The 57,671-nt window shown below is 46.8% G+C and carries 46 protein-coding genes (1 of these 46 running past the window's edge); 15 read left to right on the top strand and 31 right to left on the bottom strand.

Annotation, left to right across the window (positions count from 1 at the left end; genetic code table 11):
• The 6 genes from ACWQXP_RS20775 to ACWQXP_RS20750 form a co-directional block, all read left to right on the top strand.
• A protein-coding gene (locus tag ACWQXP_RS20775) for a hypothetical protein (RefSeq protein WP_454064797.1) crosses the window boundary here: on the top strand, positions 1-71 show its end. It extends 496 nt beyond the left edge of the window; the window shows 71 of its 567 coding nt (coding positions 497-567); its start codon lies beyond the left edge, outside the window; the stop codon is at positions 69-71.
• Positions 72-345: 274 nt separating this feature from the next.
• On the top strand, positions 346-1,005 hold the full coding sequence (locus tag ACWQXP_RS20770) for a MarC family protein (protein ID WP_454064796.1): 660 nt from the start codon (positions 346-348) through the stop codon (positions 1,003-1,005).
• Between the two features lie 90 nt (positions 1,006-1,095).
• The gene (locus ACWQXP_RS20765; RefSeq protein ID WP_454064795.1) at positions 1,096-2,769 is read left to right on the top strand and encodes a hypothetical protein; all 1,674 of its coding nucleotides are present in this window, start codon (positions 1,096-1,098) and stop codon (positions 2,767-2,769) included.
• 731 nt (positions 2,770-3,500) lie between these two features.
• Complete coding sequence (locus tag ACWQXP_RS20760) at positions 3,501-5,042, top strand: DegQ family serine endoprotease (protein WP_454064794.1); 1,542 nt, start codon at positions 3,501-3,503, stop codon at positions 5,040-5,042.
• Positions 5,043-6,266: 1,224 nt separating this feature from the next.
• Positions 6,267-7,703, top strand: a complete 1,437-nt coding sequence (gene pyk / locus ACWQXP_RS20755; protein ID WP_454064793.1) for a pyruvate kinase — start codon at positions 6,267-6,269, stop codon at positions 7,701-7,703.
• A gap of 390 nt (positions 7,704-8,093) precedes the next feature.
• Positions 8,094-8,687, top strand: coding sequence for a DUF2934 domain-containing protein (locus ACWQXP_RS20750; RefSeq protein ID WP_454064792.1), 594 nt, complete (start codon positions 8,094-8,096; stop codon positions 8,685-8,687).
• Positions 8,688-8,751: 64 nt separating this feature from the next.
• Here the strand turns inward: ACWQXP_RS20750 and corA are convergent, their stop codons facing one another.
• From corA to ACWQXP_RS20650, 20 genes are all read right to left on the bottom strand, one after another.
• Entirely contained in the window at positions 8,752-9,819 is a 1,068-nt protein-coding gene (corA, locus tag ACWQXP_RS20745; RefSeq protein WP_454064791.1) for a magnesium/cobalt transporter CorA, read from the bottom strand.
• Between the two features lie 57 nt (positions 9,820-9,876).
• Entirely contained in the window at positions 9,877-10,068 is a 192-nt protein-coding gene (locus ACWQXP_RS20740) for a hypothetical protein (RefSeq protein ID WP_454064790.1), read from the bottom strand.
• Between the two features lie 19 nt (positions 10,069-10,087).
• Complete coding sequence (locus ACWQXP_RS20735) at positions 10,088-10,279, bottom strand: lipopolysaccharide assembly protein LapA domain-containing protein (protein ID WP_454064789.1); 192 nt, start codon at positions 10,277-10,279, stop codon at positions 10,088-10,090.
• A 104-nt stretch (positions 10,280-10,383) separates the two neighbouring features.
• Positions 10,384-11,334: a hypothetical protein gene (locus ACWQXP_RS20730; protein ID WP_454064788.1), complete on the bottom strand. Its 951-nt coding sequence runs from the start codon at positions 11,332-11,334 to the stop codon at positions 10,384-10,386.
• Positions 11,335-11,569: 235 nt separating this feature from the next.
• Positions 11,570-12,646 (bottom strand): succinylglutamate desuccinylase/aspartoacylase family protein, encoded by a 1,077-nt coding sequence (locus tag ACWQXP_RS20725; protein WP_454064787.1) that lies wholly within the window; start codon positions 12,644-12,646, stop codon positions 11,570-11,572.
• The gene (rimK, locus tag ACWQXP_RS20720; protein WP_454064786.1) at positions 12,606-13,511 is read right to left on the bottom strand and encodes a 30S ribosomal protein S6--L-glutamate ligase; all 906 of its coding nucleotides are present in this window, start codon (positions 13,509-13,511) and stop codon (positions 12,606-12,608) included. Before rimK ends, ACWQXP_RS20725 begins: the two co-directional genes overlap by 41 nt.
• 48 nt (positions 13,512-13,559) lie before the next feature.
• Positions 13,560-14,000 carry an ATP-dependent zinc protease family protein gene (locus ACWQXP_RS20715; RefSeq protein WP_454064785.1) on the bottom strand — a complete coding sequence of 147 codons (441 nt, stop codon included), beginning with the start codon at positions 13,998-14,000 and terminating at the stop codon, positions 13,560-13,562.
• 79 nt (positions 14,001-14,079) lie between these two features.
• Complete coding sequence (locus tag ACWQXP_RS20710; RefSeq protein WP_454064784.1) at positions 14,080-15,114, bottom strand: DUF21 domain-containing protein; 1,035 nt, start codon at positions 15,112-15,114, stop codon at positions 14,080-14,082.
• A 65-nt stretch (positions 15,115-15,179) separates the two neighbouring features.
• On the bottom strand, positions 15,180-16,484 hold the full coding sequence (mgtE, locus tag ACWQXP_RS20705) for a magnesium transporter (protein ID WP_454064783.1): 1,305 nt from the start codon (positions 16,482-16,484) through the stop codon (positions 15,180-15,182).
• Positions 16,481-17,344 (bottom strand): magnesium transporter MgtE N-terminal domain-containing protein, encoded by an 864-nt coding sequence (locus ACWQXP_RS20700; protein WP_454064782.1) that lies wholly within the window; start codon positions 17,342-17,344, stop codon positions 16,481-16,483. Before ACWQXP_RS20700 ends, mgtE begins: the two co-directional genes overlap by 4 nt.
• Position 17,345: 1 nt before the next feature.
• Positions 17,346-18,215 carry a mechanosensitive ion channel family protein gene (locus ACWQXP_RS20695; RefSeq protein ID WP_454064781.1) on the bottom strand — a complete coding sequence of 290 codons (870 nt, stop codon included), beginning with the start codon at positions 18,213-18,215 and terminating at the stop codon, positions 17,346-17,348.
• 82 nt (positions 18,216-18,297) lie between these two features.
• Positions 18,298-19,182, bottom strand: a complete 885-nt coding sequence (locus ACWQXP_RS20690; protein WP_454064780.1) for a mechanosensitive ion channel family protein — start codon at positions 19,180-19,182, stop codon at positions 18,298-18,300.
• A gap of 72 nt (positions 19,183-19,254) precedes the next feature.
• Entirely contained in the window at positions 19,255-22,560 is a 3,306-nt protein-coding gene (locus ACWQXP_RS20685) for a YhdP family protein (RefSeq protein ID WP_454064779.1), read from the bottom strand.
• Positions 22,561-22,640: 80 nt separating this feature from the next.
• Positions 22,641-23,345: a hypothetical protein gene (locus ACWQXP_RS20680; RefSeq protein ID WP_454064778.1), complete on the bottom strand. Its 705-nt coding sequence runs from the start codon at positions 23,343-23,345 to the stop codon at positions 22,641-22,643.
• 611 nt (positions 23,346-23,956) lie between these two features.
• A complete protein-coding gene (locus ACWQXP_RS20675; protein ID WP_454064777.1) occupies positions 23,957-24,163 on the bottom strand; it encodes a hypothetical protein in 207 nt (68 codons plus the stop codon).
• Positions 24,164-24,187: 24 nt separating this feature from the next.
• Complete coding sequence (amaP, locus tag ACWQXP_RS20670) at positions 24,188-24,772, bottom strand: alkaline shock response membrane anchor protein AmaP (protein ID WP_454064776.1); 585 nt, start codon at positions 24,770-24,772, stop codon at positions 24,188-24,190.
• 3 nt (positions 24,773-24,775) lie between these two features.
• Positions 24,776-25,108 (bottom strand): hypothetical protein, encoded by a 333-nt coding sequence (locus ACWQXP_RS20665; RefSeq protein ID WP_454064775.1) that lies wholly within the window; start codon positions 25,106-25,108, stop codon positions 24,776-24,778.
• 18 nt (positions 25,109-25,126) lie between these two features.
• Positions 25,127-25,561 carry an Asp23/Gls24 family envelope stress response protein gene (locus ACWQXP_RS20660; RefSeq protein WP_454064774.1) on the bottom strand — a complete coding sequence of 145 codons (435 nt, stop codon included), beginning with the start codon at positions 25,559-25,561 and terminating at the stop codon, positions 25,127-25,129.
• Positions 25,562-25,666: 105 nt separating this feature from the next.
• Positions 25,667-26,107, bottom strand: a complete 441-nt coding sequence (locus tag ACWQXP_RS20655) for an Asp23/Gls24 family envelope stress response protein (protein WP_454064773.1) — start codon at positions 26,105-26,107, stop codon at positions 25,667-25,669.
• 708 nt (positions 26,108-26,815) lie between these two features.
• Positions 26,816-27,424: a class I SAM-dependent methyltransferase gene (locus ACWQXP_RS20650; protein ID WP_454064772.1), complete on the bottom strand. Its 609-nt coding sequence runs from the start codon at positions 27,422-27,424 to the stop codon at positions 26,816-26,818.
• A gap of 530 nt (positions 27,425-27,954) precedes the next feature.
• On the opposite strand from ACWQXP_RS20650, the gene ACWQXP_RS20645 reads away from it, so the two are divergent.
• From ACWQXP_RS20645 to ACWQXP_RS20635, 3 genes are all read left to right on the top strand, one after another.
• On the top strand, positions 27,955-29,157 hold the full coding sequence (locus ACWQXP_RS20645; protein WP_454064771.1) for a glycosyltransferase family 4 protein: 1,203 nt from the start codon (positions 27,955-27,957) through the stop codon (positions 29,155-29,157).
• A gap of 120 nt (positions 29,158-29,277) precedes the next feature.
• Positions 29,278-29,994, top strand: a complete 717-nt coding sequence (locus tag ACWQXP_RS20640) for a class I SAM-dependent methyltransferase (RefSeq protein WP_454064770.1) — start codon at positions 29,278-29,280, stop codon at positions 29,992-29,994.
• 94 nt (positions 29,995-30,088) lie between these two features.
• Complete coding sequence (locus tag ACWQXP_RS20635; RefSeq protein WP_454064769.1) at positions 30,089-31,066, top strand: lysylphosphatidylglycerol synthase transmembrane domain-containing protein; 978 nt, start codon at positions 30,089-30,091, stop codon at positions 31,064-31,066.
• A 121-nt stretch (positions 31,067-31,187) separates the two neighbouring features.
• Here ACWQXP_RS20635 and ACWQXP_RS20630 read toward each other — a convergent pair whose 3' ends face one another.
• From ACWQXP_RS20630 to ACWQXP_RS20605, 6 genes are all read right to left on the bottom strand, one after another.
• Positions 31,188-32,261: an NAD-dependent epimerase/dehydratase family protein gene (locus tag ACWQXP_RS20630; protein ID WP_454064768.1), complete on the bottom strand. Its 1,074-nt coding sequence runs from the start codon at positions 32,259-32,261 to the stop codon at positions 31,188-31,190.
• 809 nt (positions 32,262-33,070) lie between these two features.
• Positions 33,071-33,925 carry a mechanosensitive ion channel family protein gene (locus tag ACWQXP_RS20625; protein ID WP_454064767.1) on the bottom strand — a complete coding sequence of 285 codons (855 nt, stop codon included), beginning with the start codon at positions 33,923-33,925 and terminating at the stop codon, positions 33,071-33,073.
• A gap of 12 nt (positions 33,926-33,937) precedes the next feature.
• On the bottom strand, positions 33,938-34,120 hold the full coding sequence (locus ACWQXP_RS20620) for a hypothetical protein (protein WP_454064766.1): 183 nt from the start codon (positions 34,118-34,120) through the stop codon (positions 33,938-33,940).
• Entirely contained in the window at positions 34,117-34,641 is a 525-nt protein-coding gene (locus tag ACWQXP_RS20615; RefSeq protein ID WP_454064765.1) for an RNA polymerase sigma factor, read from the bottom strand. The genes ACWQXP_RS20620 and ACWQXP_RS20615 overlap by 4 nt, the downstream gene beginning before the upstream one ends.
• A 516-nt stretch (positions 34,642-35,157) precedes the next feature.
• The gene (locus tag ACWQXP_RS20610) at positions 35,158-36,186 is read right to left on the bottom strand and encodes an alpha-E domain-containing protein (RefSeq protein ID WP_454064764.1); all 1,029 of its coding nucleotides are present in this window, start codon (positions 36,184-36,186) and stop codon (positions 35,158-35,160) included.
• The gene (locus tag ACWQXP_RS20605) at positions 36,186-37,643 is read right to left on the bottom strand and encodes a circularly permuted type 2 ATP-grasp protein (protein WP_454064763.1); all 1,458 of its coding nucleotides are present in this window, start codon (positions 37,641-37,643) and stop codon (positions 36,186-36,188) included. Before ACWQXP_RS20605 ends, ACWQXP_RS20610 begins: the two co-directional genes overlap by 1 nt.
• Positions 37,644-37,998: 355 nt before the next feature.
• On the opposite strand from ACWQXP_RS20605, the gene ACWQXP_RS20600 reads away from it, so the two are divergent.
• The 3 genes from ACWQXP_RS20600 (at position 37,999) to ACWQXP_RS20590 (ending at position 44,861) form a co-directional block, all read left to right on the top strand.
• Complete coding sequence (locus tag ACWQXP_RS20600) at positions 37,999-41,322, top strand: transglutaminase family protein (protein WP_454064762.1); 3,324 nt, start codon at positions 37,999-38,001, stop codon at positions 41,320-41,322.
• A 78-nt stretch (positions 41,323-41,400) separates the two neighbouring features.
• Complete coding sequence (locus ACWQXP_RS20595; protein ID WP_454064761.1) at positions 41,401-43,956, top strand: circularly permuted type 2 ATP-grasp protein; 2,556 nt, start codon at positions 41,401-41,403, stop codon at positions 43,954-43,956.
• A gap of 32 nt (positions 43,957-43,988) precedes the next feature.
• A complete protein-coding gene (locus tag ACWQXP_RS20590) occupies positions 43,989-44,861 on the top strand; it encodes a transglutaminase family protein (protein ID WP_454064760.1) in 873 nt (290 codons plus the stop codon).
• A 46-nt stretch (positions 44,862-44,907) separates the two neighbouring features.
• Here ACWQXP_RS20590 and ACWQXP_RS20585 read toward each other — a convergent pair whose 3' ends face one another.
• From ACWQXP_RS20585 to ACWQXP_RS20575, 3 genes are all read right to left on the bottom strand, one after another.
• Positions 44,908-46,860 carry an alpha-1,4-glucan--maltose-1-phosphate maltosyltransferase gene (locus tag ACWQXP_RS20585; RefSeq protein ID WP_454064759.1) on the bottom strand — a complete coding sequence of 651 codons (1,953 nt, stop codon included), beginning with the start codon at positions 46,858-46,860 and terminating at the stop codon, positions 44,908-44,910.
• A gap of 110 nt (positions 46,861-46,970) precedes the next feature.
• Positions 46,971-50,321, bottom strand: a complete 3,351-nt coding sequence (gene treS / locus ACWQXP_RS20580) for a maltose alpha-D-glucosyltransferase (protein ID WP_454064758.1) — start codon at positions 50,319-50,321, stop codon at positions 46,971-46,973.
• 165 nt (positions 50,322-50,486) lie between these two features.
• The gene (locus ACWQXP_RS20575; RefSeq protein WP_454064757.1) at positions 50,487-51,365 is read right to left on the bottom strand and encodes a mechanosensitive ion channel family protein; all 879 of its coding nucleotides are present in this window, start codon (positions 51,363-51,365) and stop codon (positions 50,487-50,489) included.
• Positions 51,366-51,543: 178 nt separating this feature from the next.
• On the opposite strand from ACWQXP_RS20575, the gene ACWQXP_RS20570 reads away from it, so the two are divergent.
• Positions 51,544-52,518, top strand: coding sequence for a zinc transporter ZntB (locus tag ACWQXP_RS20570; RefSeq protein ID WP_454064756.1), 975 nt, complete (start codon positions 51,544-51,546; stop codon positions 52,516-52,518).
• A 307-nt stretch (positions 52,519-52,825) separates the two neighbouring features.
• Here the strand turns inward: ACWQXP_RS20570 and ACWQXP_RS20565 are convergent, their stop codons facing one another.
• Together ACWQXP_RS20565 and ACWQXP_RS20560 are read right to left on the bottom strand one after the other, a co-directional pair.
• On the bottom strand, positions 52,826-53,530 hold the full coding sequence (locus ACWQXP_RS20565) for a hypothetical protein (protein WP_454064755.1): 705 nt from the start codon (positions 53,528-53,530) through the stop codon (positions 52,826-52,828).
• A 388-nt stretch (positions 53,531-53,918) separates the two neighbouring features.
• Positions 53,919-54,356, bottom strand: coding sequence for a response regulator (locus tag ACWQXP_RS20560; protein ID WP_454064754.1), 438 nt, complete (start codon positions 54,354-54,356; stop codon positions 53,919-53,921).
• A 985-nt stretch (positions 54,357-55,341) separates the two neighbouring features.
• Here ACWQXP_RS20560 and ACWQXP_RS20555 point away from each other — a divergent pair.
• Together ACWQXP_RS20555 and ACWQXP_RS20550 are read left to right on the top strand one after the other, a co-directional pair.
• Positions 55,342-56,904 carry a sigma 54-interacting transcriptional regulator gene (locus ACWQXP_RS20555; protein ID WP_454064753.1) on the top strand — a complete coding sequence of 521 codons (1,563 nt, stop codon included), beginning with the start codon at positions 55,342-55,344 and terminating at the stop codon, positions 56,902-56,904.
• Positions 56,905-57,569: 665 nt separating this feature from the next.
• A partial coding sequence (locus ACWQXP_RS20550) for a twin-arginine translocation signal domain-containing protein (protein WP_454065160.1) occupies positions 57,570-57,671 on the top strand: 102 nt, incomplete at its 3' end.

Raw genomic sequence — 57,671 nt, 5'->3', positions numbered from 1 at the left:
TCGAAGCCCTGGATGCTCTTGTTAAGATGTTCGTTCGTGATTTTCAAGTTGCCCCCTCAAATCCTCAATAAAAGATGCACTCTAGTCTCGACCCCAAGCTTTTGAGAAGCCATGTTTCATGAAGGTGTTTGAAGCAGGCTGCAAGCTAAAAGTCATTTCTTCTCTCTCACGCATGCACATTGACAATTAACAACTCTCAGACATTTAAGATGGCCTTCAAGTTCTATCTCATCCAACAGAAGTGGATCATCGCTCTACCTTTCTTCATGAGTGTGTGTCGAATGACCGCTTTGTTCCAACTCCCCCTTTCACTGTTTACGAGACTATTCAGGGAAGAACGTAGATGTGGGATTCTCTCGCTTCAGCGTATTTAAATTTATGGATATTTTTATCAAGACGTTTCTCTTATTTTTTGTGTTACTCAATCCGTTCACGCTAAGCATTTACTTGCTTGAGGTGATTAAGGCATTCGATCTTCGTCGATTCTCACGCTTGCTCACCTGGGCCTCATTCCTCAGTCTTGCCGCCTTCGTCTTCTTTGCTCTTGCTGGTGATGCCTTGTTTGCGCAAGTTCTGCAAGTTCAATTTTCCTCATTTCAAATCTTTGGTGGAATAACCTTTTTAATTATAGGTATTCGCCTGATCCTAGGAATGGGGCCACCAATGGAAGCCCTTCGTCCGGAATCTTCGCAATTATCGGGTGCGATTGCCATGCCGCTGATTGTTGGACCTGGTACAATCAGCGCGAGCGTGTTTGCCGGTAGCCGTCTGGACCCAGCCTTGGCTTGCCTGTGTATTGTGCTGGCACTGTTTGTGGCTATTTTGTCGATTATTCTTTTTAAAGTCATTCATGATCATGTTTTGAGACGCAACGAAATCTATCTGCAACGGTATACGGATATCGCCGGACGCGTGACGGCTCTGTTTACGGGATCGTACGCCGTTGAAATGATTTTTAAAGGCATTGGAGGCTGGTTACCAGTTCTGACGTCCACGTCCCTATAATGTTTTCGAGTGTAAAAGGTATGTTGATATGGTTACTGATGAAGTCTATTTTTAGTTTCTTTAATGGTTCTTTCAATCATCAGGGTGTGAATGGAACACGATTCAGATAAGGATTCGTCGGTTGTTCGACGTGCTTCGTTTGGCTCTTGGTTGCTCAGTTGGCTCGATGCCAATATTTTTGAGTTAGGGCGGGAGATCCGTCTTTCGTATCTTCCACCTTTGATGATCTATCTTGCTGCAGGAATTTCTGGTCTGACGGGAATTGTCAGTACGTTTTTCGTGAAAGACTATTTAGGGCTTTCAGCTGAGTTTCTGGCCATGTTGGGGTTCTGGGCCGGGCTGGTCTGGGCGGTGAAGATGCCGCTTGGTCATTTGGTTGACTTATTGTGGCGCTGGAAAACGGCATTTGTTTTTTTGGGGGCCGGATTGATCAGCGTGAGTCTCGGAATCATGTTAGGGCTTTTGGGGTCACCGGAAGCCATGCAACAGGTGATGCCTCTTGAAAGCTGGTATGTGATCAGTGTGCTGCTGACCCCAGTCGGATATGTGCTGCAGGATGTAGTGGCCGATGCGATGACTGTCGAGGCTGTTCCTCTGTTAGACGATGATGGGCAGGCGTTTGACGGTCAGCATATCCGCTTAATGCACACGACGATGCAGACTCTTGGACGTGTGGCAATTATCGGAGGTCTGATCGCCGTCTCTTTAGTGAATCTGATTCAATTTGCAGATATTCGTAATATGGGAGAAGCCGAAAAGGTAGCAGCCTATCTGAATATTTACCAAATGGCACTTTCAATTCCTGTGGTATCTGTACTAGGTGTGGTGCTTGCCGGCGTTCTCAGGCGACGTCAAGTGAAGCAATGGTTGAGCAAAGGTGTCGAATCGCATCACATTGAGCGGATACTGTCTTCTCAGGAACCCCCTCCTGAACCCAACTGGTGGATCCTTGGCGGAAGTGCAGTGTATGTCCTGTTCACCATGGTGATGGGAATTGGAGACATTCCTTATGGCCAGGAATTGGTGCTCATCGGATCGTTGTCGATTATTGGGTTTATGATTTCCCGTCTTGTTGCGGTGTTGACACCCCATGCTCGTCAGACGTTGGTCGGGACGGCAGTGATCATTTTTATCTATAGAGCCATACCGGGACCAGGCGAAGGCGCGGCTTGGTTTCAAATTGACGAGCTGGGCTTTGACCAGCGATTTCTTTCGCTGCTGGCGTTGATTGCGAACTGTTTAACCTTGTTTGGTATGTTTATCTTTCGCCGATTTATGGCTGAGCGTTCGATCGCCTATGTCATTGTGTTCCTGACCATTGCTGGTACCGTTCTCAGCCTGCCGATGGTTGGTCTCTATTACGGAATCCAGGATTGGACTGCGCCACTTACAAATGGCATCGTTGACGCCCGCTTTATTGCGATTATCAATACCGCGTTGGAATCGCCACTTGGTCAAATTGCCATGATTCCGATGCTGGTCTGGATTGCGCAGTCCGCGCCTGAACAATTGAAGGCCACGTTTTTTGCTGTGATGGCCTCGTTTACCAATCTTGCCTTGTCGGTGAGCCAGTTAGGCACTCAATACCTCAATCAGATTTTTACGATTACTCGCGAAGTGCAAGGTGATGCAGCCGGAACCGTTGCTGTTCCTGCGGACTACAGCGAACTAGGCGTTCTGCTCATTATTGTGGTTGGGATTGGTTTGGTCATGCCACTACTTGCTGTCAGCGTGGTTCGCCTTTGGCGTATGCCGAGTTCCTAGGGATCCCGCCCTGTGCCCATTTTCCCCGCTTATCATTGCCCGTATTGAATGACAGTATGAGTTTCCATACCCAATGTCAGTGTTTCAATCTGCCCGGTCGAGGTATGCTGAAAAGTTCTGGAATTTTAGCGAATCCATGTAATTTCCAGTGGTGCCTAGGCCACGAACGTTCAACGCACCACTGGCCTTGTCGTTTCAATCTTCACTGAGAATCGCTAGGGTCACTCAATATTGTGATCCTAGATGGCCTAGGTGACGACGATTGTTGTGTGATCTTGCGAAACCTCAATAACTAACTGACGTTCAACGCGGTCCTGCTCCTGAGGTGTCGACTTGAGGTCGCCAAGCCAGCGTCATTACCCACATTAAACATTGAAAGTTAATTGAATCGGCTATAGGCCCCAAGCATTGGAAGGTTATACCCTCTTGGATTTACTGACAATGATTGACGTTTTCTCTCGCGTATTGGATATCAACATTGTGCAAGCTAGCGCTTTATCATTTCGGTATAACTGAAACAGCTATAAGTTGCTGACGATCACCGTCAAGAATATGGACTCATGTCGTTCTTGATTCTCCTCCCAGTACCGTTCTGAGCCCCCTCTCATCTACCATCTCATTTTGAGAATGAGAAAAATTTAATCGTTCATTAATGTCGCCTTAAGATTGAGGGCTTATCATGACCTTCAAGATTTGGAAATAGTTTTTTCAATTACTCAAGGAGGACAGAAATGAATAGTCGGCGTGAGTCTTACAATCATCAGCAAGTTCCAATATCGTCGCGTGTTACACGAAGGTGGAGAAATATAAGTTCAGGCGTCGTTGGTGCGGCCCTTATCTTGGGTTTAGTGACGCTTGGGCCATGGGATGCTCCTCGCCACTCTCAAGCATCTGAGACGCATGTTTCGGAGGGCGCGGCATCAAACACGCTATCTTTTAATGAGAAGGCGGGGTTTGCGGATATTGTTCAGATGGTGACACCCGCCGTCGTCAACATCACCGTGAGCAAAGAGATGCAGCCTCAAATGTCCGGGAATCCGTTTGAGCAACTTCCCGAGTTTTTTGATATGCCTGGTCTGCCAGAGAGGCCGCAAATGCCGGGGAGGCATGGAAGTCCACCTATGCCTGAGAGGCAAGGCGCGGGTTCCGGCGTGATCGTTTCGTCAGACGGATATGTGATGACCAACAATCATGTTGTGGATCATGCCTCCGAAATCACTGTGACCCTTCCAGATAAGCGGGAGTTCTCAGGCAAAGTCATAGGGCTCGATCCTCAGACTGATTTAGCGGTCGTGAAAATTGATGGGGAAAATCTTCCTTATGTGCGATGGGGTGATTCCTCGAAACTTCGTGTGGGTGAATATGTTTTGGCAGTGGGGAATCCCTTTGGTCTCAACTCGACCGTGACCTCAGGTATTGTCAGTGCTTTGGGCCGTGGAGGCATGGGTATTACGCAGTATGAAGATTTTATTCAAACAGATGCTGCCATCAATCCCGGAAATTCAGGAGGTGCGTTGATCAACACGAAGGGGGAATTGATTGGAATTAATACAGCCATTTTCTCTCAATCTGGTGGGTACCAGGGTGTTGGATTTGCGGTGCCGACGAATCTTGCAAAACCGGTCTATGCCGGCTTAGTCAGCACCGGAAAAGTTGTCCGAGGGTTTTTAGGAGTAGGGATTCAGGAAGTCACCTCGAATTTAGCGGAATCCTTTGATTTGGACCAAGCTTCCGGCGCACTGGTTACCAATGTCGCAGCGGGCAGCCCGGCAGATCAAGCCGGTCTTCAACGGGGAGATGTGATCGTGGGCTATCAAGGGAAAGCGGTAGCCGATCCCCGCAATCTTCAACAATATGTGATTGGTACGAAAGTCGGTAGCGAAGTGAAGATGTCGCTTATTCGAGATGGTCAGAAAAAAGTGGTGAAAGCCGTCATTCGTGAGAATCAAAAGCCCATACAAATGGCCAGAAACGACGAAGATGTCTCAGGGGGTGCCCTAGCTGGAGTCGCTGTTCAAAATTTGGATGAAAGGCTTGTCGCTCAGTTAGGCGTGAGTCATGAAGTGAATGGAGTGGTGGTCATGGATGTGGATCCTCGTAGTCAAGCGGCAAAGGCAGGGTTAGTCCGAGGAGATATTATCAGTGAAATTAACCGAAAGCCGGTTCAGTCTGAGGAGGACTATGCCAAAATTGCCACACACTTGAATGGTGACCAAACGCTGGTTTTCATTCATCGCGGAAAAGGGTCGTTGTACTTGAACATTAAAGTGTAAGGTCACGGATCGACAAAGAGCGGGTTCTATAGGGGGGCTTCTTCTCGAAGAGGCCCCCTATTTGTTTGTCTTGCCATGGGTCAGATCAACACCGCTGTCCCCTTGGGGTTTATTCATGGCAATTTTTTTGTCGTATTTAAACTGTGACATCAATAATTGAATGGGAGGCATCAAGAAGAAGCGTCACGCTTTTGCCTTTAGCTAGTGCTGTAACTTTCGTCCTGGCATCTGCATCAATGGACGTGACTCTGATCATTCCATTTTGATATTGTATGAGCGCCCAGCCCTGTTCAGCGTGGACGGATTGGAGTAATTATTCCGTTAATCGCCACATCCAACGTTCTTCACCAAATACACTATATTCTATGACATTGTTTTGATCATTAACGACCAGAAGTACGATGTCATCATTACGTAGGACAATATGATCTTTGTCAGGAGTTTGGTTTAAGGAAAGATACCAGGTCATCCGCTAGTTCATTAGTTACGCTCAAGAAGAAAAAAGGCAGAAGATGAAATTTTTTCTCTGCCGTTTTCTGCGACCGTATGACGCAGCTTCTTCTCTTCCCATTGGCACCCATCACTACTTCGTTTTTTCCTGCTTAGGTTCTAAGTCCAAGTGCAACACTTCCAGCCGGAATCGGCTAAGGTGTTGCTATGCACAAAAAGTCGTATACCCACGTTCTTCAGCATAGCTACTGAGGTTAAAAGATAAACGAGGTCTGATCCCTATGGCGAAACAAAATATATTCGAGCTCGACATTGTCCTCATAGTAGATTTGATATGTTTCCGAGAGCTTACAAAAAGACGTTTATAAGTTTGGGTAATTTGGGCGAAACGTAACTAAAATAGATCTGCAAGAATCGTTTAAACAAATTCTCGTGTCGGTGATTAAAGCGAGATTCGACTTCCTTTAAATACATCGGGAAATGGTTTTAGGAAACGCCTCGATACTGATAGAGAATATGATTGGCATAGATCCCAAACCCTTCGATGGTGTTCTGTGTGGGAGATTCGCCCCTGCTGTTCTGAATATTTTCTTTTATTGTATTCTGAATAATTCGCCGTAAAAATTTTCCTTGATAGTACGATGTCGGTCGTGTTGTCTTACTGTAATATCGTACCAGGCAATTAGTTTTGACGCTGGCGATAGAAACCCTCTAATGTAAAGAGCCGCAAAATTGAGACTCCACGCGGTTCATGGTTAAGGAGATTGTTCTATTATGAGACGAGCGAAAATCCTCTGTACTATCGGTCCGAAAACTGCAACGTCTGAAATTCTTGAAGGGTTAGTTAACGGCGGAATGAATATGGTTCGGCTCAACATGTCCCATGGAACGCATCAGTGGCATGCCAAAACGATTAACACGATAAGGGCTGTCGAGAAAAGACTAGAGATGTCGATTCCCATTATGGTGGACTTGCAAGGTCCCAGAATCCGTATTGGCACCCTTTCCAAGAGAGGTATGGACCTCAAATCTGGGCAATCAATTGCATTACTTCCAGTTGATTCGGAACAATCAAAGAAGAGAGGTTTGGCCAATCTGAAATCAACAAGTCTGCCAATTGGCTATCCTGCACTTGCTCAAGATGTCAAACCTGGCCAGAGAGTTCTCATTAATGATGGACTGATTGAATTGCGTATTGAAAAAGTTAGAAAGAAAAGTGTCACGTGTATGGTGATGGTCGGTGGGCGAGTGACATCCAACAAAGGCGTCAATTTTCCAGATACACCCCTGAGTACTCCTTCTTTAACAGACAAAGATCATGACGACATTCGTTTCGCTGTCGAAAACAATGTGGATTACGTGGCGCTTTCTTTTGTTCGCTCAGAAAAAGACATTCAGATGACAAAGGCGTTTCTTAAGCGAAGTGGCCTCTCCATTCCTGTGATTGCCAAAATTGAACGACCTGAAGCCGTTCAGCATCTAACGAAAATATTAGATCGAGCTGATGGGGTGATGGTGGCTCGGGGGGATCTTGCGATTGAAATGACCATTGAGGCTGTGCCTGTCCTGCAAAAACAGATCATTGCGGAAGCCAACCGATGCGATCGGTTGGTGATCACTGCGACTCAAATGCTGGAGTCGATGACGCAGCATTCAATGCCAACACGTGCAGAGGCCTCAGATGTTGCGAATGCGGTGCTTGATGGATCTGACATGCTCATGTTATCCGCAGAAACCTCAACTGGGGAGTATCCTCTTCAAGCTGTTCAGGTCATGGATCGAGTTATCCGTACTGCCGAAGCCAGCGATGTTCTTCGTTGGGAGCCAGCGAAAACTCATCAAGGCAACGATGTGTCTGCTTCGGCATGTGTCGCCACAGCTTCAGCGGCCAGACTGACGCAAGCCAAATTGATTCTGGTGTTGACTAACTCGGGAACAACAGCCTTCTTGATGTCCAAACAGCGACCCGACGCTCCGATAATTGGGATGACGCCGTACTCTGACAGTTTACGGCGTATGAAAATATTTTGGGGTGTTGACCCGTATCTCATGCCGAATATTTCGAATACGGATGAACGTATTCAGGTAGCTGAAACGATATTGAAACGTCAGCAATTAGCCAAACGAGGAGACCGTATTGTTATTCTCTCCGGAGAACATGGTCAGAAGCTGACAGGTGCAAATATCATGAAAATCCACAAAATACGATAGGGGCTTGGCGTACTGTCTTTGTCATGTCCGCGCTTCGTGTCGACAGAAATGCAGAGGTTCCTTTTTCCCATGATGGAGGATTTTTTGTCGAAGGTAAAATGGTTGCCCTCATGAGATTCTTCTTCAATCTTCATGAAAATTATTGTTGTAGCATAGTTGGACTAACGGAACCATTTTACTTGGCGAATTCTGCTACATTCTTCTCTCCATGCCGATTCATTCCATTTCTCTCGATGACTAAATTCTGCGTTTACTATCTAAGTATGTTGAAAAGTTTATGGTTTTATCTATATCTGTAAACTGGTGAGCGAATTGCATTGAATTAGATAGGTTGAAAGCACCAGCAGAAAAGTTTTGACAGTAGTGGGGCGAGTGTGGAGAATAGTATTTATGATTATGGTTTGTACCTTCAGAGATGACTTTCGTCAGCAAATCGTTCCTTACCTGAGCGAGCGAGGCTATGAAGTCTGTGTTCCATCCCATCGGCAAGACGTCCTAACAATGACCACTCAACAGCAGCCTTTGGTTATATTGTTGGATATGTATGTGAGTCATCCAAGTGGCTTAGAAGTATTACGTGAATTACGGGCACATGGTTTTAGGGGAAAAGTTATTTTACTGGCTGGAAGTTCGATGAGTTCAGTAATTTCCCAGGCCTACCACTTTGGGATTGATCAGGTAGTGGGAGGACCTCAGTGGGTGGGTGGTCCGACGAATATTCTTTGCGGTCAAATAGAGGCTGCTATTCATGCCGCATTGCATGATTTGATTGCACGCCGGGCCTATGACCTGTATGAGTCTCGAGGCCGAAAGCATGGTCAGGACGTGGACAATTGGCTTGAGGCAGAACGACTCGTTTTCAAGCGTGGACGTTCCCAAAAGTGGGTCAGTCAACCACCAGGAATTTCCCCGAAAGAAAAAAACCCTCAAAAGAGCCAGCTTCATATTTCCATCCTACGTGATGAGCAAGAAGCGAAAAAGTGATGTGGGCTATCAATAGTGTGATGTTTACAGATGTTGGGTCTTGTGCCAAAATTTCTTCTTGAGATTAAATCCACTTTTTCTTACGAAAATACATCATTAAGCCCCCTGCACAAAGTCCCATAAATAGCAGGACCATAGGGTAGCCCCACTCCCACTCTAATTCCGGCATGTGTTTAAAGTTCATGCCATAAATACCTGCAATCAAGGTGAGGGGAATAAAGAGCGTCGCAATCATCGCCATCACTTTCATGGTTTCGTTCAGTTTGAGACTCAGGTTTGTCAGGTAAATGTCCAGCATGTTGGACAGCATATCACGATACGTTTCGAGCGTTTCAATGATCTGTACGGTATGATCATGCACATCACGAAAGTACACCCTGGTCTTGTCTTGAATGAGACTGGATTCCCCACGCTCCAAATGACTGATGACTTCTCGAAGTGGCCATATCGATTTTCGTAAGACAATCATGTCTTGCTTCGATCGATGAAGTCTGTGCAAGCAATTCTGATCAGGTATACTGATTAATGCCTCTTCAAGTTCTTCAATCTCATCTCCTACCGCTTCTAAGACTGCGAAATAGTGATCCACGACCGCATCAACGAATGCATAGATCAGGTAATCGACACCTCGCATGCGTAACGGTCCTTTATTATTTTGCAAACGTTTTTGCACTGCCTGAAAGATAGGGTCAGAATGTTCCTGAAAAGACAAGACGAAATGAGACCCGAGTATGAGACTGATTTGCTCAATCCGAAGTTGAGGTGGCGTGCCTTGCCACCCGATTTGCTTGAGTACCACAAAGATGTAGTCAGAATAGTCTTCAAATTTCGGTCGCTGTTCCGTGTTCACGATATCTTCGAGAACAAGTGGGTGGATTTTATAAAAAGCGGCCAATTGTTCAAGCGGTTTGACATCGTGAATCCCCTGGACCCGTATCCAGTGGGTTCCCGCGAGACCATTCAATACAGCTTGGCAATCTGTCGACTGCGATAGCTCTGTTTCTTTTAAGGTCGAGGCAGTGTAGGAAAACGCGGTCATCGTGACCGCGTTTTCTCGTGGTTCACCAATATGCATCGGCGTACCTGGCGGCAGTCCGGCTTTTCTGGAACGTTTCCGAGAAACATGCGCCATATCTTTCTCCTTATGCTATGACGAGATCTCGGGCCATATAGAGATTTCTCACATATGTCATTTAGCAATTGTGATGCTCGGAGTTTTAGTAAAGTGGACGGGGTGATGTTCATGAGCACGGGCAATGTTCAGAAGCAGTTGTTCTGTCAATGCATTGGTCACCGCCTGCTCAAGAAGGAAGGGTGCTAAACAGCCAGTCAGGGTTGTGAGCACGGAACAAGCCATGACGACGAGTCGGTATCTCTTCATTTCAATTGTTCCTTTTTCTTTATTTTTTACCGCCCCTGAGCAGCCATCCCGTCATCACCCCACCGCCAAACACGAAGAACAGAAGCAAAGCGCGTGACATATCGAGTTGCCAGAAGAGAAATCGGAGTTCAACCACTTCGTAATTCTGAACCGCGAAAATAATCACGCAGCCTAACAGTGTCAAAATTGCGATGAGTTTCGACTGCGTCATATCTCTCTTTTGAATAATATGTCTTTAATTTGAACAATCCCACATTCTGCTCAAGTTCTTCGTGCGGCTGATGCCTACGGATCAGAATATATTTGATTTTATTATTATTTGAACGGCTCTTTGAGTACGACTTTCACGCCGCTGATTGTTCCGGTCACGGCATTTCGAACTTGTTCGCCGGCGCTTGAACTAATTTCACCTGCGGCCTTGAAAGCACCTGTTGCTGCGGCAGATGCCGCCTCAGCCGTATCGACTCCAATAGACTTTGCTCCTTCTATTGCACCTTCGACCGAACTTTTGGCTGTGGTTCCCAAATCTCCGCCGACTTGTGCTGTCGCCTTAATCATGGAACTGGCGGTTCCACTGACCGTGTCCATGGCTTTCTCTCCAACTTCTTTGGCCCCCTCGAGAGCTCCAACCATTGTCCCTTTGGCTGTCGAAGCGAGATCTCCACCGACTTCTACCGTCGCTTTGATGACGGCGCCTGCGGTGTGACTAATGGTTTCCATGGCTTTTCCGCCGATTTCCTGCGTTGCTTGGGCTGCCCCAATGATCGTTGCCTTGGCGGTGCTGGCCAACTCTCCGCCAACAGAGTTGACCCCTTTGATTGCGGCTGTTACGGCCTGTGCCGCAGCATCTGTCATTCCCGTGGTTAAATCCTTTGTGGCGACGATCGCTCCTTCTACTGCTCCCTTCGCTGTTTGAGCGAGGTCTCCCCCAACTTCTGATGTGGTTTTAATCAGTGTTGAAATACTTACACCAATCGTCTCGAGTGTATCGGATGTGACTTCTTTGGTTCCCTGCACGGCGCCAACAATAACGCCTTTGGCTGCAGAGCCAGCTTCAGCTCCGACTTCAGAAATGCCTTTCACCGACCCAATAATCGTATCTTTCAGTAAGCTGCCAGCTTCAGTTCCGACTGCTTTGGTGCCTTTTAGAGCGGTCAGTAACGTGCCGCTGACAAGATTTAATAATGCATTGGTGACATCTCCTGTGCCTTGAATGGTCTCCACAACACTTTCTTTAGCTTTAACGATAATGGACTTTTCTGACATGGTCGGCTCCTTCCGCCTGACATGAATGAACATGAGGCAAAACAGGTTTTGGGTACAGCACGGTCGTTCGTTTTCTGGTACATCTTCCGGCACCATGCTGATGAAAGACTTGAGTGATTATGATGCCTCGTATTAGGCCACAATCATTATTTTCATAAACGGAACATGGAGGCTCCCTCCTTTCTGTATGTCGAGTGATTATTAAGTACGTACATGATAGTTCGGTGAAATTTCGTTATGAGGTCTGCTCGCTGAGTGTGATTTCATCCTTAACTTTTTCGTGAAACTCCTCGACCACTTTTTCTGCAGTGGTGGCATTCTTCACTTTGGCAATATGAAACAGGGCATCTCCTTGATTGACAATTGGTAAATTTGTTCGGCCAATGAGGATTCCCGGTTCTTCTGCATTAACCGAAATTTCTTTTTCACCCATGGGATCTGAAATGGTCCCCACGTGATCGCCCTCCTGAATTCGTGCCCCGAGTGGATGCAGTGAACGAAGGATTCCTCCGGCTGGAGCTCTAAGCCAATATGACGCTCTCGACACGACACTCTTGGTTTCAACGGTAGAGGGAAGCTTGCCGAGCATTCCCAGGGTTTGCATGACTCGAAGAATCCCTCTGACTCCAAGACGGATGGCGAATTCATCGAAACGAAGGGCTTCCCCAGCTTCATACAGCATGGTTGGAATGTTCTTATCAGTTGCCGCCCTTCGTAAGGACCCATCACGAAGATTCGAGTGAAGAATCAGGGGGGCAGAAAAAGATTTGCTCAGTCGTTCCATTTCAGGATCCGAAAGATCTGCTCGAATTTGAGGCAGGTTACTTCGATGAATAGCCCCGGTATGTAAATCAATACCATGCGTGCATCGGAGGACAATTTCATGCATGAATAAGTAGGCTAATTGTGATGTTAACGAACCTTTTTCGCTCCCTGGAAAACTTCTGTTGAGATCTCGACGGTCGGGCAAATAACGAGAATGAGCCAAAAACCCAAAGACATTGACAATCGGCACCGCAACGAGCGTCCCGCGAAGTTTGTGTATACGAGGGGTTTTCAGAATTCGTCGGATGATTTCTACACCATTGAGTTCATCTCCATGGATCGCCGCGCTGATGAACAGACGCGGGCCATCATTTTTGCCATGAATGATGTGGACGGGGACATTCATGGGGGTATGGTTCGACAGCAAGCTCATCGAGAGATTCACCGTTTGCCGCGTTCCCGGTTGGACGGTGATGTTCCGTATTGCAAATTCCTGACGTTGTGATTTACCCACGACCGCGAGTCCTTGTTTTGTTAGGTTTTGCATTTTTTTCAATAAACTGAATGATCTCTTTCGCGACGTCGATGCCGGTCGCGTTTTCTATGCCTTCTAGACCAGGGGAGGAATTGATTTCCATGACCACTGGACCATGTTTTGAACGAAGTAGGTCGACTCCACAGACATTGAGCCCCATGATGTTGGCTGCCCGCGTTGCCGTTGATCGTTCTTCTGGTGTAATTTTGATCACTTCTGCGTTGCCACCTCGATGAAGATTGGAGCGGAAATCTCCCTTCGCCCCTTGTCGTTTCATTGAAGCGATAACTCGATCACCGATGACCAAGCAGCGGATGTCAGAGCCTCCAGCTTCTTTGATGAATTCTTGTACCATGATATTGACTTTGACCCCTCGAAAAGCCTCTATAACCGATTTTGCGGAATTGTGTGTTTCACCTAGTACCACGCCGATTCCTTGAGTGCCTTCCAGCAGTTTGATCACGACTGGCGCTCCTCCGGCAATGGCGATGACGTCATCAGCAAAGTCATCAGAATGGGCAAAGGCCGTGACCGGCAGTCCAATACCTTTCCGTGCCAATAATTGTAATGCACGCAACTTGTCTCGTGATCGTCCGATGGCCACAGATTCATTCAAAGGCCAAACTCCCATCATCTCAAACTGTCGTAGCACGGCCAAACCGTAAAAGGTGATGGAGGCTCCAATTCTTGGAATGACTGCATCATAACCTTCTAAGCTTTCGCCTTTATAACGAAGCTCAGGTTTGTGTGACGTGATATTGACATAGACCTTGGTCGTGTTGATCACATCGATTTTGTGGCCGGCCGCCTCTGCCGCTTCGACTATTCGTTGATGCGAGTACAATTTAGCATTACGTGCCATCATCGCAAGTTTCATGAATGACTCCTTTTTTGAAAATGAAAAGGTGATGAGTTAAATAGCCCATCATGTTATATTTTTTGACGTTCTACGCAAAAATGATCGTCTGGGGTCGATAAGGAAGTGACCTCTGAGCGCTGTCCGTCCCAACAACATTCGAAATCCCATTTGATCTCGATTCGTCAAGGTCACCTCAATCGGCCATGACAGTTCCCCCAATGTTAATCGGGTTTCAATAACTAACCGTTCCTCCTGGGTCCCGCCTGAATTGGTGACCACCCGGGAACCTCGGACCCGACAGCTACAGGTGAGTCTATCGGTGTCATTTCGCTGATATGGATGAATGGCAAAACGAACCCAGTTCTGCCCTTGTTTTTCATGCAACTGCATATCAAACGCATGGAGTGCTGACGTCCGTGCGCCGGTGTCAATTTTGGCCTTGATATGTTCAACGCCTAGTTCAGGGAGTGCGACCCATTCCCGCCAGCCGATAATAGGTTTTTTCATAATGTTGAAGGGGCCTCCTTGTTCGTTCATGAACGATCCACCGGTTGAATCGTTCATTGGAAACTCAAGCAAACAAGAGTTAATAAAAACTAACCAATGGATTTCGTTTAGCAATTCCCCGCAAGAGACGCCCTAAGATATCGGCACCAGTAATAATACGTTTCTGATCTGCTGACCAGATCAAAACCAAGTCGTGGTCAATCACGTCATCTTCCACGTGTTCCGGGTTCACTCGTAGCTGTTTTAACAGTTCCCCGAGGGAAACCGTGATGTGATTAAAAATAATCGGCCGGTGACAGTGCCGAAGGGGCTTGTATTGTTGCTCGACTAATAATTCTCTTAGAAATCCATCGGCATCAAGCACGAGACGTGGTGTTTGTGAGTCATCAGTAATGATCACCCACTTTTCTCTGGATAGATGGATCTGTTGTACAAAGCGATCAGAGACCAATGGTGTCTCTTTCGGGAAAACGATCCTGTTCCCATCAAATGGTAGCTGTATGATGCTTTCTGGATGCAGGGGAGAGCCTTCCTCGAGAGAAGAAATGTCATCAAGATTTAAGAAGTTCGATGCCCCGTGGCCTTCGACTTCACTGATATCAGTTTCTGGAGTTTGGGCATGAATCTTCAGGAGTGTGTCAAGCTCATAGTCTTTAAACCACGTGATCCCCTCTTTCCCCACTATTTGATCAAGAACCAAAGCTGAGGGTTTGGCCATTGGATAAAAAACAAATTGCAACACTTTGACCACTGGCGCAAACTTTGCTCCAAGTCTCAGCGCATTTCTCGAGAAATAAGCTTGAGGCAGGATTTCTCCAAAAAGTGTAATGCCGAATAGTGAGAAAAAGAACGCCAATACACCCACCATTTGCTCATCAGACAATAGCGTCAGTAGCACATTGACTGCGACATTGCTCCAGAGAAGTGTCGCTAACAGAAAATTGGCATCTTGTCGTACCTTTAGAACAGTTTTGGCTTCAACGTCCCCCTGCTTATCGAGAAGCTCGAGATGAATGCGGCTCAGACTAAAGAAGCCGAGTGTCAAGCCGGAACACATCGCTGACCCTGCCAGGCAAGTAAAGATTCCTACCCAAATCAAAACGGATTCCATCATACAATCTGTCTTTCGTCCCGCTGACCACCCATACGTTTCATTGCATGACCTTTCAGTGCCTCGATTTATTCAAGAAAACTCGCAAACATCGTAGCTAAGCCTAAGAAACTTAGGAATCCTGCGACATCAGTCACGGTTGTCAAAATAATGGATGATGATTGTGCCGGATCTTGATTGAGAGCTTTCAGTATGATGGGGATCACCGCTCCTGAAAGCCCTGCGATCACCATCGAGAGCACCATAGAAATGCCAATCACCATCGTCAGTCCCCATGAGTGACTCCAGACGAAAACCGCAGCCGATGTGGTGGCGGCTACGGCTACTCCATTCACGAATGCCACATACGATTCTTTCGTTACCACTCGCATCCATTGTGTGGGACGGATATCTCGCAGGGCGAGTCCTCGCATCACGACGGCTAACGCTTGGGCTCCTGTATTTCCTGACTGTCCTGCGACGACAGGGAGCAAGACGGCCAAGGCGGTAAACCTGGCAATAGTGTCTTCAAATAGCCCCACAACAAAAGCCGCGAGAAATGCGGTGAGCAGATTGATTTGCAGCCAGGGGAGGCGTTTTCGAACGGCAAACCATGGAGGCGATAGGGCTCGTTCATCTTTGCTGGCCCCTACCATAGTCTGCATACTAATGGTGGCCTCTTCTTTTTCGACCTCAACGATATCTCGATTCCTAATGATGCCTAGTAAACGACCGCTTAAATCGGTGACTGGAATCGTGAATACCTTCCATTGATCAAAGACTTCTACGACCTGCTCCTGACTTTCAAGCGGATGAATGGTCGGTAAATCTCGCTTCATTAAGGATTGGAGTCGCTCATGCTCCGGCGCGAGAAACATATCACGGAGAGGAAGGATGCCAGTCAGGATCTGGTTGCGATCAATAATATAGATTTCGTGCAGATCACGAGGAGCATGTGTCCGTACCTGATGGATTGCTTTTTCGACATTCAAATCCTGAGGTAGCGCAAAGAATCGTGGATCCATGAGCATGCCGACAGAGTCCTCTGGAAACTCCAGAAACGCTCTGATCTCAGTCGCGACACTCTGCGATACCGCTTCTAACGCATTTTCGCGATTGTTTTGTGAAAGCCTTCGCAAGAGCGCGGCTGCTACAGATGGTTCAATTTGTGAAAGGGTTTCTGTTAACAGTTCTACTTGCATCGCTCCAAGAATGTCTGCAGCAACGGACGGCGTCATGGCAGAGAGAATTTTTGCATTATCACGTCCAGGCGTATCGTGAAGTACCTCAAGAACTTCATCGACAGGATAGGTTTCGAATACCTGGGCAACTTCTTCAGGATATTGCGAAATAAACGCCTCGTGCATCGAGCTTGACTGGGTCATCGTCATCATTTTGTCTCCTCCTGTTCTCGGGAGATTTTTTGATCACGTGTCGCGTTGAGCACCTCTCCAAGTGTCGTCATCAACCCAATACCAGAGAGTGAATAGGCTTCCCAAAGTTGAAGGAGCGCATCAGAAAGAAATTCTGGATCTCGTGTGTTGGTGTGTGCTTCCAGGAATTTTTTGAGCGTACGATAGCGTAAGACGCCGATAAACGCTTTCCCTTGCTCAACAACAGGAAGACTATCGTATATCTGCCACGCTGGATGAGAAAGAAGATCCTGCGCATTCGCAGATGATGGTACCATTTTCACGTTCTGATTCATGATCGATGCAAGAGTGGTCTCTGCATGCGCGGCGAGCAATTCTTTCATTAGAATGACTCCGTGCAATATTGTATGGTGATCAATGATATACAAATAATAGATCGCTTGACGGGATTCTTGGCCAATGTGGTTCAGCGCGTGAGCGACGGTCATATCCGGTGAAAGCGTCAGGACACGTGGATCGGCGAGGCTCCCTGCCGTATAATCTGGATGGGTCAATGTCCGCCGCAAATATGGAGCGATTGCAGGGTCAAGATTTGACAAGAGAGTAGATTGGGTTGATGTGTCGAATTGCCGAAGAACGGCTCGTGCAGTGGTAGTGGATAAATGACTGATGACCTTGGCACTCAGATCTGGTGGAAAATGCTTCAATACTTCCGCCATGGGCACTGGCAAATAATATTCAAGCACTGATGCGATAGTCTCACTCTCCAAATTCTTCAGGGTGTCAATGACCACGGGATATGAAAGAGACTCGAGATGACGAGCCGCGTCCTTTGGATGTCTCTGGATATATGTGTGTATCAGGTCATTTTGCAGTCCCATGTTACGACCCGACTGCTGGAGAAATGATACTGGCGACTTCGGTGAATTGCGCTGCAGGCACGACCACACGGCCACGTTCTGTTTCTAGAACCACAACCATCGGTGTTACGGAAGTGACGGTACCGTAATGTGGCCCTACCTGAATTTGTTCTCCAATTCGGATGATTGGCTGAATATAGTGGGCAGCAATGAGATTCCCCACCGCCGATCGTGATCCAAACCCAAACGATAACGCTGCACCAGCAATGAGCCCGGCAGCAATTAACACAATAATTTGATTCAAGAGAGACGTATCAATTCCCAACTCATTAATAGCCGTCACAACGACTAGAAGTGTTGCAGCCACATAGACTGTTTGTGAGATGACCGTGCCTTGTCGAATTCCCGAGGAATCGCAGGCTAAAGCGATAAGCCCTCGAACAAAGTTTGCGGCAAGTAGTCCCAAGATGAGAATGAGCGTGGCCAATCCGATCTTGTGAAGATAGTACGCCAGACCCGTGAGGGCTTGAGACAAGAGAGCTAATTGTAGGGTTTCAGTAGCCGAAATGAGGAATAGAAGAAAGATGACCCAAAAAGCCAGGGACCCGACAATTTGGGCTAGAGTCCTCTTACTTCCAGCTTTCTGAAGAAGTGAAAGCATCCCTGTTCCACTGAGTAATCGGTCTACACCAACAAATCCCAAGAGACGGACGATTCCGGTTTCAACGAGTTTTCCTAAAATGACACCGACTCCCAAGAGCAGGACTGCTCCGATTGTTTTTGGGAGAAAAGTCATAAAGAGCGTAAGGCTTGTCTTCAGTGATTCCTCTAATGACGCGGTCAAAATTGTAATATCCACAAGAGCACCTCCTGGATGAGTAAAATCAATCATAATGATGACATCCCAGTTATAGGTCGAATGGGACTACGAAGACGGAGGCCTCGAATCGGCAAAGCCTGTATGGTCCTTTGGCTTAAGAGGGCGTTGTCATGAGTGGCAACGGAATGGGCGATCGTACGTGTAAGTCCCGTTGTGGAAATGGTATTTCGACTCCGTTTTCACGAAATTTATTTACAATGGCGCAGTTGATGTCAGAGTGAATTTGACGTCGACCTTGAGGATCTCCGACCCACGCCAAGAGGCGCATGTTCCATGCTGAATCACCAAATCCCATGAGCCAGGCCTTGGGTTCTGGGTTTGCTAAGACTTCAGGATGTTCTTTTGCGGCTTCCAATAGAGAGGAAACGACCGTGTCGAGTTCTGAACCATATGATACGCCGACATCAATCTCCAGTCGTGTTTTGGGATCTCCATGAGACCAATTCACGACGGTCGAAGAAATGAATTCGGAATTGGGAACGACAATGGCGATATTGTTCAGTGAGCGGATAGTGGTTGACCGAATATTAATTTCCACGACATCACCCTCGGTGTCCGCGACAGTCACGCGATCGCCAACTTGTATGTGCTGTTCAAATAATAGGATGATGCCAGAGATAAAGTTTGAGGTCAGATTCTGCAATCCAAACCCAATCCCTACCGATAAAAATCCAAAGATGACCGCAAGTCCACTGAGGTCAATGCCGATGAGCTGAAAAGCGATAACGGCTCCAAGCACCCACAGCAAATATTGTGCAATGCGGGTCATCGTATATTTTGTGCTGGCAGGAAGGTTGATTCGTTGCAGGAGGCGGTTCGCGATGAAGTGGCGAAAAAATCGATTGAGAATAAATAATCCACACATGAAGAAAAGAAACACCATAAGAGAAGAGACGGTCACTGGAGTCTGATTAACAGAAAACAGTTGGTATTGGAGCATATTGTGCGCCATCGTCCACAAGTCCCAGTCATTCATCATTGCCGCGCCTTTCTTTCGGTTTTCATTTCATGGTGTTCGCTATAGTTGCCATTTTCATCTGTCTTGAATTTTCTACTTTTCTGCAGAACCGTTTTCTTCTTTTGGTTCCATTATGAGGTCCTTGGGAAGTGTGACGGTATTTTTTAAAACATCGATGGCAAACTGAGCCACACCTTGTAATCCACCAGTAAAGGACTCCAGAGGGAGATATCGAACTTTAGGATCTTGACGAGTTCCTTTGGCTTCGAAGAGGGCGGTGGCTAATCCTTTTCGTTCCCCTTTGAGGAGTCGGCCAAACAATGGGATGTTTTTCAGGAGGTTGGAATATTCACCAAACGGACTGACCGCGAAAATGAAGTCGAGCTGATCCGTTGGCATTTCATATGTTCCCGCTGCGGTCATTTTAATGACAGGACTATTTAATAATAGATCATTGGAGGTCATCAGCCCATGGTCGAAGGAAAAGGTCCCAGTCAAGGAGTTAAACGGAATGCCTTGTTGGTTGAGGTTGACTTTGCCCATGAGTAAATTGGGAATATTGAGAAGGCTTAAAATGCTGGTGATCACAGGCGATTGGACAATGTGACCATTGTGAATTTGAAATTCACCCTTACCGGTTACTGATGTTTTACGAACCTGAGTGTCATCTAATTCCGCTTCGAAGGACATATTCGTAGACAGATTGCCACTGAGTTTTGGGTTTTCGGGAATGATGGACTCAATGGGAATGTCTTGAGCGCGGATACCTAACGTGGCGGCATGATTTTCCTGCGTCCATTGTACCCTGGCTGTTTGATGAGTGTCGTTCGATGTCTGAGTGGCAATAGAACTGGACTTGTTGATGTCAATGATTCCGTTTGTCTTCCAGTCGGGCCAATTATTCCCTGATCCCTGAAGACTCACATTGGCTTCGAGTCGTCGTAGATCTAATTGTTTGTCCCCAACGATAATACCTTTGGGGAAAATTGACTTGTCTTCGGTCCCAGTTGTGAATGTCAGGTTCATCATTTGTTGATCATCAAGAGAGACTTCGCCTTTCATATCCAGGTGAAAGGGTGGAATTTCCAGTCTAGATTGACGGATGTTCAATTTGTGATTTGGAGTGAGCGTGCCATCGAATGTTAGCCGTGTTGAAATACCAGAAGGTTTCTGTAACACGTGAGGGTACGACACATTGATTGAGGTAAGGTCAAGTTCTGTGTGGATGTCTGGCTGACTGGTTGAACCCGAAATGCTCATGGCCATTTCCAGCGGACCACCTGATAGTTGCTTGGCTTGCTGAAGCTCGGGAAATAGGAGTTGTAGGTCAGATAACTCAACCTGACTTTGCAGTGTGATGTCTTGTAGGGTGTCTCGTTGTCCAAAGGAGGCGCGTCCCTTCAGGATTGTGTGACTCTTCCCGACCTTCCCTTTCATGCCATGGATGATGACATGGTCTTGATCAAAGTTTACGTGGCCGGAGAAACCCTGTAAGGGGAGGGGAGACGAAGTGAGTTGTACTCCGAGATTCTGTACTCTCAGCTCGCCTTGGTGAATTGTGAGTTGTTTGGGATCTTGCAATGGCCCTTCAATCTCGAGTGCGATGGCGGCGTCTCCCTGGACATTTTGTATATCAAGCCATGCGGGAGGTGTTTCTTGGTCTGCAGCAAAGTGGCGAGCGGTTGTGAGGATATCTTCTGCATGTAGATTGCCATTTGTCGTTAAGGCGAGCCAGGGGCCACGCTTTCGAAATTCAATCCGTCCATGAGCCTGCCCGATATTGGATGATCCGTATTCAGCTGATAATTCGTTAATAGTGAGATGATCTTGGTTAAAGCGTACCTGTCCTGTCATGGCACGTATAGGGAAAGGTTGTGTGGGAAGCTGAAAACCAAAATTTTCTATGACGACCTCTCCTTGTTGGACCTGCAGTTGCCCGGGCCCGCTTAATGGTCCTTCAATTTTCAAGCCGATAAGAGCATGCCCCTCTACGTGTTCTGTCTCTAGCCATATAGGTGAGTCTTGTTTCAGCGCATCAACTTGTTGAGCGGTCTTTAAGGCATCGTTTGCCTGGAGGTCTCCGTTTACGGTTAATGTAAGCCAGGGGTCAACGTGTTGAAGGTCGAGAAGTCCGTTGGCTTCCTCAATGTGCGAATTTTCATATTTAGCTGAAAAACCGTTGATGGTGAGATGATCGTGTGCCAACGTGAGCGAGGTTTGGATATGGTGGAGTGGCGGAAAGTTTGAATGAGATTTAATGAAACCTTGAGTGATGCGAAGACTTCCGAGTATCGATGGTTTCTCCTTCAGGTCGAGTGGGCCGGCAATCGTAACTTGGGGGATATCAAAATTTCCTCGAATGGTATGTTGTTGCAGGAGAGATTGGATGTCAGTTGGTATCCATGTATGCGGAATGAGCTGGGTCAGTTGTTCAATTGAATAGGGTAACACTTCGCCTGTCAAGAAAAATGCCGGTTGATCACTTGATACACCAGTGACGCTCATTTTCCCAAGGATATGAAATTCCTGTATGCGGACAGAGACGTCTTTGGCGATGAGTGTATAGCCGGTTTTGTCAGAAAAGAGTGAGAGAGTTGTCTCAAGATTGCCGATGAGTTGTGGTGTTGAGATAACTAACGCTGGGTTGACGAACTTCAGCAGAGGGCGCATGTCAATGTTGCGGAAGTTCACCTTTGTTGTCACGTGTCGAATGGCGCTAGGCGGTGTATGCGTCTTTGAATCAATAGACGTGCCCGAAAAGTTTCCTTGTATTTGACCCTCCACAGAGATCTCTGAAGAGTCTTGTTTATTTGAAGGGGTTGCGGACATCCGAAAATTCATCTTCCTGAAATCTGATTCTGCCGTTATCGTGGACTCTAGGCTGGAGAGCGTGATGGATTGAGACTCCATTGGACGTGATTCGTTTGTGATGGTGATGGTCCCATTGTGTATCCCAAGTTCCTTGAGTCCCGCGAATTGTATGATCGATGTTCCGTCACTTTCTTCGTCATCAGGTATGATCAGCCACTGCCATGACCCGTCTTGCTGTTGTCGTACGGTGATTGTTGGTTCATTGAGCGTGCATTGCTTGATGACGACTTGTCCCATCATTAAGAGTGGAAGCTCGAGATTGCATGCCCCACTTTCTAATTGAAATACTGATTTCCCGGTCGTTTTATCGATGAACATTAATTTGGATAGCTGAATTTGCGGAGAAGAAAACGCCTGAATGTTTAAGTGTTCAGTTGAGATGGTCGTCCCAACCGCGTCCCCAACTTTTTGCAGGATATACCATTTGAGAGGCTCAGTATCTGAGAAACCGATAAGAAGACTCAACGCTCCGCCTAAAAGTAAGGCTACGATTATGGTGAAAAAACAAAAATACTTAACGAGCCTCATTGTTCCATTTGGTCCACAGGGATATTTCTTGAGCTTCAATTCGAAATCGAGAGAGCCGTGAGAGCATTATCAATTGGGTTTTAGTCCCACGTCTCATCTTTCTGTGTTTGTCCTTTTGATTTTGGTAAGCTGACCGGTTCGACTTCTTGAGTATCGTCTGTGATCTCTTGGTGTTCAAACGGCTCTATCTCTATAGGACCTTCAATGAGGTTTGTCGTCTGATGTTCAATAAAGAACAAAATCGTATATTGATTGAAGTACGTTTTTGCACGATACCACGGTGTTGCTCGTAAAAATTTCTCAGTGGCATTTTCAAAGAATTCAAAAGAGAATCTGGTGTATCCCGTTTGATAGGTAGCTTTAAAAATGGCAAGTTCTGGCAGGGCAAAGGGAAGGATACTCCCCTGAACCTCTGGCATGCCAAAGAGAGATTCAGACTGTTCGGTTCCCAGAGTCTGGATGATGATTTGTAGGCGATACGTGGTCTGTTCACAGTCTGGTAAGACGGTAAAGCCTTGTTTTCCCATCCAGCCACTGATGATGCCAATCATGAATTGCTGATTTTCCCTCAACCCCGTGGCACCGATGCAGAGAGAGGATTCAGGTGGGAGTGGAATCGTGATCGGAGGATTCTTTGGTTCTAAGCTGAAATCAACCGCTTGCGCCATGAGCATTTGTTCAATCATTGTGGGAGAATCTGGCTCAGGTAGATTATTAGGTGATGCACAGGCTGACAATAGACCGAAAGCCAATACAATACAGGCGATTGGTGAAACTCTTCTCATAGGTACCTTTCGATATCCGTGTGCCGGAATGTTTTCATGATTTCTAACTTTTGTCATAGATGTCATTTTCCGTAGCCACTGGTGTTTGCCATGTTTGTCGAACCAGCCGGTATTGAAAGAGCTGCATGGGTTGGCAATGGGTGTTCATCTGTGTTTTGTGAGGGACGGGGATGATTCCAACTCATTTTCTTTTCTCTCTTTTTATGCGCTTCCCTAAATATAGCAGAAAACGGTCGAGTACAAATGCGAGAATTGCCACGCCGATCAACACCCCAGCCATGAATGAAATGATTTCCATGTTGTGGTTTAATCGATGTTTGTGCCCAAAAGATAGTGAGAAACGTGAGAGTGTTCTTGGTGTATGTTGTTGGAATTACACATTCCTATTCATCTTGCTTCCTGATCATGTTGCGATAGTTGTCTTGACCGACCATGGGTGTCGTTCTTGATTGAATACCGTAGAGTTCCAGTGATTTACTCAAGAGAGTAAGCATCGACGGCACAACCTATTTGTTTCGATGTGATCTCTTACTATACCTACCTAGATGTAGGTGAACAGTCTTGGGTTTCTGAGATAATCAGCGTGCACTGATGAGCAGGAAAAGATGGGTTCAGCGGGTTCGTTCAGTCGGGGTGAGACACCCAGCCAGAACTGCCACACCAGCGAGGATAAGAACCAGCCCCACGATCCAACCAAGGAGAGCTGGATTGACAATAATGAGTAGTCCCATGATGATCAAAAATGCCGCTAATACTGTTGACACAATTGGGCCCATATTATGCGTCAGCGTTGCAAGCGCTGCAAGTAGTGAATTCACGTGGTCTCCTTCTTCAATTGAACCTTATCGAACACGGGAAGGCCTCTGGTTGTGTTTATTCTCTAATGGAGCGACTTGTGCCGTCACGTGCACTTCAGCGACAGGTCTTCCCAGGTAATGTTCTATGGAGATCTTAAGTCGTTCTTGAACTTGACGGCCAAGGTCAGAAATACTCACAGAGGGATCAACCGATAGACGGCAGTCTATCTGTAGACCTTCTGGGGACTCTCTGATTTGGGCGAATGATTCCATCACCCCGTCAATGTTTCCCGTTTCACGACTGGCAAGATCTTGAATGCTTGTCATTGCCGCGGTGACCTCTCCCAAATCATCTTTTTTTACTAGCAGCTTTGACTCCTTCGATGATCCTGGACGAAGTTCTAAGAACAACAGGACTACACTGAAAATTGCTAGACCGATACCGCTAGCCATGACACTCCACCAGGATGGTGATCCCAGCTGAGTAAATGCAATGAGGGTCAGATCCCATGGGGATACTAACAACTGCTGTGGTGTCAGAATTCCTGTGGTTACCAGTAAAATAGCTCCGATGATCACTAAAAGAACAATGCTTCCGATGATCACCAGAATTCGATTTAAGATATTCAAGCGTTAATCCTTAATATGAAAATCTGTAATTCGTATGTTCACCCGTCCTACTGGTTCCGTCGTGAGGGATTGAATGGCTTGTCGAACCATGCGTCTGACGCGTGCCGCCAGGATGGGCAATGAACCTTTCTTTTTGAGCGTGGCATTGAGCTCTATCTCAATGTTCAATGATCCTTCGACTCGATGAACTGCAACCCCAGAAATCCGTGCTCCAGGACCAACTGTCGATAAACGTGCTTGGTGGTCTGCTGGGATTTCGGCCCCACCTACTCGGCTGATTCCATTGATCACAATTTCAGCAATTTGTCGTTCGTCAATCAGAAGAGATTGTTCCATGAAGTCCTCTTCTACCTCCTACTCAACTCTCCTGACTGGAGGTGCGGCTTTCTGTTGTTCAGGGAAGTGCAGACCGCTGACCTTGATATTGACCTCTTTAACTATTAGACCCAGAAGTCGTTCAACTCGATCAATGACATTTCGTCGTACTGACGCTGTCAGGTCTGGAATTCGCACACCATAATGGGCAATGACTTGAAGGTCAATGGCTACCTCGCGTTCTCCAACTTCCACATGCACTCCTTGTTCTGATGAGCTGCGGCCAGATAAGCGTTGGGTCAATCCAGTGATTTGATCTCCGAGTCCCTGAGCGCCGATGTCATAAATGCCTTCTATTTCCTTGGCCGCAAGAGTGACCATTTTCGCGACAACATCATCGGCGATCGTTGTCTTCCCTTGGCTCGTGCTCAGTGGTGACCCATCTTGTGAGCGGACTTCAGTTAACTCTGCCATGAATAAATTCTCCCTTTACGCCGTGTCGTAGACCTCTTGGTCTACTATTGACGGTGCACTATGGTGATTCAGGGGAACACCTTTTACCCTAGAATTTTCGGATAATTAAGACACTCGTGGCACTGCTGCCTCTCGGTCCTTTTCCTTGACTTCCTCGGCAAAATGTAGACTGCTCACGTCAACATTAACTTCTTTCACGGTTAAGCCAGTCATCGTACTGACGCGGTTGATGATGTTTCGGCGGATAGCCACGGCCAACTGGGGAATGCTGACACCGTATTCAACGACGACTTTGACGTCAGCGGCCACCTCACGTTCTCCTACTTCGACATGAACGCCTTGATGTCCTTGGCCAGTTTTAGCGGCTCGCTGTGCCATACCAGTAATGGTATCTCCCAAGCCCAACGTCCCCATTTCATAGACTCCTTCGATTTCTTTTGTCGCAATCGCCACAATTTTTGCCACGACTTCATCGGCAATGGACGTCTTCCCCTCTTTGGTTACTAGTTCTTGTCCACCCCGTGGATTTTCTTTCGTATCAGCCATGCTCTCTCCTTCCTTATGGTTTTATTAGACCATCTGTTGAAATTTTGGGAATGAAATGAATATTTCTTGTGGTCTTTCTGAACCGTAATATGTGACTGTTTGGTTGACGGTTACCTCTCATCTTTGTATAGACCTTTTGATTGTTTAGACAGCTGATAGAAGGAAATCGTCACATAATTATTTTTCTGATAGAAATAAGGCAGTTTGCGGTGAAAAACTGTAAAGGAACCAGAAATTGCTTTTGAGATTTTTCGATGGAAAAGAAGGTCGAGACTGAACTGGTTTAGATTACAGTATCCCCCGGATGGAAAGGTTATTTATGACAGGATCGTCTGGGGCGCGTGATCAGTTTAGATGGGTAGGGAGCAGAGTAGATGAGAGCAATGGGTGATTGACTTACATCTACTTATGAACCTTTCCATCGGAGAGTTCCCTAGCCAGGCTGAGTCATTCACTTGCAGGGAAGTGGCACGGTTCAGAATATGGAAAAGTTCCTGCGGTGCATAAGGCTTAAAGAGGATCGTAAATGCTCATTCACACAGCGCTTGCGTTCGGAAAGCACATGACGAGACGTTCTTATTTTTCAGCGTCTTGAGGTTTTTGAAATCACTAGAGATTTCACAAGCTCACCGAAGAGCAGTTCGTATCATAGCGGTGCTTCTAGTGAGAAATCGGTGTATTAAATCATTTGTCCATAGAAGGGGAGCGTCAACGTTTGATCCCAGAAATTAAAGCGACACTTGTATATATTTTGTTTTTCCAAAAGAATTTCTTTAATTTTAATCTAACCCGTACTTCGCAAAATTGAGTTTTTTTAAGCATCCCTATAATCGAAGGGGTGTCGTAAAAACGAACATTATCCTTGATCAGAAAGCGATGAGCGAAATCCCAGGCAATGCTCAGTATTGAGCCCTCTTTGGCGCGTTCAAGTAGCAGCACTTCACCTTCTGATGTCATAGCGGAATGCATGGATGTCAGAGCTTTGTGTGGGTCAGCAAAGTAGTGAAAAGCATTGGCACAGATGACATGGGATGGTGCTTGAGAAGCCAGTACTGTTTTTGTTGTTTCATTGAGCGCCTCCCAATCGGACTGGAGGAAGGACAAGTTCCCCAGGTTTTCATCAGCTGCTTTCTGTGACGCCACCTCGATCATCCTAGGAGAAAGATCGATTCCAAAGCCTGTTACTTGAGGATTCGCTCTAGCGATTTGTCGTAAGAGGTAGCCGGTTCCGCAACCGATATCCAGTACCGTGTCCCCAGGCTTAAACGACATCTTTTCAAAAATGTGGTCAGCATGGGCCAAGTACCAAGGTGACATCCGATTCGACTCATACTCGGATGCTTTTTTATCGAATTCGCGAGTAATGATATTGGAGGTAGTCATCAGTTTGTTGACGAGGTTTATATGGTGGGCAGCTCTCGGTACATTCGAAGGTTTGATTGCCGGCAGAAGTTCATTTTAGCATCAAACTATAGCATGTCAGCACGTTCAGTGCCTTAGTCTCAGAACCACAATATCAGGCAATATGCCGGGGTACATCTTTTGTTCAGACCGAAATGATAAGGAAGGGCAGTCAGTCGTCAGGGGGAAATTGAATATAAGGGCTTTGCTCATTCACGGTGACCGAGTACCGTACTGGGAGGTTGTCGTGAATATGGTATGGTGATTCGATATGAAAAGTATGAACATCGTTATAGTGAAAACAGTCGTTCCCTCAAATGGCACAAACTGTTATCTAGTACCCGGTGATGATATTTCCCAAAATTATTTAATCCGGAAGAGTCGACGACGATTGATGCCCAGTTGATTAGTCTATGATTATGTAAATGAAGGAAGGCTACTGACGTTTGACAGAGAAAGGTTCGATAAACGACTTAAAGGGTTCGTCTGCAGGATTACCTCTTAGCAGGAGTCCTCTCAAGGTTCTATTTGTAAAAGATACACTTGGAAAAACCGGAGGATTGGTTACTGGCGGAACCACATACTTGCTGGAGACTCTACCAAATCTTGATCAAACTAAAATTGAACCAATACTTTGTATTCTCCGGCCTCGAGATCCGGTGGCGAATCATTTCGAATCCACTGGCATTTATCCGATGTTTCTCTCGCGGAAGAAGCTGGACCCGCGAGCCTTGATCGATTTACTCAGGGTTCTTCGCGATCATAAGGTGGACTTGGTGCATCTGGAAGGAAAAAAGAGTCTTATCCTTGGTCGCATTGCCGCACGGATGGTCAATCTCCCTGCAATCGTCCATTTCCATGATATGTTTCCCCTTGGGCCATGGTTACAATTTTCTCAGCGTTGTCTGGCGCCATGGACCGCCGCCGCTCTCGCCGTGTCTCAAGCAGTGCAAACTGTGGCAATCAACGAATATGCAATCAGCAAACAACTAGTCGAAGTGCTCTATAATGGTTATGATTTTGATCGGTTTGCTTCGTCAGCCCCAGATGCCTGTTCGCGAATCCGAGCTGAGCTTGGAGTGGCTGATTCAACGCCCACAATAGGTGTAATCGGTCGAATCGTCATTTCGGTAAAAGGCCAAGACCTGCTCATTCATGCCATGCCAAAACTTCTCGAACGTTGTCCTGATGCGGTCTTGGTTATTGTCGGGGATGGGCCAGACCGACGAGTCTGCCAGTCCCTGGTGGAAAAATTTGGACTTAACTCAAAAGTTCACTTTATGGGTCAACGAAATGATATCCCGGACATCCTAGCAGCTATGGATGTAGTAGCGATTCCCTCTCTGTCAGAAGGGTTGCCCTATGTCGCGCTGGAGGCGGCGGCGGCTGGCTGTCCGGTTGTCGCCTTTCGAACTGGCGGAATCCCTGAAGTTATCATCAATCATGAAACAGGGCTTCTCGTAGAAAAAGGAGATATATCCGGTTTAGCAGAGGCTATCGCACGCATATTACAAGATCAGGCCCTTGCAGTCACCCTGAAAACCGATGCTTGTCAAAGCGCTCAACAGTTTACTGTGGAACGGCACGTGCGGAGATTAGAAGAAATTTATTCAGAAGTCATGAAACGATGGGAGGAAAACGAGCGATAATCGCTCGTATAGTTGTTAGAGTGGATGAACTTCGACGAGCCGATAGTAGAAATTACGCGTGTCAGAGTGCAAAGGACGATGATTTTTGACTTTTCCTACTATCGGTACCGGTGATTTCCTATGAACTCAGGACATATCTATGAAAGTGGCGAGTATCTGTCCAATAATCCAGATTGGCATGAGAGTGATAGCCCGTGGAAGGCAAGGCAAATAGCTTTAATGATCAACAAGAATCAGCTAGCTCTGGAAAGCGTCGCAGAGCTAGGGTGCGGCTCCGGCCGTATTTTACATGAACTGTCCCAAGACTATCCCAGTGTGAAAAATTTCCATGGATATGATATATCGTCTCACGCTATTACGATCGCTCAACAATACGTGTTACCTGGTCGGATCTCATTTTTCCAAAAAGATTTCTCCGTCAATTCTCTCAATCACCACTATAGCCTGCTACTTTTGATTGATGTATTTGAGCATATCGAAGACTATTTAGGGTTTCTCAGAAAACTGAATCGATCAGCTGATCATTACATCTTTCATATACCGCTTGACATGCATGTGCAAGGGGTGGTGCGAGATCTTCAAATTAGTCGACGTGATCGATACGGACATTTACATTACTTTTCTAAAGCGACTGCGTTACGTACGGTAGAAGATACTGGCTATAGAGTGCTTGACTATTTTTACACTCCAGGGAAATTAGAGATTACGTCCTCAAGGGCACATTTGGGTGATTACATGATGAATATACCCAGAAGATTACTATTTCCAATGTGCCCGGATCTCACGGTAAAACTCTTTGGTGGATACTCTCTTCTCGTTCTCGCCGAATCATGCTAAGCAAAGAAATCCATTCTTCTTTTTGACATTGTTCATATAGTATCGCTTTGTCTTGGTTGCGAAACATCAAAAGATTCAGGGAGGGTTGCCAATCGTGATTTCGCCCTCGGTTCAGGAGCAGGGGAATGCTACGGCACGTTACACTATGCCGAGTTGGCTGCGTTTTGTCATAAGCGCAGCTTTGCTTGCTACTCTTCTTGTGTATGTAGATCTTGCTGATGCGTGGCGGATAATTCGCAAAGCACAGGTTGAGCCTATTGCCGAGCTACTTGTAGTTTTTCTGGTGTTAAGATTTTTTTCAGCCTACCGTTGGTATGTTCTCCTCCATGGAAAAAATGCCACTATCACGTTCATTAAAGTCGTCCGACTGACCTTCACCAGTCTTTTTATTGGGACATTTATGCCTGGTGGAATAGATTTGGTTCGGGTTTACTTGCTTTCCAAGGCCACTTCCGACTTGGCCTTGGCTTTTTCTTCTATGCTGGTTGAACGGGTATTGGCTTTGCTGGCATTATTTTCGCTTGTGCTGTTTGGACTTCTAGCCAGTCCAGCCGGACTACCGACGGTCGTCAGCTACAGCGCCTGGGTTGGGTTGGCATTGCTAGGTCTTGGTTGTCTCACATTGATGCATCACAAATTGCGAGACGTGATCAATCATGTATTCATAGGCCAAGCATTTACACCAATTCGCAATCGATTCACTAAGCTCTACACTCATCTTGATGCTTATGCCAATCAACCATGGCTCATGGTGTGGTCTATCGTGTTGGCGATGGCTATTCAGCTCTTACGTGTCGGTTGTACCGTGATTGGTGCTTCGGCGTTAGAGATCGAACTTCCGTTGATGACCTTTGTCGTCATCGTCCCGATTATTTTCCTTGTGTCGCTCATCCCAATTTCAATCGGGGGCTTGGGTGTCCGCGAAGCCGCATTTATCTCTCTGCTAGGGTTGGTTGGGGTTCAGGCAGAAGCGGCGTTTTCACTATCCGTGATAATGTATGTGGTTAATCTTGTCACGACTCTGCCTGGCGCGTTCTTCTATATCATGGAACGTGAACAGCCCACAAATTAGAGAGACATCCTAAGTTGTAAGAAAATCAGTGGTGTGTCATTTCTTCACTCGAAGAAATGTCATTATTCCGAAATTTGGATACGTATCATCCGTCGGGTCAGTCTGATGAATGGTTTTTCTCTTAAATCATATCCTTTTTTCGATACCAGTCAATCGATGTGGAAACACCGGTCTTATGATCCCATTGTGACACATATCCCAAACGCTCTTTCGCTTTCGACAAGTCGAACGCACGATTCTCTCGGAAGTAGCCCACTCGTCGACGGAATAATGGTGGGCGGAGTTTCAGGGGCATGAAAATCGCTTCACAGACTAGACCTGCATACCACAAAGGGCTGGAAGGTATCCGAATTTTTGGAATCGTCACACCGCCTTTGTCGGCAATCAGTTGTGCAAATTCTCTGACCGGAATCGGTTGATCTGATGCGATATTAAATGCCTCAAGATGCACTTTTTCACGTGGCGCAATTGCGCAGAGCAAGAAGCTGTCTACTTGATCTTCAATATACCCTGGATGGGAGAGGACTGTGCCAAAACCGATCATTAAAAACTTCTTCTGTAAGACCGCCTTAAATAGCATTAACATTCGTGTATCACCAGGACCATATACAATCGCAGGTCGATTCACCGTCACCACCATTCCATCATTTGGTAAGGTGTTGGCGAATTCGATGATGGCAAGTTCACCTCGTAATTTTGCACGCGTGTAGTGGTTGGTTGGATTAAAGGGAGTGGTTTCTTTGCAAGGTATTTCCAGCACGTCACCATGGACTCCAATGGTGCTGCAATGAACAAATCGTTCAACACCGACTGCCGCCGCCGCCTTACAGAGTTTGAGTGCGCCATGGTGATCAACTTTATTGTAAAGCTTTTCTCCATGTTCCGTTTCCCTGAACATGGCCGCAACATGAAACACGAGGTCTTGACCTTCAAGAAATGGTTCGAACGGGTCATCGCTTGATAGGTCTAGCACTTCAGCCTTAAACCCATTCTTTCGAAAAGCCTCTGCTTCGTGTGGATAGAGTACAGTTCCCGTCACATCACAGCCATAAGCTGCTAGCCTACGGAATAAAGCTCCTCCGATAAAACCTGCGGCACCAGTGACCAGCATTTTTTTACTTTTCAATTCCTGGAATTTCTCAGGAATGACTAAATTGTCAAAAGGTTCAGCAAAGAATGGATTGACTATGGACATCGTTCGTCTCCTAATATGATTGATGTATGTAACTGAGAAACACGAAAAGTAATTGCTAAGATGAACAAGGGTACTACAACTGGTGTGTCAATCAACTATATAAGTATGTTTATCACACTAAGATCGTATACACAGTATATGAACCATGAATGTTCTGCATACTGTTGTTTGGTTGTTGCTTACCATACTCTCATCATATTTTTCGATCAGAAAGACGAATCAAGTTAGCTCGAATTCCTGAAAATGACTTGTACATGACATCTAATGGATTCTTGGGACGTGTCCATTTTCCCCTCCATTTAGTTCCAGCCCGCTTGTATTACCACCGTTGATTTAAGCAATCAATATGCCAACAGTGGTGGACGAATCATGAGGGATTTCTTGATATATCCTAGAAGCCAGAAAGTTGGGAGGCATTGTATTGGTTAAAACAGACAACTTGTTCTTTTCGTGGACAATTTGTCTATTTGGGTAGAGCATTTTTGCGATAAACGCAGGCACCACCATACAAGCTCAAGCTGAAATTTTGGGTATTAGAAAATTGTTCACTTCTAGTTGGAATGGCGGAGATTACAGCATTTTTTCAAAAAAGAGGTATGGAATCTTGATTCCATACCATTATGAACAGAATAACTCGAAAGGGTGTCTCATTGTGCGCGTGACGTGCGAACGAAAAACAAAAGAGGTATGACTGCAAGGCTCATGGCCGGCGACCGATAAAAATTGTGATTCAGAATGCGTCATGTACCTCGGTATGCGGAATCGACGGTGTGCAGACACATGTCCGTAATGTAAAACCGCACAATTGATTAGTGCGATTCCGATCGTCGTATCTTTGAGCCTTCTGCAATAATTTGGTCATTTGGAATGTAGAGGTTTTCCTCATGCTCAGTTTGTATCACGACAGATACTGGCGTAATCTTGCGAATCACCCCTTTTTCCCCTGCTAGGAACACTTCATCCCCCACATGGTAGAGCTGGGCGATGTAATATCGTGCCAGGACATTCGACATAATGGTTCGGCTCCCGAGGCCGATGGATAAGGCCATGGCCAGCACGATTCCTGCGATAATGACAGTAATGTTTGCCGTAAATACCGTCATGTCTAATCCCAGTTCCGTGAGGGCCATCACGATTCCGAATCCAATAATCAGGACTTCCAGGAATGAGCTTATGGCTCCGGCATAGGCAATATTGAGGTTTGAAGATGCGGAAGTGGTTCCGTCTTTGATGACTTTGGCGATATATAAGGCAATGACGAGAATAAGAAATGCACCAAGCACATGCGGTAAATACGCGATGAATGCATTCAGTGTCTCGAGAACAACCTTCAGCCCGAGGACTTCGGAGGCCGAAACGAGAAAAACCATGAGGACCATGTAATAGATGAGTGTTCCGATGATCTGGTCGAGACTTCGGGAGATTCCCACCTTTTTTAATGTCTCATTAAATTTGATTTTTTCGCCTAATGACGCAATGCCAAACACGCCTAAGAGTTTCGTGGTGATTCCTCTGAGAAGCTTCGCAAACATCCATCCGACAAGAATGATGACAATGGCTCCAATAAGATTTGGCAAGAATGTCCCAATCGTCTCCCCTAAACTTTCAAAAAACGTCCAGACGACCATTCCCCATTCCTTGACTTCATTCTGTGTGTCAACCATTCGGCTCTCCTCTCACTCGTATGTTGTATCATCCAATAATATTCCAGGAATAGACACATGAAAGAGTCCAATTTCTTTCGCGACCATCAACACGTAGACGGCTTTCATGATCCGTTCTTTCGTCGCATGATCAGGTTCGGGTAGATCTAATGCGTTGAGGACCTGTTCAAACACGAGATCTTCATCATCAATCATGTTCCAACCTCCCCCCGGAGTTTTTCAATTAATCGAGAGACTCTCATCTTCGCGGCACTCACACCGATGTCACAGGTGGTCGCAATTTCTTCATATGTATACTCGCCCATATATTTCATGGCAAGAATGGTTCGGTCCTCTAAGGATAATTTTGAGAGCAGATTGCGGACTTCGGCTGAATGTGCCGGATCATGGACGGTAATGTGTGCTATCTCCATGTTGGTTTCTACGCTGGTTGTCTGTGCTCTTGCCTTGATGTAATTCAGGCAGTGATTGGTGGTCAGCCGATACAGCCATGTTGAAAAGGCCGATTGCTTTTGGAATTGATGTAGGCGTAGGAAGACTCGCATCCACACCTCTTGCATCAAGTCGCGTGCGTCTGTGGCATTGAGACAAATAAAATAACACCGTTTTAACACCTTGGAGGCATATCGGTCATATAAGCCTTCAAACGCGTTGAGATCACCTTGGGCGATGAGATCGATGAGTCCATTGTCATCAATATGATCGAAACGATTCATTGAGTCGGTAATAATTTTTCGAATACAGAACAACCACGAAAATGGCCAAGGTGTTCGATTTGCATCTGATGGAAAGAGGAGGGTCGGAGTGTAAGGTTAATGACGATTGAAGCCATAACCATTGTCTGTATCTTGCTTAGTTTCCCTTCATCTTTCCGTGGAGTGGTGATTGTGAGGGTGGGAGAAATCGATGTCTGAAATTTTTTCAAATTTAGTCCGAGGTTTGAGATGTATTTATCTGCTCGAGCAGTCATCGAGTTTCACTATTGTTACCACACTGTGAGAGAAAGGCCAAGGGAGTAGGCCTGAGAGTCAATGGTCTGATGAAATATTGTATTTTGATGATGACGAGAAAACGATGTTCAACTCAGAGATTTATATGTTTGTGAATGTTTGAGTCGAATGACTGTGTTATCACATACGATGGCTTCTATGTTGAGAGAGGGTTGGTGAAATCTTAGAGGCGGAGAAATGATAATGATTGATGTATGAGGAGAGACGTGGTTCCTGAGATTTTTACCCTGAGATATTAACGCTTGCAGATTGATGTTGTGTCTGCTCAGTGGTCTTTTCGACTGTCTTGGAATCAGCGGAATAGGCGCTTGTGCGGAAAAACCCCTGTGCAATCAGATTTGTCAGTTGATCTAACTGTCCGAGAACTTGTCCTAAAAAATCAGAGAGTCCCATGTCATAGACTTCTTCTAAGCTTCCAAACTCGAGGTCCGCCGCTAAGGCTCCTCCAACCCGAATGGCTTGCCGTGTTTCCGAGCGACGAGTTGACCCGACCATACGTTCCAATAATTTACTGTTGAGCGTTGTCGTGAATCGTACTGAGCGAGGAAATTTATCATGGAACAGGAGAAATTGGACAATTTTTTTGGGAACAAGTTGTGCGGAATAAAATTTTCGATACGCTTCAAATGCACTTGCGGACTTGAGAACGGCGAGACATTGATGATAGTCAGAGATAATCCGAGGTTCGACAATAGGGCGGCTGAAGATCGGAATATCAATGAGCCGAGCGGTTCGACTACCCCGTTCGATATTTTTCCCGAGCCGGTAGAAATTCCACCCCTCATCATGAATCATGGTGCTTCCCACGACTCCGTCAAGGGTATAACAGATGTTCAGCACATGCCCGAGTAAATCATGAGTGTCTGCCCACAAGTCTTGATTGGTTTTTTCTTTCATCCCTAAATAAAAGTCATTAATGAAATGCCAGACTTCGCTTGACAGTTGATCTTGAATACCCCTGGCATTCGCTCGAACCGAGGCAATCAAACTGATTAACGAGTTGGGGTTCTCTCGTGACAACGTGAGAAATTCAAGGACTGAACGGGTCGAAATATTGCCATAGAGTTCTTGGTAAAGCGGACCTTCTCCTGTTCCCTCCAAGTATTGTCGCCAGGTGTCGACCTGATCATCCCATTTCGCAATTTCGGTTAAGAGATGATAGTGCACATTTGAAAATCGCGCTGTATACTCAGCGCGTTCAATGTATCGTCCAATCCAAAAGAATGATTCTGCGGTACGACTCAGCATCATTATTCGTCTCCATAGAGGACCCAGGTATCTTTACTGCCACCGCCTTGTGAGGAATTCACCACCAGGGAACCCTCTCGAAGCGCGACCCGGGTAAGTCCGCCGAGTGACACGGAGATCTCCTCTCCCCAGAGAACAAAAGGACGAAGGTCGACGTGGCGACTGTCTAACTTTAAGTCCTGACCGTCTTCAATGACGCAGGGGTGGTGAGATAACGACACGACGGGTTGTGCGATATAACTACGAGGATGCGCAAGAATTTTCTTTCGAAATTCATCTTGTTGTGTTGTGGTCGACCAGGGTCCCATGAGCATACCATAGCCTCCTGATTCAGCGACGGCCTTGACGACAAGTGAGGAGAGGTTGTCCAACACATAGTGTTGATCGTCCGTGTTCTGACATAAATAGGTTGGGACATTTTTTAGAATTGCGGTTTCACTTAAATAGTATTCGATCATTTTTGGAACATACACATAAACGGCTTTGTCATCGGCGATGCCGGTTCCAATCCCATTGGCCATGGCCACGTTTCCTGCACGGTACGCTCGCATGAGTCCTGGTACCCCAAGTACGGAATCAGGGTTAAACACTTCTGGGTCAAGGAACGTATCATCAACTCTACGGTAGATGACATCGACTTGTTCGAGACCTTGAATGGTTTTCATGAAAACTTTGTCGGACTCAACGACCAAGTCGCGCCCTTCGACTAAAGGGATACCCATCTGAAGCGATAAAAAACAATGTTCAAAATACGCCGAATTAAAAACACCAGGAGTAAGTAACACGACAGCTGGATTTTCGCGGGGATTCGGCGAGAGATACTTGAGGTTTTCTAATAGATGGGTGGGATAGGAGTCGACCGGCCGAACTTGCATGTCGGCAAATAAGTTGGGGAACAGTTGTTTCATCACGATACGGTTTTCGAGAACGTATGAGACGCCCGATGGGGTTCGAAGGTTATCCTCCAACACATAGTAGGTCCCGTCATGATCGCGAATGAGATCGATACCGCCAATATGAATGAAAATATCTTTTGGCGGGCGAAAACCCACAAGGTCTTTCTGGAAATGAATTGAACTTTCCACGAGGTCTCGCGGAATGATTTGATCCTTCAGGATTTTTTGAGGGCCGTAAATATCGAGGAGAAACATGTTGAGCGCGCGAATCCGTTGCCGAAGACCATCTTCGATGATTTGCCATTCTGTGTTGGGAATAATGCGAGGAAGCAGATCGAACGGGAAAATTTTTTCAGTTTGTTGAGGGTCGCCGTAAACCGTAAAGGTAATGCCCTGCCTGAGAAAGGCTTGGTCAGCCTGGCGTCGTTTCAGATTTAAATCTTTAAGGGGGAAGTTCCGCAGTCGTTCAACGAGCCGGCCATAATGCTTGCGCGTAATCTCCTGAGCTTCAAACATCTCATCGAAGCCTGGCTTGATGACATATCGATCGAAGAGCGTTTTCACCGTCTGTTCCTTCTCATATGATGAATAAAGCCTCCAGGATTTACGTGCATTCGGGCTGTGAGCATCCACATAAAGAGACCCAGTCTGTAAATAATACAGCCTAGGTCTGGAAAATTTGGCAGAGGAATCCTCTCTCAGTGTACATCAAACGCCAGTATAGTCAAAACTGATGAGGAATATTTAGTCGTCTCAATGGCCAACGGTGAATCAATGAAAAGTCGCAGGGAACATGCTAGGATGAAATCGGTATTTCTGGTAGTGTGGGTGAGTAGCATGCACATGGACATTCCTCTCAGATGGCGCGACCATCCCAAGACTCGGTTACAGTTTTCCTGATTTCTAAGAATTGATTTCTATGGCACTTCACATTGCTCTCAATCATCAGACGCATTACCAATACGATCGGCCGATTTTGATGGGCCCACAGGTTATTCGATTACGTCCTGCCCCGCATAGTCGAACTCCGGTCTTGAGTTATGCTTTGAAGCTCAATCCCGACGGCTATTTTCTGAATTGGCAACAAGATCCACATGGGAACTATCTTGCACGCGTGGTCTTTCCAGACAAGATCACGGAGTTTCACATTGAAGTTGATCTTGTCGTCGATATGGTAGTGTACAATCCGTTTGATTTCTTCCTTGAGCCCGATGCGGAGACTTTACCATTTACCTACGATCCCCTGTTAACACACGACCTTCAGCCGTATCTGGTGACTGAGACGCCTGGACCGCGTCTGGAAGCGTGGTTGAAGAATTTTCAGTATCCGCAACAAGACGCGACCGTGCCATTTTTGGTGAGCCTGAATCAAGGGCTCAAGCAACAAATCGAGTATGTCGTTCGTATGGAGCCGGGGGTGCAATCCCCTGAAGAGACGTTGACGCTTGCGCGTGGGTCCTGTCGTGATACGGGATGGCTCCTGGTTCAAATTCTTCGACACCTGGGCATTGCCAGTCGCTTTGTCTCAGGCTATCTCATTCAATTAGTCGCTGATATGCCGTCGCTAGATGGCCCCTCGGGTCCTGAACGAGATTTTACGGATCTTCACGCCTGGGTCGAAGCGTATCTGCCGGGAGCAGGATGGGTCGGGATGGATCCAACTTCTGGCTTGTTGGCCGGTGAAGGTCATATTCCTCTCGCCGCCACCCCTCATCCAACGACTGCCGCTCCGATTAGTGGTGCAATGGAACCCTGCAAAACTGATTTCGCGTTTGATATGTCGGTTCGTCGCATTGCAGAAACTCCACGCGTGACCAAACCCTATACGGATGAGCAATGGAAAGACATTGATCGTTTTGGCCATAAGGTCAATCATGAGTTACACGACAATGATGTTCGGGTGACGATCGGCGGTGAGCCGACGTTTGTGTCTCTTGATTTTCCCGATGCCCCTGAATGGAATACCGAGGCGGTTGGTCCAACGAAACGCAAACTGGCCATGGATCTCATGAATCGGCTTCGTCAGCGATTTGCTCCTCAGGGGTTGCTTCACTTCGGGCAAGGAAAGTGGTATCCAGGCGAACAACTTCCACGTTGGGCTATGGCGCTCTATTGGCGAAATGATGGGCAACCGCTTTGGGGGCACGATCATCTCATTGCAAGTGGAGGAGATGATGTTTCTGTCACAATGCAAGATGCGCAAACATTTATGGAAGGCATTGCTGATCGTGTAGAGGTTGGTACGAAGGCCATCCACACGGTGTTTGAAGACCCTTGGCATTTTCTTTCGCAGGAACGAAAACTTCCAGAAAACCTTGATCCCGCCACGAATAATCTTAATGATCCGATGGCGCGTCACCGTTTGGCCAAAGTGTTTGAACGCGGGCTAGGCGAACCGGCTGGATATGTGTTGCCGCTTCAACGATGGAATAGCGTCGATCAAGGTCGACGCTGGTTCAGTGAATCCTGGTCAACACGGAGCGGTCAACTCTTTCTCGTGCCTGGGGATTCACCGATTGGATTTCGTTTGCCGTTACCCTCTCTTCCTCCGCTTGCCCCGAATGAGTATCCGTATATCATTGCCAACGATCCGTTTGATCATCGTGAAGCTTTTCCAAAGCCGAATGCGCGTCGCCAACCTTTTCAGCGTCGCCAGCATGGGCAACAGGAGCGTCCTAGTGATCCTCAGCAGTTGGTTGGCCAAGTCAGTGGTCATGGGGAAGAGCGGATTGTTCGAGCATCCCTGGCGGTTGAAGTTCGCGATCATCATCTGTGTGTGTTTATGCCGCCGGTGGAAACGGTAGAAGACTACATGGATCTAGTGACGGCGGTCGAAGATACGGCGCTTGAACTCAACATACCCGTTCATCTCGAAGGCTACACTCCTCCGTATGACCCTCGAGTCAGTGTTTTAAAAATTACGCCAGATCCTGGTGTACTTGAGGTGAATATTCATCCTGCGAGATCTTGGGATGAGATGATTGCCATAACCGCGGGGATTTACGAAGATGCCCGATTGTGTCGTTTAGGGACCGAAAAATTTATGCTTGATGGACGCCACACGGGAACCGGCGGTGGGAACCATGTCGTGTTTGGAGGTGAGACGCCTGCCGATAGTCCCTTTCTTCGACGGCCTGATCTTCTGAGAAGTCTCATTGCCTATTGGCAGCGCCATCCGGTGTTGTCGTATTTATTTTCCGGGTTATTTATCGGGCCGACCAGTCAAGCTCCTCGAATCGATGAAGCACGACATGATTCATTGTATGAATTAGAGCTCGGCTTCAAGCAGATCCCAACATTTCAGGAAGAGACATTCACGCCACCATGGCTTGTCGACCGTATTTTTCGAAATCTGTTAATTGATGTGAGTGGCAATACGCACCGAACGGAGATTTGCATCGATAAACTCTATTCCCCGGACGGTCCGACTGGGCGATTGGGCCTTGTCGAATTCCGCGGTTTCGAGATGCCTCCACATGAACGAATGAGTCTTGTCCAACAGCTCTTCCTGTTGGCGCTAATTGCACGCTTTTGGAAGGATCCAGACTCTGGTGAATTGGTCCGATGGGGGACACAGTTACATGATCGTTTTATGCTGCCGTATTTCATCGAACAGGATCTTCGTGATGTTGTGGCCGATATGAATCACGCTGGGTACGAATTACAGGCGGAATGGTTTGCTCCTCATATTGAATTTCGATTCCCACTTTATGGATCAATTTCTTACGGGAGTGTTATGCTTGAAGTCCGACAAGCGCTGGAACCCTGGCATGTGATGGGGGAGGAAGGTGCCGCCGGAGGCACGGTCCGTCATGTCGACTCGTCTGTGGAACGTCTGCAGGTCAAACTTTCTGGTTTGACCGAAAACCGCTATATAGTAACCTGCAACGGTCGTCGAGTGCCGCTGGTACCCACTGGGCGCCAAGGCGAAGCTGTTGGAGGGGTCCGATATCGAGCCTGGAAGCCCTCGGCGAGTCTGCATCCGTCTATTGGAATTCATTCGCCACTCGTCTTTGATGTCTATGACCGTTGGTCGAGGCGGGCCATTGCAGGATGTACCTATCATGTCGCTCATCCCGGCGGACGAAATTTTGAACAGTTTCCGGTCAATGCCTATGAAGCGGAAAGTCGTCGATTGGCAAGATTCTTTCCGTTTGGACACACTGGGGGCACGTACGAGGAACCTGTCGATGAATCGCGACCGGAGTTTCCGTATACCCTGGATCTTCGGTGGTCAACATAGATGTCAAGTTTTCTCTCTTCCATTATGACGATGTTTCAAGCGCAGCAGTCGATCTCCCTCTGTTTTTTCTAGGCAACGATGAAGACGTCTTATTCGCGCGATCAATCAGACACGTCACAGGGCTTACCCATTATCTATCCTCCTCAAGAAAACACATTTGATGAGTTGGTGTCATCGGAGGGCTCAGTCCGTCCACATTGGCAAGGGCTCCTCAACACGTTTAGTGGATTAGGACAGGCTGCGCGACGACAGGCGCATGAAACAGCCGCTCGTATGCTCCACGATGATGGAATGACCTACCTGGCTCGTCAGGAGAATCAACAGCCTGCAAGGCCCTGGCAACTTGATCTTTTTCCCTTACTCATCAGTCAGACAGAGTGGCAGCAGCTGGAAGAGGGACTAATACAACGTGCGCGTTTATTGAACCACATCCTCAATGATCTTTACGGTCCACAACAGTTGATTAAGAATGGCATCCTTCCACCAGCGGTCGTCCATGGGAATCCCCAATTCCTCAGGCCTTGTCATGGTATTCCTGTCCAGGGCGGAACGTATCTGCATTTTCTTGCTGTGGATCTTGCTCGTTCACCAGACGGTCAGTGGTGGATCTTGAGGGATCGAACGGAAGCGCCGACTGGTGCGGGGTTCGCGCTTGAGAATCGCATGATTGTTTCCCGGGCGTTACCAAATGTCTTTACCCAGACTCCCGTCCAACATCTCTCGGCCTTTTTCCAGACATTCAGCGAGCATTTCTTACAATTTGCCCAACGTGACGATCCCTTAGCCGTGGTTCTCTCGCCAGGTCCACAGAATACGACGTATTTTGAACATGCCTATTTGGCTCGCTATCTTGGGTATCCAGTAGTCGAAGGGTCTGATCTCACGATGCGCGATTCTCGACTGTTCCTCAAGACGGTTGAAGGATTGAAGCCGGTTGATTTGGTTCTTCGACGTATATATTCCGATTTATGCGATCCCTTGGAGCTCAGTACCGACTCCTACGCTGGGGTTCCAGGGTTGATGCAGGCGATTCGTGCCGGACACGTGACGATGGCCAATGCCCTGGGTAGTGGTCTCGTTGACAGTGAAGTGCTGCTTAGCTTCCTTCCCGGAGTCTGTCAGTACTTTTTTGGTGAAGGGTTGAAAATTCCGAGTGTGGCGACCTGGTGGTGCGGTCAACCAAAAGAACGGGCACTGGTGCTCGAGAGGCTTGATCAACTTATGATTCGACGAGTGCTGTCGACAGCACGGACTGCCACTCCAAGTCGTCTCAGCTCCTTTGGTCCGGATCTTTCGCAGCAATCACGGGATATGTTACGTCAAGCTATTACTCGCCGTGGTCACGAATTTGTCGGTCGAGAAATCGTCTCACCGTCAACGGCACCATTCTGGTCCAACCAAGAGGAACTCAAGCCCGTGCCCATGACGTTGCGTATGTATATCACGGCCTCACCTCACGGATATACTGTGATGCCCGGTGGTCTCACACGAGTGTCTGTCCAGTCAGATCCGCGTGGGCATTGGCATGAACCCGGAGATTTCAGTAAAGATACGTGGATGCTATGGGAGGGACATGAGAATGTTCCGAATATTGTGCCACATGCTCCTCAAGCACTTCATTTACGGCGAGGTGGCCAAGATTTACCCAGTCGTACTGCCGATAACTTTTTCTGGTTTGGTCGATATCTTGAACGAGCAGAGGGGGCGATTCGAGTCCTTCGAAGTCTCGTGGAACGGTTAAGTGGGGCGTCGGAACTTGGCGCAGATCCCGATACGCTGCATCGGCTTGTTTCGTTGCTTGTTGTCCAAGAGCACCTCTCTCAACGACGTGCGAGGCGTGTATTGGTCGGTGGTGCACAGGCGGTCGAGCGAGAGTTACGAACCATTCTGTTTGATCCTGATTCACCAGACGGGCTCGCCAAGATTCTGATTAATGTGCGTCTGACAGCGGATCGTGTTCGCGAACGGTTATCAATCGATACTTGGAAAATTCTTATGGAATTAACCAATATTCCTCAAGAGTGGAGACGGACCAAAGGGCATAGCATCGACGATACGATTCGCTTGCTCAGTCGTATGATTCAGCATCTCGCGGCACTGAACGGGATGGTCATGGAGAATATGACCAGAAGTTATGCCTGGAGATTTTTGGAAATGGGCCGGCGCTTAGAACGTGTTCGTCATCTTTCAAAGTTAGTGCGTCATCTGACGACCCGCGGCACGCCCGAAGCAACCGGGGCATTGAATCTACTGTTGGAACTTGCGGACAGTTATATTACCTATCGAACCCGTTACAAATCAGAAGCCAATCTTGCGGCGGTGTTGGATCTTTTGCTTGCGGATGAAACGAATCCGCGATCAGTCATTTTTCAATTGGTGACATTTGAGACACATTTAGAGATTTTACCCCATGATCGATCTCAGGCGACGTTGACTCCAGCGCAACAGACGACAACCCGTTTATGTACCGACCTTCGACTAGCCGATATGGTTCGGCTGTCTGACCTGAATCCAAAAAGCGGAATTCGGTCACATCTTGAACGACTGATTCGTCAACTTGAACAGGGAGTGAAAAAATTATCCGATGAAGTGATGCACATGTATTTTAGCCATTCAATGCCAAAACGTGTATAGACGACTCTCATGGATGAGGGGGGTAATCCGTCATGTATCAGGTGAGCCATAGAACCACATTTACCTACACGCAACCTGTGGCCATTTCTCATCACATTCTGCGCTTACTTCCGCGTATCCACCCACGGCAGCATACGGTTCGTTCTACGATTCTTGTCGAGCCTGCACCGTCAGGTCGTTCTGACGGTTTTGATTTTTTTGGCAACCCCATGATGTATCTGACGATTCAAGAACCTCACGCGAAGCTCGTCGTGTCTGCCAGTTCACAGATTAATGTTCTTTCGGGAGAATCGATACTCTTAGATAGCAGTCGGCCGTGGGATCAGGTAGTGAGCGATCTTCAGCTACTGCAAGATCCGGCGGTACAGGAAGCTCAACAATTTGTCTATAACTCTCCTTACGTGGTGAGTAATGATGCGACGTATGATTATGTGCTCGAGTGTTTTCCGCCTGGGAGACCGTTGCTCGCAGCCGTGATGGAGTTAACGAGTCGAATTTTTCAAGAGTTTCGGTATGAAGGCGGTGTGACCGATGTTTCAACCCCCGTTGATGAAGTTCTCGAAAAGAAGCAGGGCGTCTGTCAAGACTTCGCACATTTAGAAATTGCCTTGCTCCGGAGCCTTGGCTTGCCGGCACGGTACATTAGTGGCTACCTGTTAACCCATCCCCCTGAAGGGAAAGAGAAATTAGCGGGAGCTGATGCTTCGCATGCCTGGATTTCAGCTTGGTGTCCAGATTTTGGATGGATTGATTTTGACCCAACGAACAATATGATTCCGGGTAATGAACACATTACCCTTGCATGGGGACGCGACTATGGAGATGTCAGCCCTATTAATGGCTTCATGGTTGGTGGGGGAGAGCATACAGTGTCCGTCGCGGTTGATGTCAGTCCCGTCGAGTAGGTATGTACGTTCTTCACGCCTCTTGTCTCTCCCACTGTGCTCACGCTCAGCGGTGAATGTCAAAGATGGCCGCGGGTTCTTTGTTGGGATCCAAGCGAATGATATATTCGCTGCCCACCACTTCATGTCGATAGTCCTGAATCAGTTCGTGCATGGTATATGTCTCGTGTTCACCAATGCCCATATCTTCGAGAGGAATCGTCAGTTTGGCTTCCTGAACCGTATACGGATCCATATTCACCGCAATCAGGAGCATGTCTGATTTATCGTCAGTCATTTTTCCAAAAAACAGAATGTACTCGTTGTCTGCGAGGTAGAATTGTATGTTTCTGAAGAGCTGTAACGCCGGATGTTCTTGTCTGATGCGATTGATTCGGGTAATATAGTTTCGAATATTGCCCGGACGGTCCCAATCCCAGTGCCGAATTTCATATTTTTCAGAATCCTGATATTCCTCGGTTCCTGGAATCGCTCGATTTTCACATAGCTCGTACCCATTATAGATGCCATACGTTGGTGAAAGGGTGGCTGCAAGCACGAAACGAAATTTAAATGCTGGCTGTCCTGCTTGTTGTAAAATTTCCGGAAGAATGTCTGGCGTATTGGCAAAAAAGTTTGGACGAAAATACTCAATCATCGAAGTTTGCGTTAACTCCGTGACATATTCAGTCATTTCTTGTTTGGTATTACGCCATGTGAAATACGTATACGATTGCGTATAGCCAGCCTTGGCGAGGACGCGCATCATTTTGGGTCGCGTGAAGGCCTCCGCCAAGAATATCACATCAGGATGTGGTAACTGAATTTCTCGAATGAGCCATTCCCAAAAGATGACCGGTTTGGTGTGAGGATTGTCGACGCGAAAAATCTTGACTCCATGGTTAATCCAAAAGAGCAGGACGCGTTTCATTTCCTGCCATATTTTCTGCCACGCGTCAGAGTAAAAATCCAGCGCATAAATGTCTTCATATTTTTTGGGTGGATTTTCTGCGTATTTGATTGAACCGTCCGGCCGTTGTTTGAACCATTCGGGATGTTCTGCGACATACGGATGATCCGGCGTGGCGTTAATCGCAAAGTCTAACGCAATTTCCATGTCGTGTTTATGCACCGCTGTTTGAAAGCGCACGAAATCTTCTATGGTTCCTAATGCAGGTTCCACGGCATCATGTCCGCCATGGACGCTCCCGATAGCCCAAGGGCTTCCAGGGTCGTTGGGTTCGGCTTTCAGACTATTATTACGGCCTTTTCGATTCGTATCGCCAATTGGATGAATCGGCGTGAGGTACAGCACATCAAATCCCATTTCGCGAATAAGCGGAAGCCGCCTTTCACAGTCGAGAAAGGTTCCGCCTTTTCCTTCTTCCGTGCCTTCAGATCTGGGGAAAATCTCATACCACGCTCCAACGCTCGCACGTCGTCGGTCTACCACCACTTCTAAATTTCGTGCGTAGGTGGTCCAAGCAAAACGAACTTCATGTTCCGCAACCAGAGTCGCTAACTCTGAATCCAACGCGATCGTAATTTGACTTTCTTGATCGGAGGCGGAGGAGAATTGTTGGAGCCAAAGTTTGAGCTTGGCTTTCCCCTCGCCTTTTGCGCGGGTCATCGTATGGGTGATCTGATCTTTTCCTTCCAAGAGTTCACTTGAAAGATCCGAGATCGCTCCATGTTTTTTCCGGAGTTCACGTCGCCATGATTCAAAACTTTGCACATAGGCGCCAACAGTGTACAGATAACGAGTGTTTTCAGAAAGGATAAATGAACCAGCCCATCGATCATTATCGACATGTTGCATGGGTGTTTCCTGCCACTCTTTTTGTCCAATAACTTTGTAGCGGAGGATCGCGCCTAGCGTGTCATGCCCTTCTTTGAAAATATCGGCCGTGACCTCAAGGGTGTCTCCAACGATGCGCTTGACCGGATAGCGCCCTCCATCAAGTTCAGGCTCGACGTATTCAATGATGAGAGGTTGTAGCGATTTAGGGAGCTTGTTCATAATGCACTCCTTCAGGAAACGATAAAGATTTTCCAATGTGGATGATCTGCACGATGCCAACCACTGATTCTTTTTGTGAGATTTACGTGAGAGTAGGCATGAAATCCTGCTCAGTCGACCTCAAGTATTTGTTGTATGCCGTCTAATGGGATTCCCACCCAATCAGGACGATTATTCAATTCATACCCCAATTCATAGATCGCTTTTTGAATAATATAGGCATCCAATAAGACAAACAGGTCATCGGTATTTTGGGGAAGAAAATGCGCGTCCTTGGTCACAGAGAGGTAGGCGTTTAAGAATGTGGCGCTGACCCAGCATTGCCAGTATCTTGCCCAAGGTTCTAAGGCGGCAAAGTCTTCGGGTCGGACGCCCGCGACTTGGCCGACCAGACTGGAATAGGCCGCATAGTGAAACGAGCGCAACATGCCGGCCACATCCCGAAGTGGTGACTCCTTGAGTCGTCGCACGCTCAAGGCGCGAGCGGGTTCGCCTTCAAAGTCAATAATGATAAAGTCTTTCCCGGTATAGAGGACTTGCCCGAGATGGTAATCTCCATGACAACGAATGCGCATGGCTTTGATTTTTCGGTCACGAATTGGCTGAAAACGTTTTCGTAAAGTCGTTTCCATACTCAGGAATTTTTTGGCGGACGCCTGGAGAGGTTCTGGTAGAGTTTTGAGTCGCTGACGTAAGAGTGGCAGGTTTTGATTCGCCAATCCCACCATGCTTTGATACAAACTTCGTCGATAGAAATCAGTGAACGGTTCCGGCGTAAAATTTTGATCATCCGCTTCAGCACCTAAGGCCAGGTGCAGTTCTCCAGTACGAATCCCTAACAGTCTGACTTCTTCGAGGTAGGGACCGATGAATTCTTTGGCCAACTGCGGGACAGGTTCATGCAGTAAGGCTGAAAGATGAACTTGCGGGATCATCGAAGATGTCATCTCTGTGGGGTGAGTCGACGCGGTTTCATAGTATCGACTCAACTCATCCAGGGTGTATCGCCATGCATCGCCTTCGTTCATCATATATTGTTGAAGAATACCAATCGTCAGGGTCTCACCATTATCTCGTTGGTATTCCAACTGACCGGCAACCGGTGCGATATGGGGAAAGCCTTTTACTGATAAATATCGCCCGATTTCCCAGTCCGGGTTGACTCCGACGTCAAGACGTCGGAATAATTTCAAGATAAATTCACTCCCGTAGGCGATTGAACTATTACTCTGTTCTCCCCGGAGCAGTGAGGGAATCAGGTGTGGCCGTTGTGCTGTGAGTTGGCGTCGAAATGTTCGAACCGATCCCGCTATGAAATCTCCCAATGGTCCATTATACCGTCGCCCACGCGTCATACTGTCAAGCAAGTGTGACAAAAACGCTGAGGTATAGATGGCATCGCATAACATGCCGTGCCGTTCTTCTTGCCCTTTCTGTCTGATGGTAAGGTCAGCCAGGAGAGCCGGAGTATCCGTCAGATGTTTGGCTTCTTCGTGGGTAATGAATCGAAGCGGGAAGCAATAGGTTTCTGATTCACCTTCTGTATATTCCACTCGAATCAAACAGAGAATCACCAGTGGATCTTCATTGGGAATGGAGACCGTTTCAAGAATATTGACTCCTTGAATGATTCGCGCTTTTCCTCCAAACCAACGGCATCGTCGCAAATACTCTGGAAGAATGGCTTCCAGGCGAATCTTGTCTCGACTCGTGGGCAAATGATCCCAATCACGTGTGGTGGTCAGTTCCGGGATTTCTCTGGACTCATCAGGGAGATTTCGCGTTGCGTCAGATCCCAACATTTGGAGTTGAAACCAATAAAAGGTGTGGCCACTTAATGTCAGGAAATACGGTAAATCCCCAATTGGAGGGAATTGTGTCTGTCCAAATATCGAAGTTGGGACCATCCCTTTGTATTTTGAAAGGTCAAGTTCGACGCACTGGGCATAGCGGGAAAGATTTGCCGCGATTAAGACACGTTCCTCACCAAATTGCCGGAGGTAGACTAAGACTTTTCGATTGGCCGGATGAAAGAATTGAATATCTCCTCGTCCGAAGACTTTGAACTGCTTGCGAATAGACAGCATTCGTTTCATCCACCACAAGAGGGATTGGGCATTATTTTGTTGTAACTCGACGTTGATCGCCTCATAGTGGTATTCCGGATCAATGATGATGGGAAGATAGAGCTTTTGTGGATTGGCTCTCGAAAATCCGGCATTGCGATCAGCATTCCATTGCATTGGCGTTCGAACGCCATTCCGATCTCCGAGGTAATAGTTATCGCCCATCCCGATTTCTTCGCCGTAATAAATGACTGGTGTCCCTGGCATGGAAAATAGAAGGCTGTACATGAGTTCGATTTTTTTTCGATCATTACCGAGGAGGGGAGACAATCGACGGCGAATGCCGAGGTTGATGCGAGCTTTGTTGTCGTGGGCAAACATTCGATACATGTAGTCCCGTTCTTCATCCGTCACCATTTCTAATGTCAATTCATCATGATTGCGGAGAAATAGTGCCCATTGACAATTTTCAGGAATGTCTGGCGTTTGTTCCAGAATATCAATGATAGGAAATCGATCCTCCATCTGCATCGCCATAAAGAGCCGAGGCATGAGCGGGAAATGGAAATTCATGTGACATTCGTCACCCTCACCAAAATAGGCTGCGGCATCTTCCGGCCATTGGTTGGCTTCAGCCAGTAGCATACGGTCGTCAAATTTTTTTTCAACATGCTTACGAAGTTGTTTGAGATAGACATGGGTCTCAGGAAGGTTTTCGCAATTTGTTCCTTCACGCTCGTAAAGGTATGGCACCGCATCCAGCCTAAGTCCGTCAACGCCCATGTCAAGCCAGAAATCCAGGACTTCGGAGATTGCGCGTTGAACATCAGGACTGTCATAGTTGAGGTCTGGCTGGTGAGAGAAAAACCGATGCCAGTAGTACGCATTGGTAACGGGATCCCATGTCCAGTTGGAATATTCGGTATCTTTAAAAATGATACGAGTGTCTTTGTATTCTTCCCCTGTCTCGCTCCAGACATAAAAGTTCCGCCATTTGCTGCCTGGTGCTGATCGACGCGCGCGTTGAAACCATGGGTGCTGATCTGACGTGTGATTGACGACCAGTTCTGTAATGACTCGAAGTCCTCGACGATGAGCCTCACGCACGAACGCACGAAAGTCCCGTCGAGTTCCGTAGGAGGGGTGGATGTTCGTAAAGTCCGCAATGTCGTATCCGTCATCGCGTAATGGGGATGGACAAAACGGCAAGAGCCAAATGGTGGTGACGCCCAAATCTTGCAAGTAGTCTAACTTCTCTGTCAATCCACGGAAATCTCCTACACCGTCGGTGTTACTATCATGAAATGCACGAACGTGTAATTCATAGATAATGGCATCCTTATACCAAAGAGGATCGTGTTCTAATGTTTCGACGTTCTTACGCTTGTCAGCCATCGTACCTCCCAGAAATGTCAAATTGAGAACATGTATTCTCGGCTTGCATGATTATCATGTGTTCATTCGTTCCATTATATCCACATGGTTGGGACGCCAGCTTCAGAACGCGAACAGGGTTACTCCTATTGTGCCAATATAATTGGACTAGCACAAATATACCATTTATGTTGGGTCTTTGGCTGGAAAAGACAACGGAAATGTCCTGAGGTGAAGGTCACGCTGTGGAAATGGAATTTCAACACTCCGGTCCCGAAACTTTTCGACAATCGCACCATTGACATCTGAAATGACTTGCATACGGTTTTTGGGCGAATTCAGCCACACGAGCAACCTCATATTCCAAGAACTATCTCCAAAACTCATGAGCCAGGTTTTTGGTTTCGGATCTGGTAAGACTTCCGGATGTTCGGACCCTGCTTCCAAGAGGGCTTGGATAACCGTTTGTAAGTCTGACTGATAGGAAACCCCAACATCGATTTCGACCCGCGTTCGTGGATCACTATGAGACCAATTGGTGACAGTCCCGGAGATGAACTCGGCATTGGGAACAATAATCGACATGTTGTTCAATGAGCGAATCGTGGTTGATCTGATGTTAATTCCCAGGACATCGCCTTCAATACCGCCGACCGTAACGCGGTCGCCAACAATAATGGGTCGTTCAAATAACAGCATCAGTCCCGCAATAAAGTTTGACGTGAGATTTTGAAGTCCAAAACCAATCCCGACGGATAAAAACCCAAAAATCACGGCAATACTACTGAGATCAATGCCAATAAATTGAAAGGCAATCAAGCCTCCCACAAGCCAGAGAAGGTATTGAACCATTCGAATGAGGGTATAATGAGTGCCGGCACTCAGCTGAAGGCGAGACAAGACTCGTCGTTCAAGAAAGATTCGCGCCATTTTGCTTGCGATGATCGCAAGGCTAAGCGTTGCACAAAAAATGAGAAGAGATGACACGGTGATGGGGGTTTGATTCACGGTAATTATTGAATAGTTCATGAACGCAAGAACAGTGGTCCATGTGGCAACTGACATACCGTACTCCTTTCATCATGAAGAATCCGTCACATTTCAATTGTTTTGAGATCATACAATGGGGAGCCGTTCCAACAAAGCACGTCAGGTGTCTTTTCCGCTGGGCACTTCTCTGGTATTGGTTTACAATGGGAGCAACTATACTGTCTTGGATTATTTGAGGAACAAGGGGAGCCTTATGACAACGGAACAAGGACTTGTATTTGCTTGCCGGTTGACCGGAGACGGAGGCGCTCAGTCGTTGACGTGGAATGAAATCAAAACGTGGACTTCCGCACAGGGCGCACTGTGGGTTCATCTTGATCGGACGGGAGCAGATAGTCGACATTGGCTTCAGCAAGAGAGTGGGCTGAGTCCTCTCATTGCTGAAGCGCTTCTTGAAGAAGAGACACGACCTCGAAGTATGGTCTTTGATGACAGTTTATTCATTACGCTTCGAGGGGTGAATTTGAATCCTGGAGCAGACCCGGAAGATATGATTTCGATTCGTCTCTATATTCAACCTGATCGTGTCATCACCGTTCGACACCGTCCGTTAATGACGATTCAAGATATTCAAGCAAGCCTCGCGGCGCAGAAGGGGCCAAAGACGCCGGGTGATTTGCTAACCGTTTTATCGGATCGATTAATGGAGCGCATGGCGCCTGTGGTGAGCCAGTTGGACGAAGAAATTGATGATCTGGAAGAACAGATCATTGGGCAAGCGAGCTACCAGCTTCGCAGCCGGCTTGGCGCTCTCCGACGGCAGATCATTTCACTTCGCCGGTATATTTCCCCCCAGCGGGAAGTCGTGGCACATCTTCATCTTGCTCAACTTTCATGGTTGACCTCTACCCATCGTGCGAGAATCCGAGAAGTGGCTGATCACCTCATTCGCTACGTCGAAGATCTCGATGCCGCTCGCGACCGTATGGGCGTCATGCAAGAAGAGTTGACAGGTAAATTGTCTGAACAAATGAATAAAACGATGTATATCCTCACCGTATTAGCGGGAATTTTTCTTCCCATTACGTTTGTGACTGGATTATTGGGAATCAATGTTGGCGGTATCCCCGGATCTGAAAATCCCGGAGCATTTGTTTTTGTCTGTGTGTCCTTAACCTTTTCGGGTTTGCTTCTCGTCGGTGTCTTTCGTTGGTTGAAATGGTTATGATGCCGGTTTGTATTCATACCACAAGACCTTTCTAAGCCATCGAAGGACTTAGAAAGGTCTTGTGCCTATCGCGATTGATCTTATTTTTTCGGATACTTCGTCGGTCTTTGTTTCTGGCCAAATTTCGTGCTAACGAATTTGTTTCAGTAACGATACATGCCCATGAGAAGCCTGGAAAAATGGTGCGTTATACGAGTCGGTGAAAGGTAGGAGGCAGAGTCGCGATAGGAGCTCTAAAGAGTTCTTATCATGTGCGACCTGCCTCCTCTTAGATGGCTGTGGACTCTTTTAGTAACTGGTCAGCCCTTCAAGGGCGCAGCTTAAATGGAGGCTCAAGAACTTCTCTATCAATTTCAAATTGCACCCTATAGGATTTCGGTTCTATGCTTTGCACATGAATAGAACTCCCAACGCCGATCCCTCCCTCGTTCCGTGGTTCGCCACCGAGTGACCCAATCTCAGACGAATACGAATACACGGCTTCGACAACCAGATCATCAACAGGTCGGGTGATGTACAGAAATCCTTCGATCACTTCTTTGTCTGCAACTTGCGGAAGCGGGCCATTGAGCGCCTGTGCAATATCCTCACAATCTATTTTCACTGAACTGAATCCTGAGAGTTGTCTTGATTCCACATTGATGCCTCGTAATGGACGGTTTGCTGATGTCTCTGGCGCAGAGGCTAAGACTGTCACCGTGGTGTTTCCTGGGGACATGACATTCAGAGCAGTGGCATAGCTTCCAGGTTCAAAGTCGCGATAGTCATAGACGGCGGGTCCTAAAAGCACTCTTGACTGAGGTGGGGTGAACCCGGGTTTAAATCCACACACAAATTTTGCTGCATAGACGACTCGATTGAGTGGGATTTGAGGCTGTGGAGAAATGGTCTGAGCCTGGGCAATAGGTGTGAGGATATTGACGCCTCCTAGGGTCATCATCAGCATGGCCATGGTGATGATTGATCCTGTCCAGGTGTGTTGACGGCGGCATACGAATCGGTTCTGTTTCATGATGGATCCTCCTTGAATGTTGAAGTGAATGAAAATCGTAAGTGCTGAATGAAAATTTTTTGAGATGCCGGAACGATAGTCGTTTCCTTTCTATTTGATGAATTTGAAATTGTTTTCTGCATTCTTCATGTCTGCAAAGGAAGATGATGGTCTGTTGCTTATGAATACGAGATGAGTTGGCGATTGGATTTATGAGGCAAAGTTTTTAACGATGAAAAATAGTGAAGGGTGGAAAAATGAAGAAGTGCTTGCTCGACATTGCTGTCATGAATAGTTGGATGTGTGCGGGGAAAGAGCTAGGAATGGGAGGCGTTCTGTAATGGTGAGGAGAACAGAGGACGGGAGGTAAGTCTTGAAGGTGGATGATGTGTGGGGATAAAACGCGGCATCAGTGTGACATATGTTCACTAAGCATCGTCTGGTGAAGAGATCGATGGGTTTTCATGTTCGCGTATGCAACGGTTACCGTCCGTACGAGTTTCATCGTTGAAAAGGGCTTGGTGAGCGTGGCGATGGCTCCGGCTTCTCGGGCTCGTTGTTGAACGGCTTGGGTTAATTCTCCTGTTATGAGAATGAAGGGGAAGGTCTCTGTTGAGTCATGTCTTTTTAGTAGAGTTTCAATGAGTTGAAGCCCATCCATACCCGGCATGTTCAGATCTGTGATGATGAGATCAATGGGATATTGTTCCATTTCTTTTAATGCTTGAAAACTATTTTCAGCCTGTAGGCAAGAATAGCCTGCACTCTCTAGCGCATCGCTGAGGATCAGTCTGATATCAGCATCATCATCTACGATGAGGATATGTTTTATGTGTAACGGTTCCACTGGTTTTCTATATTCTGTCTCTTGAAGTTATTTTGTTCAGTGCTATCAAACGGAGCATAGAATGTGCCAGGTAATCACACGTGTTCGGGAGGTGAATCTTTCCTGAAATTTCTCCGTATGGACCTATCCTGGGTTCCAGGGTGAAAGAGCTTATGACGCGAATTGAGCGAAAATTCACAGGCTATAGTGTGTGAGAGTGCACATCTTCTGGAAGTGACATCCCTCTCAGGATGAACTTCATGGGTATCTGAATATGGAAGATAAAGGAATTGTTACTTAATGAGTGAGGCAATTGTTCTCTATCAGATAAGGAGAAAATAAAGTTTGGCCCTCATTTGAGTCATAGTATTGAATTCCAATAAAGGCTAGCCGTGAAAATTCATCGTTGTCTCCTGTACTGTTTTTTGCTGGAGAGGCAAGAGGGAATAATGGCAAGGATCTAGAAAAGTGGTCAAAAAATAAGAAAAAAGATTATTAAATCGTTAAAAACGAGAGCGTTTAAATAATTAAGCTAATGTAGGCATTGATTTTTTCGTATAATTCATGGATGTGCCGTGAAATTTGAATGGCAGGGAATGTGATGGATTTATTGTAAAGTTCTCCAGTTCATGAGTGTGATTCATTGCAATGAACTTAAAATGTATGAATAATCAATGATTTAGGAGTTCTATATTTACTTGATCATGTTAGGAATTCATTATTGTACAAAAACAGTGAAATAATATTATAATTTTTCAAGGGTTGGCCTCGGTATTGCTATTAAAATTAGGTTATCTTGTTCGTGACTGATTCTCGTGAAGGTCACTTGATTTTTTATATGTATTGCTTGATCAATTAAAGCCTAATTTTCATTCCTCTTCTTCATTTCTCACCTGAGTGATGTTGAAACAGCTATAGCGCAAGCCTTGCTTCAAACAAGAAGTGAGCATTAGTCATCATCTTTTACCATTTGATTTAGGCGGGACATATGCCAATGAACAACCACATGTCTGAAATGCACGATCCGGACGTATCTTCGATCCGCATTGATCAGAGTTTTTACCGAAAGTTACTCGTCGTCTCAAATATTCTTAATTCACAGCGGGATACCGAAAGTTTTTGGCGAGCCATTACGACCAATATCAAAGATATTATCGCGTGGGAGCGAGCGGGGATTACCTTATATGATGCTGAGCTCGATTCGTTTCGATTTTATGCTGTGGAAACGAGTATGCCAATTGTCAAATTGAAGTGCGACACAATTATTCCTAGAAAGGGCAGCGCGATTGGCTGGGTCTATGAACATCGAACTATTCATGTCCGGCCTCACTTACAGTCCGAACGAGTTTTTTTAGAAGACGACTTGTATTTTCAAGAAGGTCTGGGGCGGATGATCAATATACCATTGCTTGTCCGTGATCAGTGTTTAGGGTCATTGAATATTGGGAGCGTGCAGTCTGGAGATCCGGATGCTGAGACTGTGGAGTTTCTTACGCAGGTGGCTACGCAAATTGCATTTTCCATTGATCATGTCAAGTCATATGAAGAAATCAGTCAACTCCGTGAGCAGCTAGCGAGAGAAAATGCTTATTTGCTTGAAGAGATTAAGGGCCGACATGACCTCGGCTCCATGATTGGAAAGAGCGAGAAATTCAAAAAGACGCTAGAGCTTGCCCGGGCTGTCGCACCAACTGCAACCAGTGTCTTGATTATGGGAGAGACAGGGACAGGCAAAGAGATGCTGGCCCGATACGTACACGAACATAGTCCACGTCGAGAGAAGCCGTTTGTCCGTGTCAATTGTGCGTCCATCCCATCTGGTCTCGTAGAAAGCGAATTATTTGGTCATGAGAGAGGAGCATTCACGGGAGCGGAACAGTCTCGTCAAGGGAAGTTTGAATTAGCTCATGGTGGTACCTTATTTTTGGATGAGATTGGGGAAATGCCCATTGAAGCGCAAGCGAAATTGTTGCTGGTCTTGCAGGATGGCATGGTGGATCGAGTGGGAAGTGCCAAGCCTCTTGCGGTGGATGTGCGAATGATTGCCGCCACGAACAATGACTTAACGCAAGCCATTGCCGATGGCCGATTTCGATCAGATCTCTATTACCGTCTGCATGTGTTCCCCATCACAACCCCCCCGCTCCGTGAACGTCCCCAAGATATTCCCGTGTTAGCTGAATACTTTATGAATCAGTATTGTCAGCAATTTAAGCGTAAATGTCAGAGTATTGAAGCCGATACCCTGGAACGATTAATTCAGTACACATGGCCGGGAAATATTCGAGAGCTGAAGAACGTGCTTGAACGCGCGATGATTCTTTCGAATTCATCCGAATTAATCATAGATGACACATTAGTAAATGCCCCTCGACCTGAATCTGGAGAGCCATTGCCGAGAAACCTCAAAGATCTGGAGCGGGTGAGAATTCTTGAGGCCTTGGAACGAAGCGAGTGGCGCATTGAAGGTCCGTTAGGAGCGGCGAAGCAATTAGGGTTGAATCCAGGCACGCTCCGAAGCCGCCTTAAGAAGCTTGGTATACACCGTCCACGATATTCATCTGCATAGTGATTTGCATGTGCTGGCAGTGGAGGATTGAAGATTGTGGTCCGTCTTAAGCGATAAGATCCTGTGTCAGTCCCCTGTTCTGGTTAAGTGTTCACCATCATGCTCACCTTTTTCCCTCCTTCTTATTGTCGTATCTTCATCTCTTGATTAGCTGATTCTTTCTCTCTGTCAAAATATTCTCAGTGCAATTGTGAGGTCGGAGTCTTACGATTCTCCTCTGAAGATTTCACACGATTCTCATTCTCTGAAGTTTTTGATTCCGCCGAAACCTTAAGTTTTTTTAGGGGTAATTTCCCTCGCATTTCGCACCCCGTAATCCATAGATCGTTCCATGAATATTCTCGGCCTTGATTTGTCTTGTGCTGAATTTTCAAGGTTAAGAACTCCACGGATTACCATTCAATCTTTACAAATATGTGAAAAGACACTGTATTTCAATGGCTTTGGATTTTTTGTCTTGATGATATGTATCAGGCACATAGGTTGCTATTTATGAATATGGATTGGTTGCAATTGAGGAATACATATGGCCATCGATCGCGTTATTTATAAATTTTTTTTTGTCTGATTGTTCTGCCTAAAAAAGAAAGGAGGGCGTGTAGCCTGCATTGTATCCAACACATTTTATTCTCACTTAATCATGGTATTCGTGAAAGGAGAATCGCATGAAATTTTTGTCTCGGCGGCAATTTTTGAAAGTGTCCGCTGGAACCGTGGCGGCTGTAGCGTTGGCGGATAAGGCGCTGGCGTTGACAGCTTTGCAACCA

Source organism: Candidatus Nitrospira salsa (assembly GCF_965152625.1).
Note: the sequence above shows the minus strand (reverse complement) of the source record. Positions and strands in the feature narration are given on the sequence as shown.

What these genes read in the sequence shown, in the direction of transcription:
- ACWQXP_RS20680 (WP_454064778.1), bottom strand. Translation starts at nt 23,345, where the DNA reads ATGAGAAGAGTTTCACCAATCGCCTGTATTGTATTGGCTTTCGGTCTA.
- ACWQXP_RS20630 (WP_454064768.1), bottom strand. Translation starts at nt 32,261, where the DNA reads ATGTCCATAGTCAATCCATTCTTTGCTGAACCTTTTGACAATTTAGTC.
- ACWQXP_RS20575 (WP_454064757.1), bottom strand. Translation starts at nt 51,365, where the DNA reads ATGTCAGTTGCCACATGGACCACTGTTCTTGCGTTCATGAACTATTCA.
- corA (WP_454064791.1), bottom strand. Translation starts at nt 9,819, where the DNA reads ATGGCGCATGTTTCTCGGAAACGTTCCAGAAAAGCCGGACTGCCGCCA.
- ACWQXP_RS20555 (WP_454064753.1), top strand. Translation starts at nt 55,342, where the DNA reads ATGTCTGAAATGCACGATCCGGACGTATCTTCGATCCGCATTGATCAG.
- ACWQXP_RS20600 (WP_454064762.1), top strand. Translation starts at nt 37,999, where the DNA reads ATGGCACTTCACATTGCTCTCAATCATCAGACGCATTACCAATACGAT.
- ACWQXP_RS20715 (WP_454064785.1), bottom strand. Translation starts at nt 14,000, where the DNA reads ATGAAAAAACCTATTATCGGCTGGCGGGAATGGGTCGCACTCCCTGAA.
- ACWQXP_RS20590 (WP_454064760.1), top strand. Translation starts at nt 43,989, where the DNA reads ATGTATCAGGTGAGCCATAGAACCACATTTACCTACACGCAACCTGTG.
- rimK (WP_454064786.1), bottom strand. Translation starts at nt 13,511, where the DNA reads ATGAAACTTGCGATGATGGCACGTAATGCTAAATTGTACTCGCATCAA.
- ACWQXP_RS20695 (WP_454064781.1), bottom strand. Translation starts at nt 18,215, where the DNA reads ATGATTGATTTTACTCATCCAGGAGGTGCTCTTGTGGATATTACAATT.
- ACWQXP_RS20725 (WP_454064787.1), bottom strand. Translation starts at nt 12,646, where the DNA reads ATGCAAAACCTAACAAAACAAGGACTCGCGGTCGTGGGTAAATCACAA.
- ACWQXP_RS20585 (WP_454064759.1), bottom strand. Translation starts at nt 46,860, where the DNA reads ATGAACAAGCTCCCTAAATCGCTACAACCTCTCATCATTGAATACGTC.
- ACWQXP_RS20690 (WP_454064780.1), bottom strand. Translation starts at nt 19,182, where the DNA reads ATGATGAATGACTGGGACTTGTGGACGATGGCGCACAATATGCTCCAA.
- ACWQXP_RS20620 (WP_454064766.1), bottom strand. Translation starts at nt 34,120, where the DNA reads ATGATTGATGATGAAGATCTCGTGTTTGAACAGGTCCTCAACGCATTA.
- ACWQXP_RS20650 (WP_454064772.1), bottom strand. Translation starts at nt 27,424, where the DNA reads ATGTCACCTTGGTACTTGGCCCATGCTGACCACATTTTTGAAAAGATG.
- ACWQXP_RS20625 (WP_454064767.1), bottom strand. Translation starts at nt 33,925, where the DNA reads ATGGTTGACACACAGAATGAAGTCAAGGAATGGGGAATGGTCGTCTGG.
- ACWQXP_RS20665 (WP_454064775.1), bottom strand. Translation starts at nt 25,108, where the DNA reads ATGGAACAATCTCTTCTGATTGACGAACGACAAATTGCTGAAATTGTG.
- ACWQXP_RS20735 (WP_454064789.1), bottom strand. Translation starts at nt 10,279, where the DNA reads ATGACGCAGTCGAAACTCATCGCAATTTTGACACTGTTAGGCTGCGTG.
- ACWQXP_RS20740 (WP_454064790.1), bottom strand. Translation starts at nt 10,068, where the DNA reads ATGAAGAGATACCGACTCGTCGTCATGGCTTGTTCCGTGCTCACAACC.
- mgtE (WP_454064783.1), bottom strand. Translation starts at nt 16,484, where the DNA reads ATGATGACGATGACCCAGTCAAGCTCGATGCACGAGGCGTTTATTTCG.
- ACWQXP_RS20730 (WP_454064788.1), bottom strand. Translation starts at nt 11,334, where the DNA reads ATGTCAGAAAAGTCCATTATCGTTAAAGCTAAAGAAAGTGTTGTGGAG.
- ACWQXP_RS20765 (WP_454064795.1), top strand. Translation starts at nt 1,096, where the DNA reads ATGGAACACGATTCAGATAAGGATTCGTCGGTTGTTCGACGTGCTTCG.
- ACWQXP_RS20595 (WP_454064761.1), top strand. Translation starts at nt 41,401, where the DNA reads ATGAAGACGTCTTATTCGCGCGATCAATCAGACACGTCACAGGGCTTA.
- pyk (WP_454064793.1), top strand. Translation starts at nt 6,267, where the DNA reads ATGAGACGAGCGAAAATCCTCTGTACTATCGGTCCGAAAACTGCAACG.
- ACWQXP_RS20570 (WP_454064756.1), top strand. Translation starts at nt 51,544, where the DNA reads ATGACAACGGAACAAGGACTTGTATTTGCTTGCCGGTTGACCGGAGAC.
- ACWQXP_RS20710 (WP_454064784.1), bottom strand. Translation starts at nt 15,114, where the DNA reads ATGATGGAATCCGTTTTGATTTGGGTAGGAATCTTTACTTGCCTGGCA.
- ACWQXP_RS20610 (WP_454064764.1), bottom strand. Translation starts at nt 36,186, where the DNA reads ATGATGCTGAGTCGTACCGCAGAATCATTCTTTTGGATTGGACGATAC.
- ACWQXP_RS20750 (WP_454064792.1), top strand. Translation starts at nt 8,094, where the DNA reads ATGATTATGGTTTGTACCTTCAGAGATGACTTTCGTCAGCAAATCGTT.
- ACWQXP_RS20700 (WP_454064782.1), bottom strand. Translation starts at nt 17,344, where the DNA reads ATGGGACTGCAAAATGACCTGATACACACATATATCCAGAGACATCCA.
- ACWQXP_RS20660 (WP_454064774.1), bottom strand. Translation starts at nt 25,561, where the DNA reads ATGGCAGAGTTAACTGAAGTCCGCTCACAAGATGGGTCACCACTGAGC.
- ACWQXP_RS20760 (WP_454064794.1), top strand. Translation starts at nt 3,501, where the DNA reads ATGAATAGTCGGCGTGAGTCTTACAATCATCAGCAAGTTCCAATATCG.
- ACWQXP_RS20615 (WP_454064765.1), bottom strand. Translation starts at nt 34,641, where the DNA reads ATGAATCGTTTCGATCATATTGATGACAATGGACTCATCGATCTCATC.
- ACWQXP_RS20685 (WP_454064779.1), bottom strand. Translation starts at nt 22,560, where the DNA reads ATGAGGCTCGTTAAGTATTTTTGTTTTTTCACCATAATCGTAGCCTTA.
- ACWQXP_RS20640 (WP_454064770.1), top strand. Translation starts at nt 29,278, where the DNA reads ATGAACTCAGGACATATCTATGAAAGTGGCGAGTATCTGTCCAATAAT.
- ACWQXP_RS20655 (WP_454064773.1), bottom strand. Translation starts at nt 26,107, where the DNA reads ATGGCTGATACGAAAGAAAATCCACGGGGTGGACAAGAACTAGTAACC.
- treS (WP_454064758.1), bottom strand. Translation starts at nt 50,321, where the DNA reads ATGGCTGACAAGCGTAAGAACGTCGAAACATTAGAACACGATCCTCTT.
- ACWQXP_RS20565 (WP_454064755.1), bottom strand. Translation starts at nt 53,530, where the DNA reads ATGAAACAGAACCGATTCGTATGCCGCCGTCAACACACCTGGACAGGA.